Below are 44,118 nucleotides of genomic sequence, written 5' to 3'. Positions count from 1 at the left end.
CAGCAATGTGTTCACGAGTTGACTGGTACTAACAGGCCGAGGACTTACCCACAAACATGCTCACGCATCCACTCTACAACTCTGAAACACCACACACGATCAACCAAACTACTGTGTGTTGTTTCACAGAGTTTCGGTGGTGACAGCGGTGAGGGAAACGCCCGGACCCATCCCGAACCCGGAAGCTAAGCCCACCAGCGCCGATGGTACTGCACCCGAAAGAGTGTGGGAGAGTAGGACACCGCCGAACACAAACCTCAAACCCTGAGGCCCTGGAGAACCCCAACCGGTTTCCCAGGGCCTCAGGGCTTTTTCATGCCCGTATCCTGATCCGGTGAGCGCGCCACGTCTCTTGATCATCCAACCCGATGAATCCGATCCGGTCGGCCCGCTTGGCGACTGGCTCACCAATGCGGGTGCCGAACTGGATGTTCTGGCACCTCCTGCCGACACCGTGCCAAACACCGCGGATGGGTTTCAAGGACTCGTCTGCCTGGGCGGCGGGATGAGCGCCCAAGACGATGCAGGTCACCCTTGGTTACCCAAGGTCCGGGACCTGCTCGCGAAGGCGGTAAGTACCGGACTGCCCACTTTGGGCATTTGCCTAGGTGCTCAGCTTCTCGCTGTCGCGGCTGGTGGCCGAGTCGAACCCGGTGAACACGGCGCGGAAGTCGGTGCCGGCCTGGTGTCGAAACGAGACGCCGCCTGGACCGATCCGCTGTTCGCCGATCTCCCCCTCATGCCCGACGTCATGCAATTCCACGAGGACGTCATAACAACCCTTCCCCGAGGCGCAGTACTACTGGCTTCCGCTCCTCGCTACCCGAACCAGGCGTTCCGCCTGAACCGCACTGCGTACGGTATCCAGTTCCATATCGAGACGACCACGGAAGTTGTCCAGTCATGGGCACGCGACGCGCCAGCCATGGCCGCCACCGCGCGTGAAGACGCCTTCACCACCGAGACCCTCGCTGCGGTCCATGCCGACCTGGCCGAGACCTGGCGCCCATTCGCCACCCGTTTCGTTCAGCTCTGCACCGGTCTCGTCACCCCAGCGGCCCACCCCCTCCCTCTAACCTAGCCCCGCCGTTATGGAGGAAGGGGCGTTTGCTACGGAAGATCCGCAGCAAACGTCCCTTGCTGCCGAAACGCAGGAGTGGTCGTGGGCCTGAGGAAGGTTACGGTGGATGCTGATGGCAGAGCGCACGCGAGGAGCGGGTTCCCCCGCACGGTACGGCTTCACCGACAGCCGGGCCGAGGAGCAGTTGCGTGCCGCCGGCTGGTGGAGCGACCGGGGACCCGACGACTCAATCGTCAACATTCTGGTCTCACTCTCCCGCGTGGCCGACCCCGATCTCGCCCTTCGCGGCTTGGACCGCCTTCGCGAGGTTGATCAAGCAGGCTGGCCGGAACTCGTAAAGACGCTGCGAGAGAGTGCGGTGGTACGCGGCCGGCTCCTGGGCGTGCTCGGCATCTCGACCGCCCTCGCTGACTTCCTCGTCGGGAATCCAGGCGAGTGGCGACGGCTGAGCAGGGAAGAGGGTACGGACTTCACTTCCTACCGTGACAAGCTTCTGGCCAGCGTGAACGCGAACAGCGCGGACGGCACGACGCGTACACGCAACGACGCCGAGCAGGCTCTTCGAACTGCGTATCGCGGTCTGCTGCTCGAGATCGCCGCTGGCGACCTCGGTCACACCGTGGAGCCAGAGCTCAATGCGCCTTCTTATGTCGAGGTCACGGGTCAACTCACCGCGCTCGCCGAAGCGGCGCTCAATGCGGGTTTGGAAGTTGCGTTGTCGCAGTGTGGCGTGGCGGGTTTCCAGGAGCGGACACGCCTGGCTGTGATCGCCATGGGCAAATGCGGTGGCCGCGAGCTGAATTACGTCAGCGACGTGGACGTGGTCTTTGTGGGAGATGGCGACCTTGAACTGGCGACGAAACTAGCCCGAACCACGATGACGGTCGTGGGTAATTCCTGTTTCGAGGTGGACGCTGCGCTACGACCCGAAGGCAGGGCGGGAGCGCTGGTACGCACGTTGGAGGGGCACGCCGCCTATTACCGGAAGTGGGCTCGGACTTGGGAGTTCCAAGCCCTCATGAAGGCTCGCCCGGTGGCCGGAGACGCCGAACTCGGGGCGCAGTACGTCGAAATGATCGATTCCCTCGTCTGGTCGGCCGCGGAGCGCGAAAACTTCGTAGCGGACGTGCAGCAGATGCGCCGTCGGGTAGAGGGGCACGTCCCGCTCGAGTTGACCGATCGCGAACTCAAGCTAGGCCGGGGTGGGCTCAGAGATGTCGAGTTCGCGGTTCAGTTGTTGCAGCTGGTCCACGGCCGGGGAGACTCGGAGCTGCGGTCTCCCTCGACCGTGGACGGCCTGGCGGCGTTAGGCGCAGGCGGCTACGTCGGTCGCGCGGACGCGGCGGAGCTCGAGACGTCCTACAAGTTCCTGCGAACGGTGGAGCATCGCCTGCAATTGAGACGGCTGAGGCGGACCCATCTCTTCCCCGAGACGTCACAAAAGGCAGAACTGCGCGTGCTGGCGCGGGCGATAGGCGTGAAACCTGAGGGCGACCGCGGCGAAGGTGATGTTCTCGTCGTCGAGTTCCGTCGACATGCTCAGCGTATTCGCAGATTGCACGAGAAGTTGTTTTACCGGCCGCTGTTGCAGGCCGTGGCGAGCGTGCCGACTGACGCGCTTCGCTTGACCACCAAGCAGGCATCCAACCGCTTGGCAGCGCTCGGCTATGCCGCACCAGACGGTGCCTTGCAACACATTCGTGCGCTTACCGCAGGGGTTTCGCGTCGGGCGTCGATTCAACATGCATTGCTTCCTGTTTTGCTCGACCTGTTCGCGGACACGCCGGATCCGGACGGCGGCTTGCTTTCGTATCGCAAGGTTTCGGAAGCGCTCGAGGACACCCCCTGGTACCTGCGAGTGCTGCGGGATGAGGGCGCTGTCGTGGAACGCCTTGCGTTCCTGCTCGGTACCTCCAAGCTTGTCCCCGATCTGCTCGTACGGGCCCCGGAAGTCCTTCAGCTTCTCGGCGACCCGGCGCGTTTGGCGGGTCGCGATCCCGCTGAAGTCTCGAGGTCCTTACAAGCCGCTGTTCGCCGCCAGCCGGGACTCCAGTCGGCGGTTACCACGGCTCGCTCCCTGCGCCGGCATGAAATGTTGCGTGTTGCCGCGGCGGATCTGCTGGGGCTGATGGACGTGCAAGCCGTTTGCCGAGCGTTGTCGAGTGCGTGGGCAGCGGTGCTGCAGGGCACGCTTTCGGTCGTGTTGAACCGGCGACAGGCCGAAATCGGCGGCGCACCAGCAAGGATCGCGGTGATCGGAATGGGCAGGCTGGGTGGTTCCGAACTCGGATACGGCTCTGATGCCGATGTCCTGTTCGTGTGCGAGCCGGCTGAAGGAGTCACGGACGGGGAAGCTGTCAGGTTCGCCTCTGGCGTCGCCGAGACTGTTCGCCAACTACTTGGCGCACCCAGTGCTGATCCACCGCTACAGGTTGACGCCGATCTCCGTCCGGAAGGGCGCGGCGGCCCTTTGGTACGCACTCTCGACTCGTACCGCGCTTACTACGCGCGCTGGGGCGAGGTCTGGGAAGCACAAGCGCTACTCCGTGCCCGCTTCGTGGCTGGTGATGCGGAGCTGGGCCAGCGGTTCAACGCGGTCATCGACCCGATCCGGTATCCGGAAGGTGGCTTGGACACCGGGCGGGCTCGACAGGTACGCCGGATGAAGGCCCGAGTGCAGTCCGAACGGATGCCGAAGGGCGCTGACCCGACACTGCACACGAAGCTTGGTCGTGGCGGCCTGGCCGATGTGGAGTGGATGGTGCAACTGCTTCAACTGAACCATGCATACAAGCTCCCCGTCCTACAGACGACTTCGACTCCGGGAGCGCTGGCAGCGCTCGCCGAAGTGGGGATCGTTGACGCCACCGATGCGGCGGCACTTACGGAAGCCTGGTTGCTCGCCACTCGGGTGCGCAACGCGACCATGCTCGTCCGCGGCAAGGCCGCCGACCAGGTGCCGAGTACGGGACGAGACCTCGCGGCCGTCGCGCGAGTGCTCGGCTACGAACCGGGCGACGACCCCGGGGAGTTCGTCGACGCCTATCGCCGGACAACCCGTCGCGCCCACGCCGTCGTCGAGCGCATCTTCTACGACTGACTCCGATGCCGCGTGTTGTGGACGCTGTACGTGGAGGAAGGGGCGTTTGCTACCGATCATCCGTAGCAAACGCCCCTTCCTCCACATGGCTCGTTGCGTAGCGGGCGGATGTGGGTCTTTAGAGTGAGGGCGTGAGTGAGCGCGAACCGTTCCGCATTCAGGTCAAGGTCCGGCATTACGAGCTGGACACGCTGGGGCATCTCAACCATGCCGTGTACCACTCGTACGGAGAAGTCGCCCGAATCGAAGCGATGGAACAGGCATCGGGCGGCCGGGACAACCTGCGGACCGAGAACCTGTCGGGGGTTCTGCTCGAATCGCACATCGTTTACCGGCGGGAGATCCGGGGCGGCGATGTGGTGGAGGTCACTGCGGAGTTCGAATTTGGGGATGGCAAGGTCTTTCATGCCACGCACCAGATCTGCAAACTCGACGGCACGCTTGCTGCCGAGATCACCTGCACGCTCGGTCTCATGGACCTGGAGAGGCGCAAGCTGGTCGACGATCCGCGCGGCCGCCTTGAACGGGCCGGCTTCGACCTGAAGGTTCTGACGACGTCCGACTAGCGGTGTTGGGCGCGCCCCCACGGAAGTCGCCCGTGCCGGACCAGTGCGTTGAAGTCGGCCACCTTTTGAGGAGCGAGGGGCATAGACGCACTCGCCTCAACTCGTCGATTTTGTGCCACCGGTGGAACGCCCGAAGGAGCGCCGGTAGGCGGCCGGCGTCGTGTGCACCATGGCATGGAAGCGTCGGCGGAGGTTGGCCGCGGAGGACAGGCCGACCCTGATGGCGATCGTCTCCACCGAGAGTTCGGTCTCTTCCAGAAGGGCGCGAGCCGCCAGGACACGCTGCTGGAGCAGCCATCGGCCGGGGCTGGCGCCGAGCTGGTCGGCGAATCGGCGGGCGAGGGTCCGAGGTGAGGGATTGGCCTTTCGCACCCGGAAGCACGCACCGTCCGCGCACCGAGACCGGGGCACGCATGATCGGCATCAGCATCCCCACCCACTAGCCGGTTCGCCGTGGGCCGATTGCTGCAAGGCATCGGCCGCGCGGCTTCCGGTTGAGCCCCGATGACGGCCGGACCACTGCGCAAGCCGCACCGTCTTGCCCACTTGCGCGGCCGTTGACCTGGTAGTTCTGAACGGTCATGGGGCCGGTACCGGAGCCGGCCGGCGTGCCGGGCGGAGTAGTGGAGCAAGCGCCGCCGACACGATGAAGGCCGCGGCGTGGTACCACAATGTGGTCGACGCGGCGGAAGTCAGGTTTTCGGCGGTGGCCGGGCCGGCGGAGGCCAGGCCGAAGAAGATCAGGCCGACGACGGCGATGCCCGTTGCCGCGCCGAGTTGGAGGATCGCGTTGGTGACACCAGAACCGGCGCCCGCGCTGTGTTCCGGCACGTCGGCCAGCACCACGTTGGTCAGGATCGACACGCACAGACCCATGCCAAGGCCCATCACCAGGGTCGGCGTCGCCACCTGCCACCAGGCCACGGCGGGGCCGTAGCCGGTCATGAGCCCGATGAGCAGGAGGATGCCCGCGGACATCGTGACCAGGCCGATCTGGATCAGGCGGCGCCCGTGGGTGGCACCGAAGCGCTGCGCGAAGCCTGAGGTGGCGGTGATGCCGATGGGCCAGCCGAGCCAGCTGAGTGCGGTCTTGATCGGTGACCAGCCCATACCTTGTTGGAAGTCGTAGCTGAGCACTAGGAACAGCGAAGCGAGCCCGGTGTACAGGATGAGCAGTATGACCAGGCCGATGACGAACGATCGGTGGCGCAGCAACTCGGGTGGGACGAGTGCTGAGCCGTCGCGCCGGTCTCGATACCGCTGCGAGTAGTGGAACAGCACGAGCAACGGGATAGCCGCGACCAGCATAATGATCATCCAGACCGGCCAGCCGGCCTCGCGCCCCTGGATGAGCGGGTACATCAGCGCGAACGACACCAGACTGATCAGCCCGATGCCCACGAGGTCGACGCGCAGTGGCCGATCGGACCTGGACTCGGGCATGAACAGCGCGGCCCCGGTGAAAGTGAGCACGCCGATCGGCACGTTCACGTAGAAAATCGCCCGCCAGTGCAGGCCGAACACGTTGTACTCGGTGAGCAGTCCGCCGAGCAGCGGCCCGCTCACGTTGCCCAGGCTCAGCACAGCCCCATAGACGGCGAGGGCCTTGTATCGCTCGCGCTGCCCAAACATGATCATGATGATTGACATGACCTGCGGCACCATCAGCGCGGCCGAGATGCCCTGGGCGAACCTGGCACCGATGAGTATCTCCGGGTTGATCGCAGCGCCGCAGAGCGTGGAGGCGATCGTGAATCCGGCGACCCCGGTCAGGAAGACCCGCTTCCGGCCGAAGATGTCGCCGATTCGCCCGCCGGTGATCAGCGCCAGGGCGAAGGTCAGGGAGTAGCCGGCGAGGATCCACTGCGCTTCGGCGTCGCCGGCGTCGAGGCTGCGTTGCACCTGCGGGAGCGCGACGTTGACGATCGTGGAGTCCACCATGTCCATGAACACCGCGACCAGCACGACGGCGAGGGCGAGGTTGGGGCGCTCGGCCGAGGTCCGCGGGATCGTCTGTGCTGGCATCGTCTCCCCAATTGCAGCCGGTAGGCTGGCCAAGTAACACGAACAGCGAGTATCTCTAATTTAGAGCCTCTCTAGATTGGAGATAGTTTGGGTGTGGTGGTCAACGATGTCAAGGGATCGGGACGAGCGTGCGCGATTGGTTTCGGACCTTTACGGCGAGGAACGCACCGGCGCCACCCGCGCAGTGCTGTTCCACGCCGCCGTGGCCGCCCGTGCCGGCCTCAACATCACCGACGTGAGCTGCCTCGGGGTGCTCGACAAGGAAGGCCCGATGTCCGCCGGGCAACTCGCTGAGCGCGTCGGACTTACCCGGGGCGGCGCGATCACCGCGGTCCTTGACCGGATGGAGCGCGCCGGGTTTGTGCGACGCCGTCCCGATCGAACCGATCGTCGGCGCGCAATCGTGGAACTCGTCCGTGACGGCACCTACCGCAAGGTCGAGCTCATGCTCGGCGAATTCGGCGAAGCCTTCCTGGCGCTCATCGAGGACTACTCCGATGACCAGTTGGAGACGCTGCTGGACTTCTCCAGGCGAGCCAACGAGATCCTGCACGTGCAGACCGTGAACCTGAAGTCGGGGTCACGCCCGGAGAAGACTGGCGACCTCACGTGAGGGGAAGCCCGCTGGGGTCGCAGCGGGCTTGGCGTGCGCCGGCCTACATGCGCGATGGCCCGCCAGCACAGGGCTGGCGGGCCATGAAATTCGCGCGATGACGCCCTGGAAGCCGCCTCAACCCGTGCGCTGAGCGACGTTTCGGCAGTCAGCGCACGGGTTGAGGTATGTGGCTCACACGTCGTAGAACTGCACAAACGTGGCGCTGACCTGCGCCTCTGCGGTCGACACTTGTCTTGACCTGGTGGTTTGTGGTTGTCGCCGGTCGTTGTTGGTGGTCATTCTTCGACGTATGACGGCCTGTAGACGGCCCGGGCTGGCGACCGTCGGCGGACACGGAGGGTGACGCTTGACGGGATCAAAGCGGCACCGCACCAAGTCACCAGACCACACTCGCTGTCGCCATCCCGCGGACGATTCGGGGCAGCCGATTCCTTTTTGCGGTGGCCCGGATCTACCTGGTGGGAGCGCGGCCACGCGATGGGCCGGTCTCTCTCAGATACGCCGAGAAAGAAAGGCTGATCGCCAATGAGTGTTCCCGCGAGCATGTGCGCGCTGCAGCAGACTTCCCGCAACGGCCCGCAGGACATGCGCCTGATCAACGATGCGCCGGTACCGGTCCCTGGCCGCGGGGAGGTCCTGATCCGGGTCGCCGCTGCCGGCGTCAACTTCGCCGACATCTCGAAGGCCCACGGCACGTTCCTGGACGGCCCGCGGCCACCGTACCTGGCGGGTTTCGAGGCCGCCGGTGAGGTCGTGGCTGTGGGCGAGGCGGTAACCGGCCCGCAGCCGGGGGCCCGCGTCGTCGGCGTCGGAAACGGCGCTTTCGCCGAGTACATGGTGCTGTCGGCGGCCGCGGCGGTGCCGGTGCCCCCCGGCTGGACGGAGCAGCAGGCACTGGGCCTGGTCGTGAACTGGCCCACCGCGCTGGCCGCACTCAAGCCTCTGGGCGTCGTCACCGCAGGGCAGACCGTGCTGGTCCATGCCGCGGCGGGCGCGACCGGCCAGGCCGCGGTCACGATGGCCAAGCATTACGGCGCAACGGTCATCGCCACCGCCTCGCCGGGCAAGCACGAGACAGTGCTCGCGCTGGGCGCCGACCACGTCCTGGACTCCATCGGCGGCGACATCGCCGGCGATGTGCTGCGGCTGACCAGCGGTGCCGGTGCCGATGTGGTGCTGGAGTCGGCAGGCGGCACCACCTTCGAGGCCAGCCTGGCCGCGGCCAAACAGGTCACCGGCCGGGTCATCGTCTACGGCGTGGCGGGTGGCGAAGCCCCGATCACCAACTGGGAACTGGTGTACAAGCACCAAGTCCACATCATCGGCCTCAACATCGGCGTGCTGATCCAGGCCGCACCGCAGATCTTCGGCGAGGTCATGGGCGAGCTATCCGCGCTCATCGCCGCCGGCGTGTTGACCCCCGGCCGACCCACCGCCTACGACTTGGCCGACGGCCCAAAAGCGCTCGCGGAACTGGAAACCAGGGCCACCGTCGGCAAACTAGCCCTGCTGCCCTGAGAAACCCCTAACTAGTACCGAGCCGGTGGCGCCGCACACCGGAAGTTCCCATGGCAGGAGTTGACACAGATGACCGCAACCGCGGACCCGGCCGCCAAGCAGATGGCGCGACTCATCGTGATGTACGACACCCCCTCCGACATCGACGCGTTCGAACGTCATTACAACGATGTCCACATCCCGTTGGCGAAACAGTATCCGGGCCTGCGCCGTTACACGCGCAGTTATAAGCCGGCAGCCGTGATCGGCGAGCCGTGCTACATGGTCGTGATGCTGGACTGGGACGACATGCCTGCGCTGGAAGCTGCGCTTGGCTCCGAGATCGGCCAGCGCACCGCCGAGGATGCCACGGCGAACCTGACCCGCTACGGGACCTTCCGCGGCATGATCCTGCAGCTCGACGAGGTCTGATCGTGGAGCGTGGACCACGCCCAGACGGGTCGCGGTACTAGGTTCGCGGCGTGACATCGCATTTGCGGGCGACACCGAATCAAGACCGGTTCACCGCCGAGACCGAGCGGTTCCGGCGGGAGTTGTTGGCGCACTGCTACCGCATGGTCGGCTCGGCGTTCGACGCCGAGGACCTGGTGCAGGAGACCTATCTGCGGGCGTGGCGGTCCTACGCCGGATTCGAGGGCCGAGCGTCGATCCGGTCCTGGCTCTACAAGATCGCCACCAACGTCTGCCTGAGGGCATTGGAGCCGCGCACGATCCGGGCCCTGCCGTCGGGACTGGCCGGCCCGTGCGACGAACCCGATCGCCCGCCGAGTCCTGTTGCGCCGGGCGAGGTCTCGTGGCTGGAACCGCTGCCGGACGCGTGGACCGCCCCGCCCGCCGACGACCCGGCCGCGGTGGTCGTCGCGCGCGAGTCGGTGCGGCTGGCGCTCATCGCCAGCCTGCAGCACCTGCCCGCCCGCCAGCGCGCGATCCTCATCCTGCGCGAAGTGCTGGCGTTCTCCGCGGCCGAAACGGCGGAAATCCTCGACACCACCACCGCAGCGGTCAAGAGCGGTCTGCAGCGCGCCCGTGCCCGACTGGACGAGCTTGAGCCGGGGCCCGCGGAACTGCTTGAACCGACCGACCAGCGGGCACGCGCGCTGCTGGATGGCTACATCGCGGCCTTCGAGCGCTCCGATGCCGGCCTGCTGGAACAGGTGCTGCGCACGGACGCGACGCTGGAGGCGACGCCATTCCGCGACTGGCAGTCGGGCCGGGCGATGTGCATCCATGTGCTCGACGCGTACGTGCTGGGCACGCCGGGCGACTGGCGGATGATCGCCACCACGGCCAACGGCCAGCCCGCCGCCGTCGTGTACCACCGAGACGCGGACGGCGCGCTCCGAGCCGACGGCGCCGTGGTGCTGGCCCCCACCGCCGCCGGCGTCTCCCGCGTGATCAAGTTTCACGATCCCGCGCTGGTCGCCATATTCGGCTTCCCGGACGTGTACGCGGACTGATCCCGACGTGTCGTGTCCTCAGTGATGTTCGTCTGCGGAGTTCACCCTATTGTCCCCACTTGTGGGACCACCTGGGCCAGATACGCGGACGACAGCCCTCGGTCACCTTGCGGAGTCAGAATTCGACGGCCGGGTGGGCCGGGCCTTGCAACTGTTTCTGCTGGTCAAGCCAGGAACTGGTGGGCTCGGGGTGTTGTGTCCGAAATGCGGCGTGGCCCGCCAGCGCGGTGCTGACGGGTCATGATTTTTGCACTCTGACGGCCTGAATACGGCCTGGAGGAGTGCGCTGACCAGCGTTTCAGCAGGTCAGCGCACTGCCTCAACCAGGAGGATCACACGTCGTAGTACAGGGCGAACTCGTATGGGTGCGGCCGCAGACGCAGGGGGTCGATCTCGTTTTCCCGCTTGAAGTTGATCCACGTCTCGATCACGTCAGGGGTGAAAACACCGCCTTCGGTCAGGAAGTCGTGGTCGGCCTCCAGGTTGTCCAGCACGGCGCCCAGGTCCGCCGGCACCAGCTTGACGTCCTTGGCCTCCTCCGGTGGAAGTTCGTACAGGTCCTTGTCGATCGGGTCGGCCGGCTCGATCTTGTTCTTGATCCCGTCCAGGCCGGCCATCAACATCGCGGCGAACGCCAGGTACGGGTTGCCGGACGAGTCCGGGCAACGGAACTCGATCCGCTTTGCCTTGGCGTTGGTCCCGGTGATGGGGATGCGCACGCAGGCCGAACGGTTCCGCTGCGAGTACACCAGGCTGACCGGCGCCTCGAAGCCCGGCACTAGCCGGTGGTAGGAGTTCACGGTCGGGTTGGTGAACGCCAGCAGGCTGGGAGCGTGGGCGAGAATGCCGCCGATGTAATGGCGCGCGGTGTCGGACAAGCCGGCGTAGCCGGACTCGTCGTAGAACAGCGGCACGCCGTCCTTCCACAGCGATTGGTGCGCGTGCATACCAGAGCCGTTGTCGCCGAACAGCGGCTTGGGCATGAAGGTGGCCGTCTTGCCGGCGTTCCACACGGTGTTCTTGACGATGTACTTGAACAGCTGCAGATCGTCGGCGGCGTGCAGGAGCGTGTTGAACCTGTAGTTGATCTCGGACTGGCCGGCGGTGCCCACCTCGTGGTGCGCCCGCTCGAGCACGAACCCGGAACCCTGCAGGACCTGCGAGATCTCGTCGCGCAGGTCCGCGTAGTGGTCGACCGGCGGGACCGGGAAGTAACCGCCCTTGAACTTGGTCTTGTAACCGCGGTTGCCGCCTTCTTCGTCGGCGCCGGTGTTCCACCAGCCCTCGACCGAGTCGATCTCGTGGAAGGTGCCGTTCTCGGCTGAATTGAAGCGAATCGAGTCGAAGATGTAGAACTCGGCTTCCGCGCCGAAGTACGCGGTGTCCGCAACACCCGACTCGGCGATGTACTGCTCGGCCTTGCGCGCGATGTTACGGGGGTCCCGGCTGTAGGGCTCACGAGTGAACGGATCGTGCACGAAGAAGTTGAGGGCGAGCGTCTTCTGCTTCCGGAACGGGTCGATCCGGGCGGTGTCCGGGTCGGGCAGCAGGAGCATGTCGGACTCGTGGATCGACTGGAACCCGCGGACCGAGGAGCCGTCGAAGGCGAGGCCCTCCTCGAAAGCCTCGCTGTCGAAGGCCTTTGCGGGGACAGTGAAGTGCTGCATGACGCCCGGCATGTCGCAGAACTGGACATCGACGAACTGCACGTCCTCGTCCGCGATGAGACGCTGAATATCATCTGGAGTAGTGGCCACCCTCTGTAACTCCTTCGTAATCACAATCGCCGGGCTGTACTCTCTTCGGCTCACGCTAAGCGCGCGGTGTTGCCCAACCGTCACCTGTATGTTTCGCAGACGTTAAACGGCTGGTGGGCCTGGAAGAGTGACCCTTCCGATACCGGCATACCCTGGATACGTGGCGAGATGGACTGGCGATTGGCTTTCCACCCTGCAGGGGGCGGGAACCGATGACACAGAGCTACCGCGCTGGCGCGGTGAACGATTTGGCCTGCCCGAGAGCGGGATCGGCTCGGTGGCCACGGGGGGTTCCCGTGCCGTGGCCCTGATCATCGATCTCGTGCTGGCTTCGTTGTTGACCTCCTTGTTTTTCCGGCCCAATTTCCAGGATTCCGCGCTGATGCAGTCCTACAACCTGTGGTCTGTGTGCGTGTGGGCCGTGATCACGATCGTTCCCGTTTCCTTCTTCAGTTTCACGCCTGGCATGGCGGTGATGGGTATCCGAGTCGCCCGGCTCGACGGCGCAACGATGGTCGGCGTGTGGCGTGCGCTGGTGCGTGCCGCGCTGACCTTTTTGATCATTCCCGCGGCCGTTCGTAACGTCGACGGCCGGAGTTGGCTCGACCGGTTGACGGTCACCGTTGTCGTGCGAATGCGGTGAGCCGCGGTCTTTGCTAATCACGCAGCGTGACGGACGGACCGGACTTGAACGTCCGGCGGTGGCCTTCCCGCGGCCTTCTCATACGTTGCGCGTAAACGCTGGATTACCGTGAGCGGCTCATCGCGCAAATGCGATGGGAGAACGTGCACCACGACCACGCCCGCTCCGGTCAACGCTCTGTGCGTCCGGGCCCGTGCGTTCCCCGCGGAGCCGAGCTGGAACTCCAGCGAGTCGATCTCCAAGGCCATATTCGCCTCGCGCCAGTACGCCTCGACACGGCCGAGTAGCCGGTCATCGGAGGTGAAAAGGTTTACGTTCCACTGCGGCTCCGGCAACCTGCTGCGCTTCACCACGTTTCGCGCCCAGGCCCCGGTGGCAGACCGGATTCCCCGATCCATCTCGTGTACCACCCGGCGCGGCAGGGCCGACCCGATCGTGGTTCCCTTTTCGATCTCCTGCTTCAGGTCGCGCGGGTCGCAGAGCTTTCGCTGGACGGCGTCCGCGATCATGGCCCGCACTTCATCCAGCCGATCCATGTGTCGCGCGGCGTCGAAGAGGGCTCGTGCGAGGGGAACAACGGGCAGGCCGTCAATCTCCGTCGGCTCAGGGAGGTGCACCGTTCGTTCCACCGTTGCGAACCCCCACGACGAGACGCCGCTCTCGTGTGGGACGAGAACGTGAACCTTCGCCTCGGCCGGCAGTCGTTTGACTCCATGCATCCGGGCCGCTTCGATACCGGTCACCATGGCGGCGGGGCCGGCGTGAACCAACGCTGCGCGTCTCAGTTGCTGGCGGGTCAACGTGCCGTTGCTGAACACGACGACGCCCGGGATCGGGCGCTGCCACGGCTTGCCGGGACGGCAGCGAGCCGAGATGGTCGAATGCGACATCCCGAGTTCGACAAGCGCTTTCCGAGAGGCGACTCCCCCGGGAAAGCGGTCGTGGAGCGCTGCGTCATCCAGCGCGCATGGCCGTGGCATACGGTCATCATGTCGCTACCCACCGACAATTTCCGTGCTCCAGGTACGGCGCGGGCGCTGGCACAAATGAAGGAAGGGGCGTTTGCTACGGATGTTCCGTAGCAAACGCCCCTTCCTACTCCACGGCGGGCGTGCGGTTACCGACGGCGGATGGCGCGCTGCACGTTGCGCATCTTGGCGCCCGGCGGCATGGGGCCCTTGGGCAGTGCGGCGCCCCGGTTGCCAAGCGCCGCGAGCTTGGCTTCCAGGGCATCGATCTGGGCCGGCTTGAGATTGCGCGGCAGCTTCATCACGTGCCGCTGCAGGCGGCGCAGCGGGACCTGGCCCTCCTCATTGCCGATCACCAGGTCATAGATCGGAGTATCACCGACGAGCCGGGCGACGCGCTTTTTCTCCTGGGCGACCAGGCTCTTGACCCGATGCGGCGCTCCCTCGCCGATCAGCAGAACGCCGGGCGCGCCGAGGACGCGGTGCACAGCGTCGAGTTGCGTGGTTGCCGCGACGGTTTGCGTCACGCGCCAGCGGCCACGCATGTTGTCCAGTGCCCAGCCCGCCGCCCCGGGTTGACCTTCGGCCTTCGCGTACACAGTCCGCTCTACTCGCCGACCGAAGACGACCATCGCGAGGAGCGCACCCAGGATGATGCCGAGGGGAAGCAGGATCCACTGCAAACCGAGGAGGAACCCGATCCCGAACACCACACCGGCGACGACCAGGAAGGATCCGAGCATCCAGGGGATCAGCGCCTTGTCCTCGCGGCGTTGCATCTTGAACGCCTCGAAGATCTGGGAACGACGAGCCTTACTCGCTGCGCGCTTCTCTGCCTTGGCCTGCTTGGCAGCTTCTTTGTCCTGCTTTCCCGCCATATGCACCAGGATACGGGCGGCCGGGCAACCTCGGGCCTGTCGGCCCCCTCTGCGAGGATGCGAGCGTGGTGGGTGCATCTCCGACGAACACCGGGTCAGGCGTGCTGGAGGCTCTCGACCCCGAACAGCGAGCCGCGGCGAGCGCGCCGCGCGGCCCGGTCTGCGTGCTTGCCGGCGCCGGCACGGGGAAAACGCGGACGATCACCCATCGCATCGCCCATCTGATCGGGTCCGGACACATCTCCGCAGGTCAGGTGCTCGCTGTCACGTTCACGGCCCGCGCCGCGGGAGAGATGAGGACCCGGCTACGTGCGCTCGGCGTCCACGGCGCGCAGGCACTGACCTTCCATGCCGCGGCACGGCGGCAGTTGCGGTACTTCTGGCCGCGCGTGGTTGGTGACCGGCCGTGGGACCTGCTCGACGGCAAGCTCCGGTTCGTCGGCCAGGCCGCCCAGCGCGTTGGACTCGGCGCGGATGCCGAGATCCTTCGCGACCTGGCGACCGAGATCGAGTGGGCGAAGGCGTCACTCGTCGCTCCGGACGACTATCCGATCGCGGCCGCCCGGGTACAGCGAGACACGCCAGCGCCCACCGCGCAGGTTGCCGAGGTGTACCGCGCGTACGAGGAGATCAAGAACTCCGCACGGGTACTCGACTTCGACGACCTCCTCCTGCACACCACCGCCGCCTTGGAAGAGCACGACGAAGTAGCCCGCGAGTTTCGCGATCGGTACCGCTGTTTCGTGGTCGACGAGTACCAGGACGTCACCCCCCTCCAGCAACGTCTGCTCGATGCCTGGCTCGGGGGGCGTGACGATCTGACTGTGGTTGGCGACGCGAACCAGACGATTTACTCGTTCGGCGGCGCTTCGCCGAGGCCGTTGCTGGAGTTCACCCGGCGTTTCCCCGACGCGACCGTAGTCCGGTTGGAGCGTGACTACCGATCGACGCCTCAAGTGGTCGACCTGGCCAACAGCGTGATCGCCGCCGCGCGGAACCGCCCGGCGGGCTCACGACTTCGGCTGATCGGGCAGCGTCCCGATGGTCCGGATCCTCGGTTCGCCGAGTACGAAGACGAGCCGTCCGAGGCCGCCGCCGTGGCCGCCCGGGTGCGGTACCTGCTGAATGCCGGTGTGGCCGCCAGCGAGATCGCGATCCTCTATCGCGTCAACGCCCAGTCCGAGGCCTACGAGCGAGCTCTGGCCGAGATGGGCGTTCCGTACCTGGTCCGGGGCGGGGAGCGTTTCTTCGAGCGCCGTGAGATTCGGCAGGCGATGGCCGCGCTACGTACGGCAACGGTGGAACGGTCCACTGACGAAGACCTGGTCATGGTGGTGCGCCGGGTGCTGGCCAAAGTGGGCTTGACCGAGCAGCCGCCGGCCGGCGGCGCGGCGAAGGAACGCTGGGACGCCCTGCTTGCGCTCGTCGAGGTAGCCGAGGAGCTCTCGTCCACCGTCGAGGGCGCCGACATGTCGCGTTATGTGGCCGAACTCGAGCAGCGGGCTGCGGCCCAGCACCCGCCGACGGTCGAGGGCGTCACGTTGGCCTCTCTCCATGCGGCGAAGGGGTTGGAGTGGGACGCGGTGTTCCTGGTCGGGCTCGCCGAAGGCATCCTGCCGATCCAGCACGCGGACGGTGACGAAGCCGCGGTCGAGGAGGAGCGCCGGCTTTTCTATGTCGGTGTCACGCGTGCGCGTGAGCACCTTTGGCTGTCGTGGTCGCTGTCGCGTCATCCCGGTGGGCGCCGTCACCGCAGGCGGAGCCGCTTCCTCCACGGCTTGCTCCCCGAGCATCATTCGGCGGCCAGGCTTGGCCGCGCGCGGCAGCTGAGGGACGGTACCGCAAAGCCGCGCTGCAGGGTCTGTGGCGGGCCGCTGCTGGAGACCATGGAGATCAAGTTGGCCCGGTGTGGCCGGTGCCCATCCAATGTGGACGAGGACCTGCTGGCGAGGCTCAAGGAGTGGCGCACCGGACGGGCCAGGGAACTCAGAGTGCCCCCGTTCGTCGTGTTCACCGACGCCACGCTCGTCGCGATCGCCGAGCAGCGGCCGGTCGATCCGGTTGGACTCATCTCGATTTCCGGCATCGGCCCGACCAAGGTCGAGCGGTTCGGCTCCGACGTACTGGCGGTGGTCCGAGGCGAGCGCGGTTAGCCGCGTGCGCGGGGCTGTTCGCGCGGCAGAACCGCTGCTCAGCGGCGATCTTTGCCGCTTCGGAAAGTCTTGTGGAAAATAAGTTGCCCTCGCGGGGCGGGAGCAATAACCTGCTGGGGCCGGGTGAATGACGCCCGTCGAGATTCAGTCCGTCACCGGACACAGCGAAGGAGGTGCTGGGACATGAGCGTTTACATGACGACCGACAGTCTTGGCACCGCGCTGTTCTGCGCCGCCTCGCCGGCTATGGCCGCGTGCCGGGGCACCGACATGTATCGGGCCGAGGGAGCCGCTGTCACCGCGCGTCATGGTCGCTTTGCCGACCGGACCCGCGTGCTCGGCCTCCGCAACATTCCGGTGAACGTCGATCTGCCGTTCCTCAAGCAGCCTCCGATCCGTGTTCCGCAACCACCACGAGAGCGAAATCCCTGACCCACCCGTACAGGGAGACAGGCTCACGAAGGCCGCGGAACCGTTCATCGGATCCGCGGCCTTCGTGTTTTTGCAGTACCCCTCCACAACCGAAAACACCGTTACTACACAAAGGAGAACGGGAATGTCATCGGCAATCGCCTTCGCGTCAGAGGGGGCGTTACCCGACGAGTTCGCCAGCCTCTCAGAGATCGGAGTCGGAGACCTGTTCGACGCCGTGGCCTCACCTGACCTGGACCTGCCCTGCCAGGCCAAGGACGCAGACCTGTGGTTTGCGGAGTCACCGGCCGATCTGGAGAAAGCCAAGCGGTTCTGCGCGGAGTGCCCGGTGCGGGAAGCCTGCCTCATGGGAGCGCTCGCGCGCAGGGAGCCGTGGGGAGTCTGGGGCGGCGAGATCTTCGAGCGTGGCGTCGTGGTCGCCAGGAAGCGGCCTCGGGGACGTCCGCGCAAGAACCCGGTGGTCGAGCACCCCGGGGCGGAGAAGCCCGCCGGACGACGCGTGGCACGTGAGCGGAGCGCGGCCGCATGAACACCGAGCCCGCCGCCAAGGACATCGAGACCAAGAACGCCGTGCTCGTCCGACCGAGCACAGCAGCTGTTGTGACCGAGGAGATCAGTGAGATGTTGATGTATGAAGAACTGGCCCGAGCCCGAATACGGGAGTTGCATGACGTGGCCCGGGCGCGTCGGACCAGACGCGCCCGGGCCGAGGGCCGACGGTGGAACAGACCATTCGCCATCGCCGGCCGGCGTCGCTCGTGAGGCCTTGTGATTAGTGGAGGAAGGGGCGTTTGCTACGGATCATCCGTAGCAAACGCCCCTTCCTCCAGTTCGGGGCGCGGGTGGTCGTGTTAGATGGGGGTATGGCGCACACGCATGACGGCATCGACTGGGCCGAGCGGATTCCTCAAATGCGTCGAGCCGACGAGTTGAATGCGTCAACGTATGCCGTCGTCGCCAAGCGCTTGACCAGCGATCTGCCAGAGGGTGCTGTCGTAGTCGACGTCGGGTCTGGCACAGGCGGCATGAGTGCGGCGCTCGCCTCGGTGCTCGCCGAGCGAGGAGGCGGAAAGCTGCTGCTGGTCGATGCGGTGCCGGAGTTGCTTTCGGTCGCCGCCGATGCGGCGCGAGGGGCTATCGAGACGAGCCGGGTCGAGATCGAGACCGTGGTCGCGGACCTCGCACATGATGACCTTCGCGACCTCCTGCCGCCCGCGCAGTTGATCTGGGCGGCGTCGATGGTGCATCACCTGCCAGACCAGCAGGCAGCCGTCGCTGGCCTTGCCCGGGCGCTCGCTACCGACGGCATGCTCTCCCTCGCCGAGGGCGGGCTGGAAACGCAATGCCTGCCTTGGGATCTCGGCGTCGGAGAGCCCGGTTTGGAACGTCGGCTGCTCACCGCTCACAGCGAGTGGTTCTGTGAGATGCGGGCCGAGATGCCGGGAGCAGTCCGAATGCCCTACGGCTGGAACGTGGCGCTCGGGCGGGCTGGATTGGCCGACGTCAACGCGTTCAGTGTCCTTCTGGACCTGCCCGCACCGCCCTCGGACGCGCTTCGTGCCTACGTGACGCACCGGCTGAGGTGGCTCGTCGAGATGGCGTCTGAGCGACTCGCGGCCGAGGACCGGCGTACCGCTGACCGGCTGCTCGATCCGGATGACAGCGAGTTTGTCGGCCGTCGGGATGACCTGTATCTGCTGGGGGCTTACACAGTCCACTCGGGAGTTCTCCGGTGAACAGGCAGTCCTGTTCTCGCTGTCAAGCGGTACGTGACCCTGACAGCGACCCCGTTGCCGCGCTGGCCTGGACCACTGACCATGAGCATGGATCGCTGCTCTGGTTGTGCCCGAAGTGCGCGAGACAACATGTTCGTGATATCGAAGCCAAGCTTCCTGACGAGTTCTGGTAGCTCGTGCCGGCCGTTCGTCGGCCACTAACTCTTGCTGGTGCTGGACACCGTGATTCCCATGGTGAGATTCTTCGAGCCCACAGTTGCGGACATGTCCCTGGCCGGCAAAAGGGAGCCTGCCGCCGATGCCGCACCGTAAGCAAGGACATTGGGACGCCGGCGCCTTGCCGCACTGGCGAAAGCGCTGGTCAACTCCCGTGCAATGCCCGCATCGTTCGTACAGAGCTGTTCGCGCGAAGTTCGCACGAGGACCACACCCGCGGCCGTGAGGGCCAGATCATTCATCTTCGGTGCCGGATTACCGTTGTTCCGGGTGCCGAACTGCCAGCCAAGGCCGACTTCGTCCCACCATGCGGCCACAACTCCGATGGGACGTGCATGGCGATCGCAGATCGTCATGTTCCACGTCGGGGGAGGGAGTGGAACATGCTCGAGGAACCGACGCGCGACGCCGTGTAGGTAGGTGTCGCTCATCGAGCCGAGACGGCGCAGGATCTTGCGTACACTGGCGGTTCCGCGCTGGTTACCGGCTTCGAGCTCGGTCTGGAGATCATTCTGGGTGCACAGACCGTGGTAGATGGTCAGCGACAATATTCGGCCGACCGTGGCCGGATCCGTCTCCTGCCGTGCGGCGTCAATCGCCGCGCGCGCCGGCGGTGCGAAGGGAATTCCGTCGTGCCGTACTGAATGCGGAACGCGCGACGTCCGTTCGACGGCGACGAATTCCCGGGAAAGGATTCGGCGCGTGTGCGGCACGAGCATCCGCACCTCTCGACTGTGCGCTATCGGGAGACCGTGGGCTCGCAGGGCGTCGAGACCGGACACCACGGAGTCCGGAGCGGTGTGGAGGACCGCGGCCCGGATTTGCTGGCGCCGGGTCGGCTCTCCTTGGCTCAGCAGAATGATGCCCGGCAGCAGTCGGCGCCATGGGCCATCCAGCCTGCACCGGGCAGCGATAGTGCTCGCGGACGCTCCCTCGCGGCGGAGTCTGGCGCTCGTTGTAACGCCGTCGGTCGAGATGTTGCGGAGTGCCACGAGCTCCGCGGGCTTGATACGGACCATGCGTCCAGCCTGCCCGGCGTGCTCCACGTAGGCGACCAACAGCAGCAAGATGTGGATAACTGGGCTGCGCGAATGGTCATTTCATGCGAAAACGGCGGCACCTGTGGGTAACTCGGGGCTGAATGGCGCTTAGTCGGCGAACCCCGGTTGCCATCGGCGCACAATGGCTCGTGCGGGGATCTCCGCGTCGAGCTGGCACAGGATGCCGGTCGATCCCGAGGTCACCCGATGGATCAACAGGTATTCCGGGGGCAGGTTCAGCGACCTGCCGGTACGAAAATCCTGACCGCGGGCGTCGCCGACCCGCATCGCCTGGCGCTGCATCCAGCTGCGTGTGAAATGAAATCGTTCGGTCGCCAGAGGCTCGGTGAAAGGAGCGAGATATGCCAGGACGTCCTCCGGCCGCAGATCGTTGCCGGAGCGGATGAAACCGGCTTCGCACAACAACTTCATCAGCTCGTTGGAACGGCCCTCGAGCGCGAGCCGTGTCATTTCCCCGAGTTGACGCGGGATTCCGTGTGGCAGTCGGGCGACCGCCCCGAAGTCGACCACACCCAGCCTGCCGTCGCCGAGGAGCAGGAAGTTGCCCGGATGCGGGTCGGAATGCAAGAGCTTGGCCCGCGCCGGAGACGAATAGTGGAACTCCGCGAGCAGCCTGCCGACCTCGTTTCGGGTGGCCGCATCACCATCGGAGATGATCCTGGCCAGCGGAGTGCCGGTCATCCACTCCGTGACGAGCACCTTCGGTGCGCTCGCGACCACCTTTGGGACGAATACCTGCTCATCGCCGTCGAATGCGCTGGCGAAAGCCCGTTGGCTGTCGGCTTCCCCACGGTAGTCGAGCTCCTCGTCCATCCGCGCCGCCAGTTCGGCAAGCAGGGGTTTGACCTCGGTACCCGGGACCAGTGCCTGGAACAGCCTGCTGAAGCGCTGGAGCTGACGAAGATCGCTGCGTACGGCCTCGTCAGCCCCGGGGTACTGCACCTTGACGGCTACATCGCGTCCGTCGTGCCACACGGCGCGGTGTACTTGTCCGATGCTGGCCGCTGCGGTCGGGGTGTCGTCGAACTCGCGGAATCGCTGGCGCCACGAGCGGCCGAGCTGTTGGGCGAGCACACGCTGTGCCTGTCGGGTGGACATGGGCGGGGCCGCGGCCTGCAGCTTGGTCAGGGCCGCCCGGTATGGGGCCGCCATCTCGTCCGGCACTGCCGCTTCGAACACGCTGAGGGTTTGGCCGAACTTCATGGCGCCCCCCTTCAGCGTGCCGAGCACCTCGAACAACTGCTCCGCAGCCTTGGCTGACAACGTCGCGTTGACCTCGTCGGCGCTCTGGCCGACCAACCGTTTTCCCCAGCCGCCTACGGCACGCCCGGCGATCCCGAGCGGCAAGCTGACCAGCTTGGCGGTCCTCGCCGCGGTCGTACGGGGGATCTCCGGGGCGGGGCGGTCGTCGATGCGGTCACGGAAGTCAGTCACGTCAGCGATTGTGCCTTGAACCTGATCCTCTTGGCAGCCACCAATCGAACATAGCCGTCTAGAGCCGGCCTGGTGTGGCGCCGCAGCCGCATGCGGGGTTCGGCGGCCACGGTCGGTGCTCGACCGTGCCCTCATAGGTGTCGATTTCGATGGTGGTGTTCCAGACTGGCGGGGGATTGTCTGCCGGGCACAACGCGCGAAGGATCTGGCCCACGGCCACGGCCGACGTCGCCTGGATGATGCCAAGGTCGGCCTGCTGGCTGCGGCCGGCGAGTTGCCCAGCGATCTTCGGCCACCGCGAGTCCAACGCCTTCCGGTGCAGATCCGCGCAGCCCAGGCAGCTGCTACGGCCCGGATGAACGAGCGGCCCGACGATGCCCAGCCCGTCACGCACACGAACTGGCAGGTGCGGCACCCCTTCCTGCATGAGCAGCCGGACGACCTCTGGAGCGGGCACGATCGCGTCGGCGAGCACCACCAGTTCGGGCTGTCGGTCCGCGCTCGGCCGGTGGGCCTTCGTTGCGGGATTGACCCGGTTGATGGCCGCCACCGCCGCCGATCGTCGAAGACTGCCGATGTCGGAATCGAGATAGCCGCTACCGGTGTCGTGCTCGGTGACGGTACCGGCGGCGTCGACGTGAATCCGCCCGACGCCGGCGGCGGCCAGCAGCGTCGCGATGGCGATGGTCAGGCGGCCGTTACCGTGCACGGCTACGGAGCTGTGTGCGCGCTGCTCGAACGTCTCGCGATGCCGCTGGCGACCGCGGAGCGACCACAGTCCCACCTCGCCGGCCACCCGGCTGTGGTTCGTCCAGGTTTCGACGACGAGTCCGAGACGGGTCAGTTCGGTAAGCAGGTCGCGCAGCTGCTCCCGGCGTTCGCTCTCGGCGAGCGCAAGCAGTTCCGCGACGCGCAAGCTACCGTCCAGCCGATGCAGAGATTTGACTACTCCGGGTGACAGACCGCTCGCGACCATCGCGTGCCGAGGGTCGAGCCCGATCTGGACCTCCCCCGGGGCGCGGTCGAATACCTCCAGCCCAGGTCGCACTCGTGGCCGTTCGGGAAGGTACATCTCATGTCCGTGGGTCAGCAGGTGTGTCATGACAATATCGTGACGCATAGTGGCGAAGAATCCGCAAACGAAGGCCCGAGTTATCCACAATGGAAGATTAGCTGTGGATAACTCAGGCGTTGTGCGTGCGAACTCTCCCGAGTTGTCGGTGCCTGGCTTTACCGTGGACGAGTGGCGAATGGACGGGTGCCCCCTCTGCGGAGCCGGGACAAGATCGAGCAGGTAGATACCTCGCACCGGAAGATTGAAGTACGGCGGAGCACGCGGCGACGGAGCACCGTCACCGCGTACCGCGATGGCGAAACCCTGGTCGTGCTCATTCCTGCCAGCATGAGCCGAGCCGAGGAAAAACACTGGGTCGCGGAGATGGAGCGCAAGCTGCAGCGCACCGAAACCAAGCGTGCTGCGCCTTCCCGCCACTCCGACAGTGCACTGATGGCCAGGTGTGCCCAACTTTCGGCCCGTTACCTCGATCGGACGGTTTTCCCGGCGAGCGTTCGCTGGGTGCCCCCGATGCGGACACGGTGGGCTTCGTGTACTCCCTCGGACGCGACCATCCGGGTGAGTGAGCGATTACGGGACGTGCCGGCCTGGGTGCTGGACTACGTGCTCGTGCATGAACTCGCCCACCTTCGAGAAGCAGGGCACAACGCGCGCTTCTGGGAGTTGGTGCGCTGCTACCCCAAGACCGAACGGGCGATCGGATACCTCGAGGGCCTGTCCGCCGCGGCGGGGTGGGGGATCAGCGAACTGGACGCGGATGGTTGATCGGCAGCCGACAAGAGGAAGGGGTGTTTGCAACGGGCTATCCGTAGCAAACACCCCTTCCTATCGCTTCTGGAGCCGCGTGGGCGTCAAGAGGACGGGTCGTCGGGGTCGGACTCGTCTTCCGGCGGCCGGGTTCGCTCCAGTTCGGCCATCGGATCGAGGTCGTCCAACTCGGCGCGGTTTCCCAGCCGCTCGCTGAACTCCAGTGGATCGTCGAGATCCTCCGCAGTCGGTACCAGGTCCGGGTGCGACCAAAGCCCGTCCCGCTTCTCCATGCCGTGCTGGTCGCCGACGAGCTTCCACAGCGCTGATGCCGCACGCATACGGCGTGGCCGAAGCTCCAGGCCGACCAGGGTGGCGAAGGTCTGTTCAGCCGGTCCACCCGTTGCCCGCCGACGGCGCAGCGTTTCCCGGAGCGCGTCCGCACCAGGCAGACGGTTGCCGACCGCATCGGCGACCACCACGTCCACCCAGCCCTCCACCAGGGCCAGCAGGGTCTCCAATCGGGTCAGCGCCGCTTCCTGCTCGGGTGTCGTCTTGGGCTCCAGCAAGCCGGAGGACATCGCCTCCTCAATGCTCGCCGGGTTGCTCGGGTCGATCTGGCCGGCCAGGTGCTCAAGGGCCGAGGTGTCGACCTTGATGCCGTGCGCGAATTCCTCGACGGTCGCCAGCAGCCGCTGCCGAAGCCACGGCACGTGGGTGAACAGCCGCTGGTGAGCGGCTTCCCTGGCGGCGAGGAACACCATTACTTCGCTGCTGGGTAGTTCCAGGCCCTCGGTGAACTTCTCGATGTTCGCGGGAAGCAGAGCGGAGGTGGCGTCCGGCCCGAGCGGCAAGCCCACTTCGGTGGACGTGAGCACGTCCGAGGCCAGCTGCGCCAGTGCGTTGCCCAGCTGGGATCCGAAGGCCATGCCACCCATCTGGCTCACCATGGACAGCAGGGGACCCGCGGCCTGTTTGGCTTCGGCCGGCAACGCCTCCACCCAGGCGCCCGAGATCTGCCGGGCAACCGGATCACACAACCGTTGCCAGGTGGGCAGGGTCTCCTGCACCCAGTCGCGTGCCGACCAGGCGACCGAGGTCTTCGCACCCGCGGGCAGGATCGTCGCCGCGTTGAGCCACAGTTCCGCCAGGTGAGCGGCATCGCGGACGGCAGCGCCGGAGTCGCCGCTCCCGGTGAAGCCGATCTTGCCTTCACCGCCTGAGCTGAGCTTCTGCAGCGCGATCTGCTTGGCGAGCTCGTAGTTCACCGGCCCGCTAGAGCTGCCGGCCTGGCTGAGCATCTGGCCCAGTTGGCTGAGCATCTGGCCAAGCTGGTTGAACGCGTCGGCACCGGAACCAGGGCCACCGCCCTCCGGCTCGTTTTCACCGCGTTTGTCGGGATCGGATGGGCCGAAACCGAACGGGAGATTGCTCATAACACCACCGTACGCGGCCACAGCTGTGGGCACCGCGCCAGCCGGGGCTAGTGACCGGCAGCTTATACCGCTCACCGTACGCTGTCTCAGGTGAGCGAGTCCCGCGAGGAAACCACAGCTCGAAGCGCCGCTTCCGAACCGTCCGGGGACGCGGCTTCGAAGCCCGCTGAGCGGATACCCGGGAACTTCGGGCTCAAGCGGCTGACCCGGCGAGGCTGGACGATGCTGTTGAGCGCGGTTCTCGTGGTCGTATTCGGCGTGACCGGCACGTTCGTCCAGGTGCCCTATGTGGCGATCGGTCCCGGTCCGACCTACGACACGCTCGGTGACGTCGGCGGTGCCCCGGTGATCCAGGTCAACGGGCGGGAGACCTACCCGACGGGCGGCGAGTTGCGGATGACGACGGTGTCGCTCAACGACAAGATCACGCTGTTCGGCGCGCTCGGGTTGTGGGCGAGCGGCCGCTTCGCCCTCGCGCCGCGGGAGGAGTACTTCAAGCCGGGCGAGAGCGACGAGCAGGTCCAACAGCAGAACGTCCAGCAGTTCGAGGACTCGCAGAGCAACGCCGAGGTCGCGGCGTTGCGGCACCTGGGCTATCCCATCAAGGTGCTGGTCAAGGAGGTGGTCTCGGGCACCCCTGCCGACCATGTGCTCGCGGCCGGCGACCGGCTGCTTTCGGTCAACGGCAAGCCGGTTACCAAGGAAGAAGACGTTCGCGCCGCGTTGAGCGATACGTTGCCTGGACAGACCGTCTCGGTGACCTTCCAGCACGGGAACGAGCCGCCGCGCACCGTGCCGATCACCCTCGCCACCAACCCCGACGGCAACACCAAGCAGGGCTTCATGGGCCTGCAGCCGATCGACCGCGCCGATGTGCCGTTCGACGTCAAGGTTTCCCTGCAGGACGTCGGAGGTCCCTCGGCGGGATTGATGTTCGCGCTGGCCATGGTGGATCGGCTCACTCCGAGCGACCTGGTCGCTGGTGAACGCGTCGCGGGTACCGGCGAGATCGACGAGAAGGGCAACGTCGGCCCGATCGGCGGGATCTCGTTCAAGGTGGTCGGGGCGCGCGAGGCCGGTGCGACGGTGTTCCTGACCCCCGAAAAGAACTGCGCGGAGGCCGCCTCGGCCGTGCCGGACGGGCTCAAGCTGATCAAGGTGACGAGCCTTGACAGCGCACTCACCGCGCTCGGCGACCTCAAGGCTGGGAAGCCCGTGCCGTCCTGTTGAGACGTCTTTGTGGAGGAAGGGGCGTTTGCTACGGAACGAGCCATCCGTAGCAAACGCCCCTTCCTCCAACTAAGCGGGTGGCTCGGGGGTGAGCGTGGTGCGGAGGGCCTCGAGGAGGTTCGGGGCGAGGTCGGGGTGCTCGACGATCTCGTCGACGGGCTGGTCGGCGTCCGAGTCCTGAGACCCGGGCTGATGGGCGCGGAGGCGCAGAACACACGCCCCGGGGCCGTCCCGCACGACCGCGGCGACGAGACGGGCTTCGGTGCGGTCCGGGTGGTCGGCGGCCGCCTGGCGAAGCCGGCCGGCGTCGGTGGCGTCGTCGGTGGGTAGTGCCGCCTCTGCGCTCGGAGGCAGCACGATGATTTCCTGTGCGAGAGCGCAGCCGACGACCGCCTCCGGCCACATGATCCGGCCCAGCGCCTCGGCCAGGTCTCCCTCGGGCAAGGCCTCCTGGGCAACCGGAGTCAGCGCGCTTGCCGCGTCCAGCTGACCGGCGAGTTCCGGCTGCTCGCGCAGCAGCGCCGCGGTGGGCACGAGCGCGAACAGCTGGGGCGGTTGGTCCCAGCCTCCGGCGGCCACGAACTCCTCGACTTCGCGGGCAAGCGCGGCCACGGTCGGCGCGCTGTTCTCGGGCAATCCCATCTGACCATCGTGGCATGTCTGATTTGGGGTGGTCGGGGAACCAGGGGCGGCCCCGTAGAGTTAGGTAACCAAAGGTAACGTGCGCCCCGGCGAACGAACCACGACCACAGGAGCGTGTCCAGTGGCCAACCGGCCCCCCGTGAGCCTGCCGAAGCTGTCCCGTCGCAGCCGAATCCTGCTCATCATCGCCGCGATCATCGTGCTGGTTCTGCTGCTCGGTGCGCGGCTGCTGGACACCTACGTCGACTGGCTCTGGTTCGGTGAAGTCGGCGCGCGGCAGGTCTTCAGCACCATGCTCTTCACCCGGGTCGCGCTGTTCTTCGCCATCGCGCTGCTGATCGGTGGCAGCCTCGCGCTCAGCCTGTGGATCGCCTACCGTACGCGGCCGGTGTTCGTCCCGGTGTCCGGCGCGGACGATCCGCTGTCCCGGTATCGCTCCGCCGTGGTCGGCCGGATCCGGCTGTTCGGCATCGGTATCCCGGTCGTGGCCGGTCTGATCGCGGGTGCGGCCGGTGAGGGCGACTGGCAGCGGATACAACTGTTCCTGAACGGCACCAGTTTCGGGACGACCGATCCCGAATTCGGTAACGACATCGGCTTCTACACCTTCACGCTGCCCTTCTACGAGTGGCTGCTCGGCTGGCTGTTCGTGGCGGTGACGATCGCGTTCATCGCGGGACTGATCGCGCACTACCTGTTCGGCGGTATCCGGCTGGCCGGGCGTGGTGGACAGCTCGCGGGGCCGGCCCGGGTGCAGCTGGCCGTGACGGCTGGCATTTTTGTGTTGCTCAAGGCATTGGAATACTTCTTCGATCGCTACGATCTGCTACTTTCCGGTCGCAATCCATTGTTCTCGGGTGCGACGTACACGGACCTGAACGCGGTACTGCCGGCGAAGCTGATCCTGCTGTGCATCTCGGCCATCTGCGCGCTTGCCTTCTTTGCGGGGGCGTTCCTGCGCAATATCCAGCTGCCCGCGATCGCGCTGGTGCTCCTCATCCTGTCCGGCATCATCGTCGGGGCCGCGTGGCCGACCGTGCTGGAGCAGTTCTCGGTCAAGCCGAACGCCAACCAGAAGGAAGCGCTTTCCATCAGCCGGAACATGGCGGCCACCAAGACCGCTTTCGGCCTCGACAACGTGCAATACCAGGATTACCAGGGCACCGGCCAGGCGACCGCGGACAAGATCAGCGCGGACACGGCGACCGTGCCGAACATCCGCCTCCTGGACCCCAACGTGCTGGCCCCGACGTTCACCCAGCGCATCGGCGGTGAGAACTTCTACGCGTTCCCAACCAAGCTGGACATCGACCGGTACACGGTCGACGGCAAGACGCAGGACTACATCGTCTCGGCGCGTGAGATCAACACCGCGAACCTCACCGGCAACCAGACCAACTGGATCAACCGGCACATGGTCTACACGCACGGCAACGGGTTCGTGGCCGCGCAGGCCAACACGATCGACCGTGCGGTCAGCGACGCCAACAGCGACGGCGGGTACCCGGTCGCGGCCATCAGTGACACGCAGAACCCCACCGGCGCCGGACTTGATCCGTCGAACCGCTCGGCTCCGGGCATCCCGGTGGATCAGCCACGGATTTACTACGGAGAGTTGACCAACGACTACGCGATTGTCGGTGGGCAGCCGGGCAAGGCGCCCGGCGAGCATGACAGCCCAGGCCGGAACGACTACCGCTACGACGGCGCCGGCGGCGTCCCGATCGACAACTGGTTCAACCGGTTGGCCTTCGCGGCCAAGTACGGCGAGCGCAACATCCTGTTCTCCGACGCGATCAGCGACGGCTCCAAGATCATGTACAACCGTGATCCCCGCGACCGCGTGCAGAAGGTCGCACCCTGGCTGACCGTGGACGGTGACCCGTACCCCGCCGTTGTCGGGGGGAAGATCACCTGGGTCGTGGACGGCTACACGACGCTCAACAACTTCCCCTACTCGCAGCAGACCCAGCTCGGGGAAGCGACCGCGGACACGCTGAGCGGCACGGCGAAGCAGGCCAACAACAGCATCAACTACATCCGTAACTCGGTGAAGGCGACCGTCGACGCCTTCGACGGCACGGTCACGCTGTACTCGGTGAACGACAACGATCCTGTGCTGAAGGCATGGGAACAGGTTTTTCCCGGCATTGTGAAGCCCAGTTCGGCCATCTCTCCGGAACTGAAGGCGCACTTCCGGTACCCGGAGGACCTGTTCAAGGTCCAGCGTGAGCTGCTCGCCAAGTACCACGTCAGCGATCCGCAGGAGTTCTACACGACCAACACGTTCTGGAACGTGCCGCAGGATCCGACCCAGGAAGGCGGCACCAACCTCGACGCGTCGGGCCTGCAACCCCAGCCGGGCTACTACGTACTCGCGGAGGCACCCGGCCAGAACAGGCCGACTTTCCAGCTGACCAGCCCGCTGACCGTGCTGCAACGGCAGTACCTGGCGGCCTGGATGTCGGTCTCGTCCGATCCAGCCGATTACGGCACCATCCGGGTGCTGCGGCTTCCCACGTCAGCGACCGGCGGCGTCCAGGTGGACGGTCCGGTCCAGGTGCAGAACAAGTTCCAAAGTGACTCGAGATTCGTCCAACAGCGCACGCTGTTCAGCAACCAGAGCGTCGCACCCATCTTCGGGAATCTGATCACGCTGCCGATGGAGGGCGGATTCCTCTACGTGGAGCCCGTCTACATCCAGCAGAAGAACCAGAACAGCTATCCGCAACTGGCGAGCGTGCTGGTGGCGTACGGGTCGAAGATCGGCTTCGCGCCTACCCTCGGAGAGGCGCTCAAACAGGTCTTCGGGGACGGCGCGAACCAGTCGACCACCCCGCCGACCGAACCCTCGACGCCGCCGACCAGTTCCACGCCGCCGCCGAGTTCGACCAATTCGGCCCCGCCGGCCAGTGGCACCAACCCCGACCTGGACAAGGCGGTCGCAGACATCCAGGCCGCGCTCGACCAGCTGCGGCAGGCCCAGCAGAGCGGAGACTTCGCCGCCCAGGGACAGGCCCTGTCTGCGCTGCAGAAGGCCACCCAGGAGTACCAAGCCGCCAAGGCCGGCGCCAGCCAGACCACCCCGCCGCCAGCGCCGGGAGGCTGACCACCGGGTTGGCACCCCCCGCGCGAACCCCCGCGAAGCCAGGGCGTAGAGTGGTTCTTGCAACGCGGGGTGGAGCAGCTCGGTAGCTCGCTGGGCTCATAACCCAGAGGTCGCAGGTTCAAATCCTGTCCCCGCTACAGAGGTTGGAGGCCCTTGCCTGCGGAAAGCGCAGGCGAGGGCCTCTTTCGCATCTGCTCTGGGGGTCGAACCCCCAGACCCCCGGCAGGGAGGGCTCCGCCCCCCTGCACCCCCCGGCTGGGGTTGGCCGCGTGCCCAGCCTCGTCTTCGGTGGGGGTCTCTTCTCGTCCAATCTTGGCGGGGTGCTCTGGTGCGTTCGCGGAGGGCTTGACCTTGGTGCAGGTGCCGGAGGGGGCGCGCGCCTTGCGCCGCGTGGTGGGGTGGGCTTGGTTTCGGTGTGGGGCTTGGCGTGGCTTGCGTGCGGTTTCGGGGGCGGGGTGTGGCGTGGGTCTCGTGTCCTGTGTGGACGGTGGGGTAGGGTGTGAGCGGGGGTCGCGAGGGTGTATAGTGGGACGTACAACGCGGGGTGGAGCAGCTCGGTAGCTCGCTGGGCTCATAACCCAGAGGTCGCAGGTTCAAATCCTGTCCCCGCTACTGAACGAAGCAGGGGCCCGATCGAAGCGATCGGGCCCCTGCTTCGTGCTACTGGCGTATTGCGGTTGGGCCGTATGGGGGAGTTGCAATGGCCATTGTGGACGGAGATATGTGGCCACTGTGGACAGATCGCGAGAAAAGTGGGACGGTGTGGGGGTGTCTGAACTGAACGCGACAGCAGCGGCATTGCTCGGTTTGCTCCAAGACGGTCCGGCGACGGGTGGTCAGCTCGTCGCCAGCGCCGAAGAACGATTCGGGACGTTCTTCAGTGTCACGCGTAGCCAGGTCTATCGGGAGTTGCCCGCACTGGCCAAGGAAGGCCTGGTGCGGCTCGGCAAGCAGGGCCCACGGTCCAGTCAGCAGTACGCGATCACCGCGGCCGGGAAGAAGGCGTTCAAGGCCTGGCTCACCAGTGACTCCGGTCCGGACCACTTGCGCAGCCCGTTGATCCTGCGGCTCGTGCATGCCGCTTCGCTCACCGCGAAGCAGCGCGCGACGTTGATCGACACCGCGCGTGCGGCATACAGCCAGGAACTGGACGAGGCGAAGGCCGCGGTCAAGGCCGCCGAGAACCCGTACACGAAGGCGGTCGCCGAGTTCGGTCAGGCCCACGCGCGGGCCGCGCTGAAACTGGTGGATGCCATCCCGCAGTCCTGAGGATGTGCTCGAATTCGGTGCCGTAACCTTGATGGTTGTGAGTGCTGAGTTCGAAGCAGACCTGAAGGACCTCGCCGCCAAACTGACGCAGGTCGAGGCCGTCATGGATCTGGACGGCCTGCGTGCCCAGGTCGCCGACCTGGAACAGCAGGCATCCCAGCCCAACCTCTGGGATGATCCCGAAACGGCGCAGAAGGTCACCAGCCAGCTCTCGCATCGGCAGAGCGAACTGCGCCGGGTCACCGACCTGCGCCAGCGGCTTGACGACCTCGGCGTGCTCTACGAACTCGCCGAGGCCGAGGGGGACAGCACGAGCCGGGCCGAAGCCGAGTCCGACCTTGCCCAGCTGACCAGGGACATCGACGCGCTGGAAGTCCGTACCCTGCTTTCCGGCGAGTACGACGACCGGAACGCCGTGGTCACCATCCGGTCCGAGGCCGGCGGGGTGGACGCGGCCGACTGGGCCGAGATGCTCATGCGGATGTACCTGCGCTGGGCCGAGCGCCACGGGTACCCGGCGGAGGTCTACGACATCTCCTACGCCGAAGAGGCGGGCATCAAGTCGGCGACCTTCAAGGTGACCGCGCCGTACGTGTACGGCACGCTCTCGGTCGAGCAGGGCACGCACCGGCTGGTGCGGATCTCGCCGTTCGACAACCAGAGCCGGCGACAGACGTCGTTCGCGCACGTCGAGGTGCTGCCCGAGGTCGAGGAGGTCGACCACGTCGACATCCCGGAGAAGGACATCAGGGTCGACGTATACCGTTCGTCAGGTCCGGGTGGACAGAGCGTGAACACCACCGACTCGGCCGTGCGGATCACTCACCTTCCGACCGGCATCGTGGTCTCCTGCCAGAACGAGAAGTCGCAGCTGCAGAACAAGGCGGCCGCGATGAAGGTGTTGCAGGCGAAGCTGCTGCAGCGGAAGAAGGAAGAGGACCGCGCCGAGCTCGACGCGCTCAAGGACGGCGGGTCGAGCTGGGGTAACCAGATGCGTTCGTACGTGCTGCATCCGTACCAGATGGTGAAGGACCTGCGGACGGACTACGAGGTCGGCAACCCTTCGACCGTGCTCGACGGCGACATCGACGGGTTCCTGGAAGCCGGTATCCGCTGGCGCAAGCAGGCGACCGCGGCGGCGTAGTTCGGGCCTACCTGGAGGAAGGGGCGTTTGCTACGGACTATCCGTAGCAAACGCCCCTTCCTCCCTTTGCAAAGGCTTCGTCCCATGCTCGGGCTTGGGCGAGCCCTGGATGCTCCGCCTTGTGGGCTTCCGCTCCCGCATCCCCTCGCCACGCCGGGCGGAGTTGCCGGTTGGCCGATGCCTACCTGGGCTTAACGTTCGCAATGAGTAGGATGGCGCACCGTGATCCGGCTCGATGCAGTCTCCAAGGTCTACAAGAGGTCGACGCGCCCCGCACTCGAGGGCGTGTCTGTCGAGGTGGACAAAGGTGAGTTCGTCTTCCTGATCGGCCCTTCGGGATCCGGGAAGTCGACGTTTCTCCGGCTCCTGCTGAGGGAGGAAGTGCCCAGCAAGGGCCGGGTGTATGTGTCCAACTTCGACCTGGCGAAGATGGCCCGGCGCAGGATCCCCCGCCTGCGGCAGACCATCGGCTGCGTCTTCCAGGACTTCCGCCTGTTGAACAACAAGACCGTCGCCGGGAACGTCGCGTTCGCGCTGGAGGTGATCGGCAAGCCTCGGCACACGATCCGCAAGGTGGTGCCCGAGGTTCTCGAACTCGTGGGTCTGGAAGGCAAGGCCGACCGGATGCCGAACGAGCTCTCCGGTGGTGAACAGCAGCGCGTCGCGATCGCGCGCGCGTTCGTCAACCGGCCGCTGGTGCTGCTGGCCGACGAGCCGACCGGGAACCTCGACCCGGACACCAGCCAGGACATCATGCTGCTGCTCGAGCGCATCAACCGCACTGGCACCACCGTGCTCATGGCCACGCACGATCACTCCATCGTGGACTCCATGCGCCGCCGTGTGGTTGAGCTCCAGCTCGGCAGAGTGATCCGCGACGACGCCCGAGGCGTCTATGGCGTGGGCCGCTAGTTCCCCGACCAGGTCCCCGCACAGCCCCCGACCTCGAAGGTAAGTACCCCCGATGCGCGCAAGTTTCGTGTTCAGCGAGGTCTTCACCGGCCTGCGCCGAAATGTCACGATGACCATCGCCATGATCATCACCACCGCCGTGTCGCTTGGCATGCTCGGTGGCGGTCTGTTGATCGTGCGCACCATCGACAAGATGAGCGCGGCCTACCTGGCCGACGTCGAGGTGTCGATCTTCCTCGATCAGGACGTGAGCGCCAACGACAAGGACTGCTCGCAAGACCCGTGCCGCGGCCTGCTGCAGAGCGTCCAGAACAACCCGGCCGTCCAGACCGTGGTGTTCGAAAACCGCGATCAAGCCTTCGCGCGGTTCCAGAAGATCTTCCAGGACAACCCGATCCTGCTGCAGTCGGCGCGGCCGGAGGCATTGCCGGCCTCCCTGCAGATCAAGCTGCACGATCCCAGCCGGAGCGCGGTCATCAACCAGGAATACGGACAGCGTCCGGGCGTGGACCGGATCGAGGACCAGCAGCAGTTCCTGAACCGCTTCTTCGGGCTGCTCGGCGCCGTGCGGGACGCCACCTTCGTCGTCGCGTTGATCCAGGCCCTCGCGGCGCTGCTGCTGATCTCGAACACGGTGCAGATTTCCGCCTTCACCAGGCGTAAGGAAGTCGGGATCATGCGGCTGGTCGGCGCGACCCGGTGGTATACCCAGTTGCCGTTCCTGCTCGAGGCGGTCATGACCGGGATCGTCGGCTGGGTGTTCGCGGTGGGCGGCCTGCTCGTGATCAAGTACACCTTCCTCGACAAGATACTGTCGGTCGCGGCGGGCATCATTCCACGAATCGACGTGCTCGATATCGTCGTCACCTCACCATGGCTGCTGCTCACATCGCTCGTGATTTCGGCGACCACTGGTTACCTGACGTTGCGGATGTATGTCCGGCACTGAGCTCGGCCGCGATTCCCGAGGTCAGGCGATGCCGGTGAGTCACGGTTCGCAATGGTGTTGCGTACGTCCGATAACCTGGAGACATGCCCAAGGAACTTGGCCACAAGGTGATCGTGTCGAACCGTCGTGCGCGGCACGACTACTCGATCCTGGACACCTATGAGGCCGGTCTCGTCCTGGTGGGCACCGAGGTGAAGAGCTTGCGCGCGGGCCGGGCCTCGCTGGCCGATGCGTTCGCCACCGTCGATGACGGTGAGGTCTGGCTGCGCAACCTGCACATCCCGGAGTATGAGCACGGCACGTGGACCAATCACGAAGCGCGCCGGCACCGCAAGCTGCTGCTGCACCGCGGAGAGATCGAGAAACTGATCGGCAAGACCAAGGAGAGCGGGCTCAGCCTGGTGCCGCTGTCGCTGTACTTCAAGGACGGTCGGGTCAAGGTCGAGTTGGCGCTCGCCAAGGGTAAGAAGGCCTACGACAAGCGGCAGGATCTGGCCAAACGCGACGCTCAACGCGAGATCAGCCGCGCGGTGGGGCGAGCTTTGAAGGGCCGCCGCTGACTGTGGAACCCGGGCCGGAACGAGACGACGACATCGGGTCGTGGGTACGAGGGCTGGGCCTGGACGGCCTGGTCGATCTGCACCTGCACTTCCTGCCCGAACGCATGCTGACCAAGGTCTGGGCGTACTTCGACGGGATCGCCAAACGCACCGGGTACTCGTGGCCGGTGTGGTACCGGCGAACGGAGAGCGAACGGCTGGCGCTGCTGGAATCCTTCGGCGTACTTCGCTTCGCACCACTCGTCTATCCCCACAAACCGGATATGGCCGAGTGGCTCAACGGCTGGGCGCTCGAATTCGCCGAGCGCGTGCCAGCCGCGGTCCCGACCGCGACGTTCTACCCGGAACCGTCCGCCGCGTCCTATGTAGACAAGGCGCTCCGGGCCGGGGTCCGGTGCTTCAAAGCGCACGTCCAGGTCGGCGCGTACGACCCGCGTGGGGAGCTCCTCGAACCGGTGTGGGGTGCGCTGGCCGAAGCGGGTGTCCCGGTGGTGGTCCATGCCGGAAACGGCCCTGAGCGGGGCCCGTTCACCGGCCTCGACGTGTTCGGCGAGGTACTGAACCGGCATCCGCGGCTGGTCGCCGTGCTCGCCCACGCGGGGATGCCCGACTACGAGGCCGCACTGGACCTGGTCGCGCGCTATCCGCGGGTATATCTCGACACCACCATGGTCGGGGTTCCGTTCACCGAGAAAATGCAGCGGCTCCCGGCCGACTGGGCGGCCCGGCTGGCGACCATCGCCGACCGGGTCGCTTTGGGCACCGATTTCCCCAATATTCCTTATCCCTATGCCACCCAGCTGCGGGCGATCGCCGGCTGGGCCGCCGCCGACGATCGCCTCGGCGACGGCTTCCTGCGCGCGGTGCTGCACGACACCCCTGCCAAGCTGCTCAACCTCTGACCGGTACGGCGCTGTTCGAGAACGCCACCAGCAGGCCCGTGAGAACCAGGGCCACCCAGGGCACCGGTCCGGCCAGGATCCCGCCGTCGACCGGGGCGGCGAACCCGCGAGCGGCCAGACCCAGGGTGCCTACCGAGCCGGCCACGGCGGCGAAGGCCAGCAGTGGCAGGGAAACGGGGCCGCCCGTCGCCGCGCGGGGTGCCTTCTCGAAGCGGCTGAACACGCGGAGCAGTCCAGCCAGCACCAGCCCCGCGGCGCCCAGCCACAGCGGGGCGGCGGTCAGCCAGTCCAGGGTGCCCGGCGCCGGTGTGGCATAGCCGAAGCCGAGCACCGAGATCCCGGCGACGACCACAAGTGCGGGCATGTGCCACAGGTAGACGCTCATGAACCGGGGCCCGATCCAGCGCAGCGTGGCCGCGACCGCGGGCCGCGTGGCGAGTTCGTTGATCTTGGGCCGAAGGGCGAGCATCAACCCGATCTGGCCCACCGCAAGGCTCACCAGGACGGCGGTGGGCGGGCTCATGTTCGACACCGGCGCGCCGGGCATACCGATCATGCTCGCCGGGTACGGTCCGAAGGCGACCATCAGCCCTGTCACGCCGAAGCCCGCCGCGGACATGCCAAGCGCGGCGCGCGGGCGAAGGGTACCGAGTTTCCCTTCCGCGTAAAGGAAACCGAGTTGGTGGACGGCAAGCCAGACGAAGATCGCGTTGACGTAGCCGAGCAACCCGAAGCCGTTGAACCGGAGCAGGTCGACCACCAGCGCCAGGCCGGTCAGCACGACGGGGACTGCCAGTCCCCACCTGCGGTGGGCGGCCAGCATGACCGGGGCGGCCAGCACGGTGAGCAGGTAGACGCCAAGGAACCAGAGCAACTGCCCGGCGATCGCCCCCGCGATGTCCAGCGGTTGCTCCGGCACCCCGAGACCGCGCAGCAGGTGAGGAACCGCCAGCCACACGGCGATCAGCGGCACGGTCGGCAGCAGCAGGCGGCTGATCCGCCCGGCGAGCCAGCCCGATGCGGATTCGGCGCGGCGCAGGGAGATCAGGTTGGCCGCGCCACCGGCGAAGAACACCAGCGGCATGACCTGGGACAGCCAGGTCACCGCCCACCAGCCCGGTGTGGCGAGGGCGTTTCCGGTGGCGAGCCGGCCGTCGGCGTAGCTGAGCACCGGCATCAGCCAGTGCTGGCCGACCACCGCGAGGATGGCACCGGTGCGGATGACGTCGAGGAAGATGTCGCGGCCGGCCGTGGTGGGCCGGAGCTGGCTTGGGGGCATGCCCAAAGCCTGGTCGCTCAGGCCTGCTGGCACATTGGTGCGAACCGCCCTCTTGATCTCGGGTTTGCCGAGGGCTGCGGGGTAGGGATGGCCCTACTCCAGAAGTTCGTCGACCTCCGGTGCGTTCAGCTCGCACATTCGATACTGCCAGCCGGTTTCGTCGGTGTAGGCCAACTGGTAGCGGGTTTCGATCTTGGGACCCTGGTGTAGGTGGACGTGCCGGATGACGGCGCCGGGCACCGGGTCGGTGAGGACTTGCTCGCGACCGTCCAAGGGGCCGCCGAAGAAGCGGACGCTCACCTCGGTCATGCTGCCCCTTCCGCAGGGTTCGATGGCACGTCCGCCCATGTTAGGGGAGCGCCGAGGAACATGCTGCCGTCGATTCGGGTGAGTAATTCAACGCTGGTTGGAAAGGAAGGGGCGTTTGCTACGGATAGCCCGAACGCTTTTCAAACGCAGGATCGACACCCTTGGTGACGGACAACGACGGTGCTCTGTGGGGTCTCCGTCCCCACACCCAACGGGGAGCAGGCCCCCAGGCCGCTGTGCTTTGCAGGGGCCCAGGGGCTCAGCCCACGCACAGGTTCCGAATAGCGCTTTCCGTAGTAAACGCCCCTTCCTCCACAAGAGGAGGCGGGCTACCAGCTTGGCTAGGCGCGGCCCAGGTAGGTGAGGACGGCGCGGACGCGGCGGTGTTCCTCGGCGCTGGCCTCGAGGCCGAGCTTGGCGAAGATGTTGCCGATGTGCTTCTCGACGGCCCCGTGGGAGACGACCAGGGTGTTCGCGATGGCGGTGTTGGACAGGCCCTGCGCCATCAACCCGAGCACCTCGGACTCGCGTGCGGTCAGCGAGTCCAGCGGGTTCCGGCGGCCGCGCGCCATCAGTTGCGAAATGACCTCGGGGTCTATCGCGGTGCCGCCCTTTGCCACCCGGCGAACGGCTTCGAGGAAGTCCGAGACGTCGGCGACCCGCTCCTTGAGCAGGTAGCCCACCCCGCCGGTGCCACCGGAAAGCAATTCGACCGCGTAGCTCTCTTCGACGTACTGGGAAAGCACCAGCACGGGCAGTCCCGGCACGGCCTGGCGGGCGTTGAGCGCCGCGCGCAGGCCCTCGTCGGTGAAGGTCGGCGGCATCCGTACGTCCACGATCGCGAGATCGGGCCGGTGCTCGCTGACCGCTTCGACCAGCGCGTCGCCGTTGTCGACGGCGGCGGCGGTCTCGATGCCGTCGTCGGCCAGCAGTCGTTGCACGCCTGCGCGCAACAGCACCGCGTCTTCCGCGATCACGACCCGCATGGAACCTCCCCGCTGTCGGGTCACCTTATCTCACGGTCACCGGCTGCACGGCAGGTCGGCGCGAAGGACGGTGGGCCCAACCGGAACTGGTCCGAGGGGTCACGATGAACGGCATGACGAAGATCGAAGTCCGCCCCGCACATCCGGTCGAATTCGAAGCCGTCGCGGGAGTTCGCCGTGTGGGCGCGGAAGAACGCGGCCACACACCGGTGCCTGGTCGTGGTGCGTGAGGACCAGGTGATCGGGATGGGGTTTCTCGCGATCACCACGCGTGTGCCGACGCCGCTGGCTTTCTCCCGAGCGTCCGGCGACGTGCAGTGCGTGTATGTGGTGCCGGACGCCCGCGACGGCGGACTCGGCGGCCTGTTGATCGAGGCGATCCTGCGCCTGGCCGCGGAACTCGGTCTGGAGCGGGTCACCGTGCATTCGTCGGAGCGTGCCGTGCCGGCCTACGAGCGGCACGGGTTCGCGGTGTCACCGAAGCTGCTGCAGGCCCAGGCGCGCCCACGTTTGAGCGTCGGAGGACCGCGATAGCGGCCGATCCAGGTGTCACCCACGCTGCAACGACTTCTGGCGTGATCACCAGGTGCACGGCAGGTCGGCGCGAATGACGGTGGGCCCACCGGGCGGGCTCACCGCGGTGAGCACGCCGTCGATCGTGGCGGCCCGGTCCGCCAGCCCGGCAAGCCCACCGCCTGGCCGCAGCTCGGCGCCGCCCTTGCCGTTGTCGGTGATCTCGACGACGACCTTGTCGTCGCTTCGCCAGACCTTGACCTCGGCCTGGGTCGCGCCGGAGTGCTTGGCGATGTTCGTCAGGGTCTCGCCGACGATGAAATAGGCGGTGGTCTCCACGGCTGCCGGGGGGCGCGGCTCGACGTCCACCTGGACGTCGACCGGCACCGGTGACTTCGCGGCCTGCGCGGAGAGCGCCGCGTCCAGACCCCGGTCGGCGAGTACCGCGGGGTAGATGCCGCGGGCCAGGTCCCGCAGTTCGGACACCGCGAGCTTCGCGTCGGCATGTGCCTCGTCGATCAGGCCACGGGCCGCGACGGGATCGTCGTTGAGCTTGTTCTTGGCCCGGCCCAAGCTGATCGCCACCGCGACGAGCCGTTGTTGCGCGCCGTCGTGCAGGTCACGTTCGATGCGCCGGCGCTCCGCTTCGGCGGCGTCCACGCCACGGGCCCGGGAAGCCTGCAGACGCTGAGCGTGCTCGGCGAGCCGCTCGGCGCGGTTGGGCCCGAGCAGCGCGACCGCGAGCGCGCTGCGTATCCAGCCGACCCACGGTGCGACCCAGATCGCCATCGGCAGCAGCACGATGGCGGTGATGCCGATCGCGAACTCGGCGATGGCGAGGGGGAAGGACACCAGGAGGTAACCGAGGTCCCGCCAGGTCGTGCCATCGACGAGGCGGTACCGCCATCGACGCAGGATGCCGCCCTCGACCGGCAAGCGCTCGACCTCCGGCAACGGGGCGTCCAGCATGGCCCGTACCCACCGCCGCTCCAGGTCTCCGCAACCGCGAACCAGGCTGGTGGTCGCCATGAGAATCGGGATGCCGATCCAGATCACCGTCGTGCTCACCCCGACCGCGAAGCCCACGACGACCAGCACGAACTCGAGCAGGCGAAGCGGCAACCCGCAGAGCATGTAGATGATCGTGCGGATGGCTTTCGGCCGAGGCTGTCGTCCGCCTGCCTCCTCGCGCCCGGCTAGCCCTGCGTCGGCCATGGCAATCATCCTGCCACCGGACCGTCGGTGACCAGGGCCGGAGCGGCGTCTTCGGCGATGCGACGGGCCCGGGAGCCGGGACCGAGCAGGGACCGGGCGAAGCGGGCGTGGAAGCCGGCCAGCGCGCGGGTCAGGATGATCGCGAGCCCGAGCAGCAGCACACCGAGGGCGGCCAGGGGCAGCGCGGACACCGTCGAGTCGACCGTGATCCACGGGACCTCGTTGGCAGGAAAGGCGTAGATCCCGTCGGGCAGGTACCGGAAGTAGATCGGCAACGCGGCGAATCCCAGCCCCAGCGCCCAGGACGTGACGATCACGACGAACTCGCCGATCCCGAGCGGGAACAACACCAGGAAGTAGACGAAGTCGCGCCAGGTCGCCGTGTCCTTCAGCCGGGCCGCCCAGCGGGCCTTCTGGCTGCCATCGGGCAGCGGGCGGTAGGGCGTGGCGACGTAGGTACCGAGCAGCGAATGCACCCGCGCCCGCTCGGCGAGTGCGGCGCCCCGCAGGCCCAGCAGCAGCAGCGCCAGCACCGGAACCCCGACCCAGATGATCGAGGTGCTGAGCCCGACCGCAGTGAGGGCGACCAGTGATACGAACGCGACGATCCCCAAGGGCAGGTTCATCAGCAGGTACAGCAGAGACCCGCCCACTGGTGGGCGCGGTCGGCGGCCGTCTCGCTCGACGTAGGTCATGTTCGGTTCCTTCCTGGCGTGAAGCGGAACCAGCATCCCTCAGGGGCGCCGGGGGAGACCAGGTGGTGCACCGCCGAGTCGAGGTGGGGACAGCCCTACCCACGGGAACAAACCCGCTTGCCGGAGGCGTTATCCTGGAGCAGGTAGCGAGACACCAACAAGGGGGTGAACGGTTTCGACTCTGGACGTTGAGTCAAGGGAAGCGTGCCGGTGCAGGCGAGAGACCACCGAAAGCGTCATCGCAAACCAATAAGCGCCAAGGATAATTCCAAGGCCGCTTACGCCCTCGCCGCCTGAGCGAGCGCGTAAGCTGTCGGCCCGGGAACGCCTCCGTCCCGATCGCCGGCATCAGCTAGGAGGCTCACCGTCCGGACTTGGCCGCGGGGTCCGGATGGAAAACTTACAGCGGCTGGGCCCGTCACACCGGCTTGTTCACGTGACCGGCGGGGTCGAGTAGAGACGTAGTGAACTGCGCACGGAGAAGCCTTGTCGAGGCGCCAGAGGACCCGGGTTCAATTCCCGGCACCTCCACCCGATCGACCCGATCCTGCTCGTCGCTTCGCGACTTCGCCGGGATCGGGTCGTCATTATTTTGGGGGCCGAGCGCGGCCTGCTGGACCTGCGGGCCGGGCCTCCCGAAGTCGTCGTGGTCTTCTGGCCCAGGCCCTTCATTCTTCTCAACCGGTAGGTTGACAATGGCCTCGGCAGAGGTCTACGGTCTTATTCAACCAAGTAGTTGAGGAAGAACTGGTGGACGAGAGCACGGAGCAGCTCAACCGGGTGTTCGCGGCACTGGCCGACCCGACCCGGCGCGATCTGGTGGCCCGGCTGGCCGGCGCGGACGCGACCGTGGGCGAGTTGGCGGAGCCGTACGACATGAGCCTCCAGGCGGTCTCCAAGCACGTGAAGGTGCTCGAGGAGGCCGGGCTGGTGACCCGCAGCAAGGATGCCCAGCGCCGGCCGGTCCATCTGGACGCGGAGGTGTTCGACCTGATGACGAAGTGGATCGAGCGCTATCGCCAGAAGGCTGAGGAGCGGTATCGACGCCTCGACGCCCTGCTGGGCCGAATGGCCGACGACACGAACCAGAAGCAAACCCGTAAGGACGCATCATGACAATGACGAAGTACGAGACGGAGATCGTGGCGGACGAGAAGGTCCCGACGATCGAGATCATCCGGGAGTTCGACGCGGCTCCTGAGCAGGTGTTCCGCGCCCATGTCGACCCCGAGCTCTACGCGCAATGGGTCGGGCCGCGCTCGCTCACCACGAGGATCACCAGGTGGGACGCTCGCACGGGCGGCGCGTGGGCCTTCGCCAACGATCGGGACGGCGAGGAGATCGCGTCCTTTTACGGCAGTTTCCACGAGGTGCGGCAGAACGAGCGGATCGTGTGGACTTTCACCTATGAAGGCTTGCCTGACGGAGTCGCACTGGAGACGCTGACCTTCGAGGAGGTCGAGGGTGGTCGTACGCGGCTGAGGGTGCTGAGCGTGGTGTCGGACTTCGAGGCCCGTGACGGCATGCTGGCCAGCGGCATGGACGTCGGGGTCAAAGAGGGCTACGACAAGCTCGCCGAGTTGCTCGCGAAGGGGGCCTGAGATGACGTCAACGCCCACAAGCCCGGCCACGCGGCATGCACACGACGCGGCCCAGTTCACCGAGTTGGTCGAGTCCGCCTCGGCCGGCGACTGGGCGCGGCCCAGCCCGGTCGCGGAGTGGACAGCTCTTGACGTCGTGAAGCACCTGGTCGAGTGGTCCCGCGTCTTCCTCATGGGCGCCGGGATCGAGCTCCCGGCCCTGGACGTGGAGGCGAACCCGGGCGCTGCCTGGAAGCAGCACGTCAGCGACATCCAGGCCATCCTCGACGCCCCCGCCGGGCGGGTGCTCAGCAACCCGCACACCGGCGACAAGCCGGTGGACGAGGCGATCGACCAGTTCTACACGGGCGACGTCTGGTTGCACACCTGGGACCTCGCCAAGGCGCTCGGCCGCGAGCCCGACCTGGGCCAGGAGCGCTGTGCCGACGCGCTGGTGGCCATGGAGCCGATGGGGCCGATGCTGCGCGACAGCGGGCAGTTCGGTCCCGCCATGCCCGTCGCCGAGGACGCCTCCGCGCAGGACAAATTGATGGCCTTCATCGGCCGTGATCCGGCCTGGCGGCCCTGAGGTCGAGTTGCCACAAACGGTTGGGTTCTCACCAATGACCTTGTTGCGACTCGCGATTGCGATGTCTACATAGGACATTGCGTTGGCGTACGCGTCGTAGGTCATGGCGATCTTGCCCAACGTAGTCAGTGAGGGCATATCGAGCGCCCCTGTCTGCCAAAGTGCGGACAGGGGCGCTCGTCGTTGTCTCGGAGGTCGAGCCCCAGGCCTCCACGGTTCGTCTCCGGAGATCACCTTCAGTGCCAGGCAGCCGTCGCTGGGCTGCCCGGTTGCTCGGCGACCCTATTCTAGTACTAGAGTACTGTCATGGCTTCGGCGTTGACCGATGGTGAGTTGACGGTGCTCGGGCTGCTCGTCGAGCAGCCGCGCCACGGATATGAGCTGGAACGGGTCATCGAGGAGCGGGGCGTGCGCGCATGGACGGCGCTCGGTTTCTCCTCGATCTACTACGTGCTCGACAAACTGGCCGGGCGTGGCCTGATCGAAGCAGTCGGCCCTCCGTCGTCTGGAAAGTCACGCGCCACCTTCCGGGCTACCGCGGCGGGTCGCGAAGTGTGTGCTGCCACCACGCGGGACGCGCTGACGGCGCTGACGCCGATGCGCGCGCGAGTTCTGATCGCAATGGCCAACAGTCCCGGCTTGCCGGATGCGGACGTGGTGGCCGGACTGACCCAGCGCCTGGAAGCATTGCGAACACAGCTCACGGAAGTCCGCGCGGCCCGTTCCCGGCAGGAACCCCTGCCCACAGCCGCATCCGCGATCTTCGACTACAGCGAGGCCATGCTCAGGGCCGATGTCAACTGGACCGAAACCACACTGGGCGCATTCGAAAAGGAGACCGCGATGGACAAGTACGACATCAAGAAGGCCCACAAAGAGCTGTACTCGCCTCCGTCGAAAGAGTTCACCGTCGTCGAGGTGCCCGAGTTCCGATATATAGCAATCGACGGCCAGGGTGATCCGAACACTTCCCCTGCGTATGCGAACGCGGTCGAAGCCCTGTATGGGGTGGCCTACGCGCTGAAGTTCGCCAGCAAGAAGACCCTTGGCCGGGACTTCGCGGTCGGTCCGTTGGAGGGTCTGTGGCGAGCGGACGACCCCACCGCGTTCATGGCGCGGCGCAAGGAGACCTGGGCGTGGACCATGATGATCAGCCAGCCCGACTGGATCACCGAAGGCGTTGTCGAGGCCGCCATCGACAACGTCGCAAAGAAGAAGAAAAACCCCGCACTCGGAGACATTCGGCTGCTCACCCTCGCCGAAGGAACCAGTGTCCAGATCTTGCATATCGGCTCCTACGACGACGAAACTCCGACCCTGGAACGCCTGCACAACT

At 66.4% G+C, this 44,118-nt stretch carries 40 protein-coding genes, 2 tRNA genes, 1 rRNA gene, 1 other RNA gene and 1 pseudogene (1 of these 45 cut by a window edge); 30 read left to right on the top strand and 15 right to left on the bottom strand.

The annotated features are described in order from the left end of the window. The first annotated feature begins 132 nt into the window (after window positions 1-132). From rrf to A3CU_RS0126310, 4 genes are all read left to right on the top strand, one after another. Window positions 133-250: ribosomal RNA gene (rrf, locus tag A3CU_RS0126325) — 5S ribosomal RNA — on the top strand. An 84-nt stretch (window positions 251-334) separates the two neighbouring features. Then, window positions 335-1,081 (top strand): type 1 glutamine amidotransferase, encoded by a 747-nt coding sequence (locus A3CU_RS0126320; protein WP_027944827.1) that lies wholly within the window; start codon window positions 335-337, stop codon window positions 1,079-1,081. A gap of 112 nt (window positions 1,082-1,193) precedes the next feature. Further along, the gene (locus tag A3CU_RS0126315) at window positions 1,194-4,181 is read left to right on the top strand and encodes a bifunctional [glutamine synthetase] adenylyltransferase/[glutamine synthetase]-adenylyl-L-tyrosine phosphorylase (protein WP_027944826.1); all 2,988 of its coding nucleotides are present in this window, start codon (window positions 1,194-1,196) and stop codon (window positions 4,179-4,181) included. 131 nt (window positions 4,182-4,312) lie between these two features. Continuing rightward, a complete protein-coding gene (locus tag A3CU_RS0126310; RefSeq protein ID WP_027944825.1) occupies window positions 4,313-4,747 on the top strand; it encodes an acyl-CoA thioesterase in 435 nt (144 codons plus the stop codon). A 96-nt stretch (window positions 4,748-4,843) separates the two neighbouring features. On the opposite strand, the gene A3CU_RS0126305 is transcribed toward A3CU_RS0126310, so the two are convergent. Both A3CU_RS0126305 and A3CU_RS46680 read right to left on the bottom strand, forming a co-directional pair. Then, entirely contained in the window at window positions 4,844-5,119 is a 276-nt protein-coding gene (locus tag A3CU_RS0126305) for a helix-turn-helix domain-containing protein (protein WP_027944824.1), read from the bottom strand. Window positions 5,120-5,326: 207 nt separating this feature from the next. Beyond that, window positions 5,327-6,772 (bottom strand): MFS transporter, encoded by a 1,446-nt coding sequence (locus tag A3CU_RS46680; RefSeq protein WP_052372191.1) that lies wholly within the window; start codon window positions 6,770-6,772, stop codon window positions 5,327-5,329. Window positions 6,773-6,878: 106 nt separating this feature from the next. On the opposite strand from A3CU_RS46680, the gene A3CU_RS0126295 reads away from it, so the two are divergent. The 4 genes from A3CU_RS0126295 (at window position 6,879) to A3CU_RS0126280 (ending at window position 10,363) form a co-directional block, all read left to right on the top strand. Then, complete coding sequence (locus A3CU_RS0126295; RefSeq protein WP_027944823.1) at window positions 6,879-7,385, top strand: MarR family winged helix-turn-helix transcriptional regulator; 507 nt, start codon at window positions 6,879-6,881, stop codon at window positions 7,383-7,385. Between the two features lie 528 nt (window positions 7,386-7,913). Further along, a complete protein-coding gene (locus tag A3CU_RS0126290; protein WP_027944822.1) occupies window positions 7,914-8,906 on the top strand; it encodes a zinc-binding dehydrogenase in 993 nt (330 codons plus the stop codon). Window positions 8,907-8,975: 69 nt separating this feature from the next. Beyond that, window positions 8,976-9,317 carry an EthD family reductase gene (locus A3CU_RS0126285; protein WP_211246515.1) on the top strand — a complete coding sequence of 114 codons (342 nt, stop codon included), beginning with the start codon at window positions 8,976-8,978 and terminating at the stop codon, window positions 9,315-9,317. Between the two features lie 50 nt (window positions 9,318-9,367). Next, on the top strand, window positions 9,368-10,363 hold the full coding sequence (locus A3CU_RS0126280) for an RNA polymerase subunit sigma-70 (RefSeq protein ID WP_027944820.1): 996 nt from the start codon (window positions 9,368-9,370) through the stop codon (window positions 10,361-10,363). A gap of 332 nt (window positions 10,364-10,695) precedes the next feature. Here the strand turns inward: A3CU_RS0126280 and glnA are convergent, their stop codons facing one another. Beyond that, window positions 10,696-12,120, bottom strand: a complete 1,425-nt coding sequence (glnA, locus tag A3CU_RS0126275) for a type I glutamate--ammonia ligase (protein ID WP_027944819.1) — start codon at window positions 12,118-12,120, stop codon at window positions 10,696-10,698. A gap of 160 nt (window positions 12,121-12,280) precedes the next feature. Here glnA and A3CU_RS0126270 point away from each other — a divergent pair, with 160 nt between their 5' ends. Then, complete coding sequence (locus tag A3CU_RS0126270; protein WP_084143777.1) at window positions 12,281-12,763, top strand: RDD family protein; 483 nt, start codon at window positions 12,281-12,283, stop codon at window positions 12,761-12,763. 17 nt (window positions 12,764-12,780) lie between these two features. On the opposite strand, the gene A3CU_RS0126265 is transcribed toward A3CU_RS0126270, so the two are convergent. Both A3CU_RS0126265 and A3CU_RS0126260 read right to left on the bottom strand, forming a co-directional pair. Next, a complete protein-coding gene (locus tag A3CU_RS0126265; RefSeq protein WP_245617344.1) occupies window positions 12,781-13,653 on the bottom strand; it encodes a hypothetical protein in 873 nt (290 codons plus the stop codon). Between the two features lie 227 nt (window positions 13,654-13,880). Next, on the bottom strand, window positions 13,881-14,609 hold the full coding sequence (locus A3CU_RS0126260; protein WP_027944816.1) for a DUF4191 domain-containing protein: 729 nt from the start codon (window positions 14,607-14,609) through the stop codon (window positions 13,881-13,883). Between the two features lie 65 nt (window positions 14,610-14,674). Here A3CU_RS0126260 and A3CU_RS0126255 point away from each other — a divergent pair, with 65 nt between their 5' ends. From A3CU_RS0126255 to A3CU_RS0126235, 4 genes are all read left to right on the top strand, one after another. Further along, on the top strand, window positions 14,675-16,762 hold the full coding sequence (locus A3CU_RS0126255) for an ATP-dependent DNA helicase UvrD2 (protein WP_027944815.1): 2,088 nt from the start codon (window positions 14,675-14,677) through the stop codon (window positions 16,760-16,762). A 183-nt stretch (window positions 16,763-16,945) separates the two neighbouring features. After that, a complete protein-coding gene (locus A3CU_RS0126250; RefSeq protein ID WP_027944814.1) occupies window positions 16,946-17,194 on the top strand; it encodes a hypothetical protein in 249 nt (82 codons plus the stop codon). Between the two features lie 124 nt (window positions 17,195-17,318). After that, a complete protein-coding gene (locus A3CU_RS0126245) occupies window positions 17,319-17,723 on the top strand; it encodes a WhiB family transcriptional regulator (protein ID WP_027944813.1) in 405 nt (134 codons plus the stop codon). Between the two features lie 334 nt (window positions 17,724-18,057). Further along, window positions 18,058-18,930: a class I SAM-dependent methyltransferase gene (locus A3CU_RS0126235; protein WP_027944811.1), complete on the top strand. Its 873-nt coding sequence runs from the start codon at window positions 18,058-18,060 to the stop codon at window positions 18,928-18,930. 197 nt (window positions 18,931-19,127) lie between these two features. Here A3CU_RS0126235 and A3CU_RS46675 read toward each other — a convergent pair whose 3' ends face one another. The 3 genes from A3CU_RS46675 to A3CU_RS0126220 form a co-directional block, all read right to left on the bottom strand. Then, entirely contained in the window at window positions 19,128-19,865 is a 738-nt protein-coding gene (locus A3CU_RS46675; protein WP_245617347.1) for a hypothetical protein, read from the bottom strand. Between the two features lie 429 nt (window positions 19,866-20,294). Next, entirely contained in the window at window positions 20,295-21,641 is a 1,347-nt protein-coding gene (locus tag A3CU_RS0126225; protein WP_027944810.1) for an ABC1 kinase family protein, read from the bottom strand. A 58-nt stretch (window positions 21,642-21,699) separates the two neighbouring features. Further along, window positions 21,700-22,743 (bottom strand): TOMM precursor leader peptide-binding protein, encoded by a 1,044-nt coding sequence (locus A3CU_RS0126220; protein ID WP_043842575.1) that lies wholly within the window; start codon window positions 22,741-22,743, stop codon window positions 21,700-21,702. 165 nt (window positions 22,744-22,908) lie between these two features. Between A3CU_RS0126220 and A3CU_RS0126215 the strand changes: the two genes are divergently transcribed. After that, the gene (locus A3CU_RS0126215; protein ID WP_027944808.1) at window positions 22,909-23,481 is read left to right on the top strand and encodes a M48 metallopeptidase family protein; all 573 of its coding nucleotides are present in this window, start codon (window positions 22,909-22,911) and stop codon (window positions 23,479-23,481) included. Between the two features lie 86 nt (window positions 23,482-23,567). Here A3CU_RS0126215 and A3CU_RS0126210 read toward each other — a convergent pair whose 3' ends face one another. Then, window positions 23,568-24,899 carry a zinc-dependent metalloprotease gene (locus A3CU_RS0126210; protein WP_027944807.1) on the bottom strand — a complete coding sequence of 444 codons (1,332 nt, stop codon included), beginning with the start codon at window positions 24,897-24,899 and terminating at the stop codon, window positions 23,568-23,570. 222 nt (window positions 24,900-25,121) lie between these two features. Here A3CU_RS0126210 and A3CU_RS0126205 point away from each other — a divergent pair, with 222 nt between their 5' ends. After that, on the top strand, window positions 25,122-26,129 hold the full coding sequence (locus A3CU_RS0126205; protein ID WP_211246517.1) for a YlbL family protein: 1,008 nt from the start codon (window positions 25,122-25,124) through the stop codon (window positions 26,127-26,129). A gap of 69 nt (window positions 26,130-26,198) precedes the next feature. On the opposite strand, the gene A3CU_RS0126200 is transcribed toward A3CU_RS0126205, so the two are convergent. Further along, the gene (locus tag A3CU_RS0126200; RefSeq protein ID WP_027944805.1) at window positions 26,199-26,771 is read right to left on the bottom strand and encodes a PPA1309 family protein; all 573 of its coding nucleotides are present in this window, start codon (window positions 26,769-26,771) and stop codon (window positions 26,199-26,201) included. Window positions 26,772-26,910: 139 nt separating this feature from the next. Here A3CU_RS0126200 and A3CU_RS0126195 point away from each other — a divergent pair, with 139 nt between their 5' ends. The 9 genes from A3CU_RS0126195 to A3CU_RS0126155 all read left to right on the top strand — a co-directional run bounded on the left by A3CU_RS0126195 (window position 26,911) and on the right by A3CU_RS0126155 (window position 35,616). Continuing rightward, entirely contained in the window at window positions 26,911-29,880 is a 2,970-nt protein-coding gene (locus A3CU_RS0126195; protein ID WP_027944804.1) for a UPF0182 family protein, read from the top strand. A gap of 63 nt (window positions 29,881-29,943) precedes the next feature. Then, window positions 29,944-30,017 (top strand) — tRNA-Met (locus A3CU_RS0126190). A 401-nt stretch (window positions 30,018-30,418) separates the two neighbouring features. Further along, window positions 30,419-30,492 (top strand) — tRNA-Met (locus A3CU_RS0126185). Between the two features lie 156 nt (window positions 30,493-30,648). Next, on the top strand, window positions 30,649-31,149 hold the full coding sequence (locus tag A3CU_RS0126180) for a PadR family transcriptional regulator (protein ID WP_027944803.1): 501 nt from the start codon (window positions 30,649-30,651) through the stop codon (window positions 31,147-31,149). Window positions 31,150-31,186: 37 nt separating this feature from the next. After that, window positions 31,187-32,293 carry a peptide chain release factor 2 gene (gene prfB, locus A3CU_RS0126175; RefSeq protein ID WP_027944802.1) on the top strand — a complete coding sequence of 369 codons (1,107 nt, stop codon included), beginning with the start codon at window positions 31,187-31,189 and terminating at the stop codon, window positions 32,291-32,293. Between the two features lie 222 nt (window positions 32,294-32,515). Next, window positions 32,516-33,205: a cell division ATP-binding protein FtsE gene (gene ftsE / locus A3CU_RS0126170; RefSeq protein WP_027944801.1), complete on the top strand. Its 690-nt coding sequence runs from the start codon at window positions 32,516-32,518 to the stop codon at window positions 33,203-33,205. Between the two features lie 52 nt (window positions 33,206-33,257). Continuing rightward, window positions 33,258-34,154 (top strand): permease-like cell division protein FtsX, encoded by an 897-nt coding sequence (ftsX, locus tag A3CU_RS0126165; RefSeq protein ID WP_027944800.1) that lies wholly within the window; start codon window positions 33,258-33,260, stop codon window positions 34,152-34,154. An 83-nt stretch (window positions 34,155-34,237) separates the two neighbouring features. Then, the gene (gene smpB, locus A3CU_RS0126160; RefSeq protein ID WP_027944799.1) at window positions 34,238-34,714 is read left to right on the top strand and encodes an SsrA-binding protein SmpB; all 477 of its coding nucleotides are present in this window, start codon (window positions 34,238-34,240) and stop codon (window positions 34,712-34,714) included. Window positions 34,715-34,716: 2 nt separating this feature from the next. Then, window positions 34,717-35,616: an amidohydrolase family protein gene (locus A3CU_RS0126155; RefSeq protein ID WP_027944798.1), complete on the top strand. Its 900-nt coding sequence runs from the start codon at window positions 34,717-34,719 to the stop codon at window positions 35,614-35,616. Here A3CU_RS0126155 and A3CU_RS0126150 read toward each other — a convergent pair. From A3CU_RS0126150 to A3CU_RS0126140, 3 genes are all read right to left on the bottom strand, one after another. Next, window positions 35,606-36,895, bottom strand: a complete 1,290-nt coding sequence (locus A3CU_RS0126150) for an acyltransferase family protein (protein WP_027944797.1) — start codon at window positions 36,893-36,895, stop codon at window positions 35,606-35,608. The genes A3CU_RS0126155 and A3CU_RS0126150 overlap by 11 nt on opposite strands. 93 nt (window positions 36,896-36,988) lie before the next feature. Further along, window positions 36,989-37,204, bottom strand: a complete 216-nt coding sequence (locus A3CU_RS0126145; RefSeq protein WP_027944796.1) for a hypothetical protein — start codon at window positions 37,202-37,204, stop codon at window positions 36,989-36,991. A 341-nt stretch (window positions 37,205-37,545) separates the two neighbouring features. Next, on the bottom strand, window positions 37,546-38,190 hold the full coding sequence (locus tag A3CU_RS0126140) for a response regulator transcription factor (protein WP_027944795.1): 645 nt from the start codon (window positions 38,188-38,190) through the stop codon (window positions 37,546-37,548). Between the two features lie 113 nt (window positions 38,191-38,303). Between A3CU_RS0126140 and A3CU_RS46670 the strand changes: the two are divergent. Beyond that, window positions 38,304-38,724 (top strand): annotated as a pseudogene (locus tag A3CU_RS46670) (GNAT family N-acetyltransferase). A gap of 45 nt (window positions 38,725-38,769) precedes the next feature. Here the strand turns inward: A3CU_RS46670 and A3CU_RS0126130 are convergent. After that, window positions 38,770-39,918: a sensor histidine kinase gene (locus tag A3CU_RS0126130; protein WP_043842569.1), complete on the bottom strand. Its 1,149-nt coding sequence runs from the start codon at window positions 39,916-39,918 to the stop codon at window positions 38,770-38,772. 5 nt (window positions 39,919-39,923) lie between these two features. Continuing rightward, on the bottom strand, window positions 39,924-40,613 hold the full coding sequence (locus A3CU_RS0126125; RefSeq protein WP_027944793.1) for a sensor domain-containing protein: 690 nt from the start codon (window positions 40,611-40,613) through the stop codon (window positions 39,924-39,926). Window positions 40,614-40,774: 161 nt separating this feature from the next. On the opposite strand from A3CU_RS0126125, the gene ssrA reads away from it, so the two are divergent. The 5 genes from ssrA to A3CU_RS55440 form a co-directional block, all read left to right on the top strand. Then, window positions 40,775-41,147, top strand: a transfer-messenger RNA (tmRNA) gene (gene ssrA / locus A3CU_RS50635). Between the two features lie 216 nt (window positions 41,148-41,363). Continuing rightward, window positions 41,364-41,729: an ArsR/SmtB family transcription factor gene (locus A3CU_RS0126120; protein WP_027944792.1), complete on the top strand. Its 366-nt coding sequence runs from the start codon at window positions 41,364-41,366 to the stop codon at window positions 41,727-41,729. Next, on the top strand, window positions 41,726-42,214 hold the full coding sequence (locus tag A3CU_RS0126115; protein WP_027944791.1) for an SRPBCC family protein: 489 nt from the start codon (window positions 41,726-41,728) through the stop codon (window positions 42,212-42,214). Before A3CU_RS0126120 ends, A3CU_RS0126115 begins: the two co-directional genes overlap by 4 nt. Before the next feature lies 1 nt (window position 42,215). Further along, window positions 42,216-42,782, top strand: a complete 567-nt coding sequence (locus A3CU_RS0126110) for a maleylpyruvate isomerase family mycothiol-dependent enzyme (RefSeq protein ID WP_027944790.1) — start codon at window positions 42,216-42,218, stop codon at window positions 42,780-42,782. 306 nt (window positions 42,783-43,088) lie between these two features. After that, window positions 43,089-44,118: the 5' portion of a GyrI-like domain-containing protein gene (locus tag A3CU_RS55440; RefSeq protein WP_084143775.1), read on the top strand. It continues 125 nt past the right edge of the window; 1,030 of the gene's 1,155 nt are visible here — the first part of the coding sequence; its start codon is at window positions 43,089-43,091; its stop codon lies beyond the right edge, outside the window.

Origin of the sequence: Amycolatopsis taiwanensis DSM 45107, from assembly GCF_000519205.1 — a bacterium.
In the GTDB taxonomy this organism is placed as follows: Bacteria; Actinomycetota; Actinomycetes; order Mycobacteriales; family Pseudonocardiaceae; genus Amycolatopsis_E; species Amycolatopsis_E taiwanensis.
This window is presented reverse-complemented; position numbering and strand designations above follow the sequence as displayed.

What these genes read in the sequence shown, in the direction of transcription:
- A3CU_RS0126315 (WP_027944826.1), top strand. Translation starts at nt 1,194, where the DNA reads ATGGCAGAGCGCACGCGAGGAGCGGGTTCCCCCGCACGGTACGGCTTC.
- A3CU_RS46680 (WP_052372191.1), bottom strand. Translation starts at nt 6,772, where the DNA reads ATGCCAGCACAGACGATCCCGCGGACCTCGGCCGAGCGCCCCAACCTC.
- A3CU_RS0126295 (WP_027944823.1), top strand. Translation starts at nt 6,879, where the DNA reads ATGTCAAGGGATCGGGACGAGCGTGCGCGATTGGTTTCGGACCTTTAC.
- A3CU_RS0126290 (WP_027944822.1), top strand. Translation starts at nt 7,914, where the DNA reads ATGAGTGTTCCCGCGAGCATGTGCGCGCTGCAGCAGACTTCCCGCAAC.
- A3CU_RS0126285 (WP_211246515.1), top strand. Translation starts at nt 8,976, where the DNA reads ATGACCGCAACCGCGGACCCGGCCGCCAAGCAGATGGCGCGACTCATC.
- A3CU_RS0126265 (WP_245617344.1), bottom strand. Translation starts at nt 13,653, where the DNA reads ATGTCGCATTCGACCATCTCGGCTCGCTGCCGTCCCGGCAAGCCGTGG.
- A3CU_RS0126260 (WP_027944816.1), bottom strand. Translation starts at nt 14,609, where the DNA reads ATGGCGGGAAAGCAGGACAAAGAAGCTGCCAAGCAGGCCAAGGCAGAG.
- A3CU_RS0126250 (WP_027944814.1), top strand. Translation starts at nt 16,946, where the DNA reads ATGAGCGTTTACATGACGACCGACAGTCTTGGCACCGCGCTGTTCTGC.
- A3CU_RS0126245 (WP_027944813.1), top strand. Translation starts at nt 17,319, where the DNA reads ATGTCATCGGCAATCGCCTTCGCGTCAGAGGGGGCGTTACCCGACGAG.
- A3CU_RS0126235 (WP_027944811.1), top strand. Translation starts at nt 18,058, where the DNA reads ATGGCGCACACGCATGACGGCATCGACTGGGCCGAGCGGATTCCTCAA.
- A3CU_RS46675 (WP_245617347.1), bottom strand. Translation starts at nt 19,865, where the DNA reads ATGCTCGTGCCGCACACGCGCCGAATCCTTTCCCGGGAATTCGTCGCC.
- A3CU_RS0126220 (WP_043842575.1), bottom strand. Translation starts at nt 22,743, where the DNA reads ATGACACACCTGCTGACCCACGGACATGAGATGTACCTTCCCGAACGG.
- A3CU_RS0126210 (WP_027944807.1), bottom strand. Translation starts at nt 24,899, where the DNA reads ATGAGCAATCTCCCGTTCGGTTTCGGCCCATCCGATCCCGACAAACGC.
- A3CU_RS0126205 (WP_211246517.1), top strand. Translation starts at nt 25,122, where the DNA reads ATGCTGTTGAGCGCGGTTCTCGTGGTCGTATTCGGCGTGACCGGCACG.
- A3CU_RS0126200 (WP_027944805.1), bottom strand. Translation starts at nt 26,771, where the DNA reads ATGGGATTGCCCGAGAACAGCGCGCCGACCGTGGCCGCGCTTGCCCGC.
- ftsX (WP_027944800.1), top strand. Translation starts at nt 33,258, where the DNA reads ATGCGCGCAAGTTTCGTGTTCAGCGAGGTCTTCACCGGCCTGCGCCGA.
- smpB (WP_027944799.1), top strand. Translation starts at nt 34,238, where the DNA reads ATGCCCAAGGAACTTGGCCACAAGGTGATCGTGTCGAACCGTCGTGCG.
- A3CU_RS0126150 (WP_027944797.1), bottom strand. Translation starts at nt 36,895, where the DNA reads ATGCCCCCAAGCCAGCTCCGGCCCACCACGGCCGGCCGCGACATCTTC.
- A3CU_RS0126145 (WP_027944796.1), bottom strand. Translation starts at nt 37,204, where the DNA reads ATGACCGAGGTGAGCGTCCGCTTCTTCGGCGGCCCCTTGGACGGTCGC.
- A3CU_RS0126140 (WP_027944795.1), bottom strand. Translation starts at nt 38,190, where the DNA reads ATGCGGGTCGTGATCGCGGAAGACGCGGTGCTGTTGCGCGCAGGCGTG.
- A3CU_RS0126130 (WP_043842569.1), bottom strand. Translation starts at nt 39,918, where the DNA reads ATGGCCGACGCAGGGCTAGCCGGGCGCGAGGAGGCAGGCGGACGACAG.
- A3CU_RS0126125 (WP_027944793.1), bottom strand. Translation starts at nt 40,613, where the DNA reads ATGACCTACGTCGAGCGAGACGGCCGCCGACCGCGCCCACCAGTGGGC.
- A3CU_RS0126115 (WP_027944791.1), top strand. Translation starts at nt 41,726, where the DNA reads ATGACAATGACGAAGTACGAGACGGAGATCGTGGCGGACGAGAAGGTC.
- A3CU_RS0126110 (WP_027944790.1), top strand. Translation starts at nt 42,216, where the DNA reads ATGACGTCAACGCCCACAAGCCCGGCCACGCGGCATGCACACGACGCG.